Source organism: Ruegeria sp. CF8 (assembly GCF_056537285.1).
Window position 1 is genome coordinate 57672 of sequence record NZ_JBQFRG010000014.1, and the last position, 51298, is coordinate 108969.

Consider the following 51298-nt stretch of genomic DNA (forward strand, 5'->3'; position numbering starts at 1 on the left):
CCGAGGAGGATCGGCCAACGCTGGGTGTGATCACCTTCAACGCGCAGCAGCAGGGGCTGATCCTGGACCTCCTGGACAAAGTGCGGCGCGATGCACCTGAACTTGAATGGTTCTTTGCAGAAGAGCGTGAAGAGCCGTTGATCGTGAAAAACCTTGAGAATATTCAAGGGGATGAGCGTGATGTGATGCTGTTTTCGATCACGTTCGCCCCGGACCTTGCAGGTAAATTGTCGATGAACTTCGGCGCGTTGAATGCGGATGGCGGCGAAAAGCGTCTGAACGTTGCCGTCACGCGGGCCCGGCGCGAATTGCATGTGTTCGCCTCGCTAACTCACGACCAGATTGATCTGTCGCGCACCCGTGCAACCGGTGTGCGTGATCTGAAAACCTTTCTGGACTATGCCGAGCGTGGCCCTGTCGCCTTGGCTGCGCGCGAAGAAGGATCGCTTGGGCCGGCCGAGAACCCGTTCGAGGAAGCCATTGCCGCGGCGTTCCGCGCTAAAGGCTGGGAGGTGCGGACCCAGATCGGTGTCTCGGGCTTCCGCATCGATCTTGGGATCGTGAACCCGGATCGGGCAGGGGCCTATCTGGCCGGGATTGAATGTGATGGGGCCACCTATCACAGCTCGGCCACGGCCCGGGATCGCGACAAGGTACGGCAGGCAGTGTTGGAAGGGCTGGGTTGGACGATCCTGCGCATCTGGTCAACCGATTGGTTCCGCGATCCGGCGGCGGTAGTTGACCGGTTGCACGAAAAATTAGAGGTGCTGTTGGAAGAAGACCGCGTGGCGCGACAGGAAGCAGAGCATGAGGCTGCGGAAGAAGATCTGCCAGCGGTGCGGGCATTACCTGCGCCCAAGCTGCCTCAGGCCGACAGCGCACTGCCGGAAACCGCGCCGGAAGAGGCTGATGAGCTTCAGCTTTTCGCCTCGGGCGTTCAGGCGCATGAGTTGATCAAGGATGACGGGCCAAAGGCCGACCCGGACCGTTTCTTTGATCTTGGGTATATGGGGGTTCTGCGGCAGATCGTTCACGAGGTTTTGGTCGATCAAGCCCCGATGCCGCTGCGCAATCTGGGCCGCGAAGTCGCAAACCGCCACGGGTGGCAGCGCACCGGGCGCCGGATCATGGACAGGGTTGAACACGCGCTTGGCGCGGCTGAACTGCATGATGAGTTCGGTACTCCGTTTGTCTGGCTGGCAGGCACATATCAGGATCGCATCCGGTATCGCGGGCTGGAAAACCGCGCCATCCGCGATGTGTCCCGCACCGAGGTCGCGGCTGTACTGGATGAGATCGGCGCGGACCTGAAAACGTCAGAGGATCCGGCGGGGGATTTGGCCCGCCACCTTGGCCTGTCGCGGGTCAGTGGGTCGGCGCGTCAACAGATTGAGGAGATCATGAGGTGGTACGTGGACCAGACGGGCAATGAAGATTCTGCACACAGCTGATGTTCATCTGGATTCACCGCTTAAATCGTTGGCCTTGCGCGGCCCCGATTTGCGGGACAGGTGCAGACCGCCAGCTGCGCTGCTTTTGTCAGGATCGTTGACGCGGCCATTGCCGAAGAGGTGGCCGCCTTGTTGATTGCAGGCGACCTGATCAGGGCAAACCGAAAAGATCTGGCGTGTTCTCATCACGCCGTGCGCTCAAACCTTCGCCAAGATGTAGACATGGGTGTTTAACCCGCGTCAGACCTTTACGCCCCTCGAAGTGGACCCACCCACCTCTTGGCATGCCAACGCTTAAGATCGGAATGCCGCATATTGGGCAAACCCGACTAAAGGTCGCGCCCTTCCTATTTCTTTGAATGTCACGGAGCACCCAACCGCCACGGACAGAGACCGTTCGACCCGTCGATAAACGGCGGATGTGAGCCTTCCGATAGTACCACCGGCCCGTCATCCCAAGCCCCTTCTTTCCTTAACTCTGCTGCCGGTCGGCGTCGTACGCACATAGAACCCTTGCGGGATAGCCTCCTGCACTAACCCAACATGCGAGATCAGTCCCACAGCCCGGCTGCCCTCTGTCAGAGCGGCAAGAACCTGTATCACTTGGTCCAGGGTGCCGGCCCCATTCTCGGTGTCTAGGCTGCCGAAGCCTTCGTCGATGAAGATCGTGTCCATCCGGATTTTGCCAGATAGGCTCTCGACAACATCGGCGAGCCCAAGCGCCAAGGCCAGTGCCGCGATGAATGTCTCGCCACCGGACAGGGTAGCCGTTGGACGCGCTTTGCCAGTGTTAATGTCGAAAACCTCGATTTCGAGCCCGCGTTTGCCGCGCCCACCCAATGCCTCGAGCCCGCGCGCAAGCCGGTACCGCCCGCGCGTCATAGGGTCGAGCCTCATGTTCGCCGCCTCGAGCACCTGGTCGAACATGGCGCCAATCGCGAAGGTCTCGAGCGTCATCTTGAAATCGTTCTTGCCATTGGCCAGATCGGCCAGCCCCCGAAGCGGACCGGTTTCGGATTCAAGCCGCTCGGTTTCGGCCAAGGCTTCGGCCAGCGATTTCTTGAAGTTGGTCAGAGACGATACATCGGTTCTGGACGAGGAGAGCCCATCGTTGGCGGCGTTCAATTCCTGGGCAGCATTATCGAGTGCTAGCTGAAGCGGGGCGAGGTCCGGGCGCTCGCGATCCTCACAAGCGGCCGTAGCGTTCTGCCATGTCGTGCGCGCCGCGATCAGGCCCTCACGATGATCGGAAACCGTCTTAAGGTCGGCGTCGAGGGTCGGGAAATGCGCTTTGCAAGCCTCGTATCCTGCTTTGTCCAGCCCGACCTCAGCCAGCCGAGCGCCAAAATCACCTTGCGCCTTTTCCACGCGCTGCGCCTGTGCGTTGCTCGCACGCTTCGCTGCTTCAAGCTGCTCCTGCGCACGGGTGAGCGCTTCGCTGGCCGCTCGGTCCTTTTGCGTCGCCACTTCCATCGCCTCCGAGAGTTGCCTTTGCTCGCGTTGAAGAGCCTCCCGCCGTGCGACAACCGCCTCGGGCGTGCGCAGACCTTCCGGTAGGGCCTCGACCACTGTATCACGCTTGGCGCGCGCCCCGGCGAGAGCGGTCTCGGCCTGCCCTGAAGCAGTGCGCGCCGTAGCCTCGGCAGCTTCAGCCTCGGTCACTTTCCCTTTGAGATCGGCCAAATGCTCCGACATCGCGTCAAGATCGACAGCTTCTCCATGCGTGGCGATGGCACCTTCCAGCCGAGTGATTTCGGCTTCGAGTTCCGCCATCGTACGCTCGGGCCGTTCCTGTTCGTCCAGCGCCCGCTTCTTTTCGTCCAGCCACGTTCGGCAATTGCCGAGTTCGGTTTCCGCCCGAACCCGGGCCTCGGCTGCAGTTCTCGCCTCAGCCTGCGCGTTGCGAAACGCTTCGGTCAAACCAGATTGTTCGGGCGCGCCATGGGCTGGCGCAGGATGATCGTGGGAACCACAGACAGGGCAGGGCGCTCCTTCAGTCAACTTTTCGGCCAGAATGATCGCCTGCGTTCGCGAAAGCCGCACCTCAGCATCAGTCAGGTTCGCCGCGGCGGCCTGTTCCGCATCGGTTTCAGTCACCAGCTCGCTCGATGCCGCTTCGACCTTTCGTTCGGCGTCCGCGACAGCTCCCTGCGCCTTTGCATGCGCCGCTGCCTTGACCCGTTCCCGGTCGACCTCGGCCAACTCATAGGACAGCTTGCCTCGCACCGCTTCGGTTTTTCGCGCCTGTTCAAGCGCCAGATCGGTCGCATCACGCTGAGACTGGAGCCATTCGCGGGCCTCTACGGCCTCGGTCAGCGTCTTCTTCGCTGAGGCTTCGTCCGTCGCAGCCTCATCAAACGCATTCTGTAGCACCGCTGCCTGCCCGGCCTGGCTCTCGATCGCCTCCAACTTTGTCAGGTCGGCCTGAACCTGCTTTCGTCGCTCCTCGTCAGACTGCACCTCGACCAGTTTTTGCGCCGCTTCCTTCTTCGCCCCATTAGCGGTATTGAGCTCTGCTTCCGCGTTGGAAACGGCATCCACCGCAAGTCGTCCGTCGTGCTTCGCATTGTGCCAAGCCGTCTCAAGATCACGGGCTTGCAAGGCATTGCTGACTACCTCGACCCGCCTGGCCAGAGCATCGACCTCACCCGTTTTCGCCTCGAGGCCGTCAAGCGCCTGCCGCGCTGTGTCGACGGCAGCAAAAGCTTTTTCGATCTGTTCGCCTTCGGTCAGAGCCTTGCGCGCGGCTTCGTTCGCTGCCTCTGCGATCTGCTGAATTCCCTGCTTCTCCTCGACCTTGGCCTCCGCCGCAGAAATTCCTAGCTCCAGTGCCTCGGCGCTCTCGAATCCGCGTTCCTCAAGCCGGGCCACATAGAGTGCACGCTGGTCGCGCAACGCTCGCTCTGCCTCTGAGGCTTCTTCCTTCAGCCGGGCGGCGAGATCGCGATAGATCTTCACGTCGAAGAGATCTCGCAATATCTCGACCCGCGCATCGGTTTTTGCAGTAAGGAACGTCTCGAACTTGCCTTGAGGTAGGAGCACGATCTGTCGAAACTGGTCCGCTCCGTAACCAAGCAGCGCCTCGACCTCTTTCCCAACTACCGAGACCTTCTTTTCTTCAATTACGCGACCGGATTGGCTCGGGCCAAGCGTATCCACCGGGATCCCGGTTACGTCGAATAGGGCGGCTTCTGCCGCGTCATCTGTTGTCCCTTCGCCGCGCGCCTTCGGACGCTCTTGCGCCGGACGACGACGGATCAGGTAGGTTTTAGTGCCGAGCTCAAATACAAATTCGACTTCAGTGGGTAAATCAGGCGCAGAGTGATCCGAACGCAGCGACCGAGGCTCCTGATCGGTCTTGGTTGGTGTCCCGAAAAGCGCGAAAGACATCGCCGAAAACAACGTCGACTTCCCAGCCCCTGTCTGGCCGTAGATTCCGAACAGCCCTGTCTCCAGCGCGGAGCGGAAATCCACCACCTCGGTTGTCGCGAACGGCCCGAAGGCCTGAAGCGATAGGCGAATGGGTCTCATGCTTGCTCCTCCCCGGAGGCTTCTGCGTGCAGCTTGTCCGCGACGATCGTGACTTCGGCGGCATTTGGCTCTCGGCCGCGCACAACTTTCATGAAGTCGCCGACCATATCTATCGGCGTGACTGCGGCTCTCCCACCGCTAAGCGTTTTGGTCTCTGGGGCGCGACCCTGTCTGTCGTAGGCCAGATGGCAGGCATTGGGGTAGGTCGCGCGCAACCGCTTCATCGGATCTATCAGAGGGTTTTCATCCGTCAGATTGGCCTGGATGAAGTCTTCAGACGGTGTTCCTGCTAGAAGATCCGAGAATGCCCCGGTCAGCGAGCGCACTTGCCGGATCGGACGGAAAGCTACGGTACGGATCTTGACCCCTTCAGCTTTGAGATCGACGACAGTCATGGATTTTTCGCTTCCCGCCTCGTCGAAACCGAACGCGAGCGGTGCGCCGGAATACCGAATATGGCTCGCGCCAACTTCCTGCGGCTTGTGCAAATGCCCCAGTGCCACATAATCCGCCCCGTCGAAGATATCAGAGGGCACAGTTTCGATGCCGCCGACCCGTGTCAGGGCGCGCTCGGTCTCACCGACCGTGCCGCCCGCAACGAAGGCATGAGCCACTACGACCCAACGCGCTCCTTCGGGCACCTGACTCCTCGCTGCGGAGATCTGGGCCGCGATGACATCTGCTGGCGTGCTGATACCCTCATCCCCGAAGACTTCCCGCGCAGCATATTCATAGGAAAAGGGCAGCGCGGAAAAGGCGATCTCGCCATGCTCGTCACTCAGCAAAAGCGGAGTCTCGACAGCGTCGGCGATTCCGCGCACCAGCACCCTCGACGCGGTGGAGAAGACAGACATTGCCTCGATCCGGTCACCGGAATCGTGGTTTCCCGAGATCATCACCACGGCGGCTTCGGTCTCTTCTGCCACACGCTTAAGGAAGCGATTGAACTGCCGGATCGACGAGTTGGGCGGCGAGGCACGGTCAAAAACGTCCCCAGCGATCACAAGAACATCGACCCGTTCAACCAAGAGCGTCTCGAGAATCTGGCCTAGGACGACTTCATGATCCTCCTCGAGGCTCAAACCCATGAACTGACGCCCCAGGTGAAGATCTGCAGTATGAAGTATTCTCATATCACACCGTCAATTATTACACATGTAAAAACTATATGGACAATGACAAGGAGTCAAGATACCCTTCCTCCATGCCCTTCGAAGACCTCAAACATGCCCAACGTGCGCGCTTGGAATACCTCGACAGACTGTTTTTCTGGGACGGTGCAGCGACTCGTGCTTCCTTGATCAAGCGTTTTGGTATTTCGAATGCGCAGGCCGCTCTCGATTTTCGGACTTACCTCGCCGAAGCGCCAAAAGACGCACTGCACTACGATGCGTCGTCGCGCCAATACCTTGCCCATGACAGCTTTGAACGGCTCAGTGGCAAGGCATCCTCGATGGAGTTAGAGCAACTCTTGGTCGGCGCACCATCTGCCGCATTCGATAGATTGCCAGATTTGCAGCGCACTCAGGACCTGCGTGTTTTACGACCGCTCTACCGTGCCTTCAGGGCGAAAGAGGCAACGAGGATCTCTTATCAATCGATGCGGGATCCTGAACCGATGACTCGCTGGATTGCACCTGTTCGGTTCGCTTCTGATGGCGTTAGGCTTCACGTGCGAGCCTGGTGTTTTGAACGCGAGGGTTTCCGTGACTTCCATCCTGCTCGCATAGACCCTGATCAGTCTTTCGCAAAAACCAAGCCTGCCGAGGCGGTGCCCCGAGATGACGATTGGTTCACCTGGGCCATACTGAAACTCAAACCTCATTCAAGATTGACTGAGGCGCAGCAACGCGTGGTCCGCATTGAATTTGGGTTCACCTCAGATGTGCTTGAGGCCAGAACCCGTAAGGCACTTGAGTTTTATACGGAACGCCGATGGGGTCTTGCGCAAAAGGAACCTCGTCTTGAACGGGTCTCTATCGATTATGTTCCGATGAGCGAAGAGGAGGTCGATGCAAATTAATATGCACCGTATGCAGTCCTCCCTCAATATGAACCGGTTCTATTCCATGGAGCTGACCAAAGACCTCTTCGGCCAACACGGCGTCCACCGGCAATGGGATCGCTTTGGGACTTGGGGGTGGCATCGCCAGGATTGGTACACGACAAAAACCGAGGCTGAATCTGCGCTTGCCGATCTGGTCAAACAGAAGCTGGCGCGCGGTTGTCTGATCAAACTGCCTTCGTCAGAAGGCCAAGGGGGCTGAAATGTCATCGTTTGGAAAATGGTCGCAACAAGGTGTTCCCAAGAAAGGCTGGACCTGCATCGGATTTGAGGATCTTGGTGAACCCTCCACCCAATGTCAAATGTGCGAAAACCAGGACATCCGGTATGTTCACCATATGCAGCATCCTGACTATCCGCACATTCTAGAGTGCGGCTGTGTTTGTTCCGGCAAGATGGAGGAGGACTACGCGGCCGCTTCAAAACGGGAATCTGACAGCAAGAACCTGGCACAGCGTCGCGCGCGCTGGTTGACACGAAAATGGAAGGTTTCGCAAAGCGGAAATGACTACCTGAAGACCGACGGTTTCCACATCGTGGTCTTTCCGAAGAACAGCGGATGGAGCGGAAAGATCACCCGACTTAGCACTGGGGCCGCAACTCATGCCCGCCGCCTCTACGACACCCAAGACAAGGCGAAGCTTGGTGCCTTTGACGGCATGATCTGGCTAAAAAACCACTGAAGTTATACTGGCCGTAAGGTAACCCAGTATCATACCGCACACTTCGACGCCCTAATTCAATCTCCAAGACGGAAGGAGTCTTCCCAATTTTGGGTAGCAGACCTTTTGCGGAGCTGCTCCAAGAGGCTTGTGGCAAAAGCACCGGCGTCGCTTGTTTGAACTTGTCCTGTCTCATATCGCGTGGGTTCTTTAAGCCTCTGCAATAGTTCCTGAACTCCTTTCTTGAGCCCTTCTTTCTGCTTAATTGCAAGATAGGCCTCGAATGGCTTGCTGCTAGTTCCAAGCGGCAAGCCAATGTGCCGTTCAAAATCTGGTATACTTACTTCGTGGGCTACGCCGATACCGATCGATCTTGCTTCGTGAACAAGTTTGCGGATTTCCGTATTGTGCGTCCAAGAGGGAGACTTCTTGAGCTCCCCTTGCTTGTTTTTGGTCGTGCCGTGTGGCCAATCGCAATCATGCAGCACCCCAAAGTCTTTGCGAAAGTGGATCAGCATTTTCATGACGGCGCGTATCTGCGGCTTTCCTCGGGCTTTTATGATTGTAACCTGATCGATGAGCTCGTGCCCAGTTTCGACCACCGCTGCGATGAAGGCAGCATGTTCGGTGTCGCCCTCTACAACGATCGGATACGTGCCGAAGAAGACCTCGCAGAACGTCGGATCCATCTCCTGGATTGCCTTTAGTGTTTCTTTTTCATCGCCAGTGAAACCAGCCTCGTCGGTGCGAAAGGTCTTGGGACCAATTAAGTCGTCAGCACCTTCGCGTTCGAGGCGAAGAATCGTAGTATGGTCCATAGCCGGATTGACGAAAAGCGGAGAATGTGTGGTCATTATCACCTGCCACTCTGGCTGACCGGCAAGTTCGTACAGTTGCCGCTGCGCCGCACGAGCCGCGAGCGGATGAAGGGCATTTTCCGGCTCGTCGATCAGCAAGATGTATCCGGGCAATGCAGGATCCCCTGCATCGTCTGGCAAAACGCCACCTGCCTGGATCGCATCGATTTGAGCTTGGGTCTCTTGCGTTTTTGTTGGATCTTTCTTTGCTTTTGTCAGTTCTTTCTTCAGCGCCTTAACCGCATCTTCGCGAAGTTTTTTGTCGCTAACTAGGCGATTGCGAACCTGTAGCATGGTCCAGAATAGTGCTCGCTGTGCGCCTGCCCCCTGTTGAGACAATTGAACTTCCGCCCCATTGTCCGTGACGCGTAGGCCCGAACCGTCAGCGATGAGCTTGGCTACGTCAAATTTGGGTGGGGCAGCCTTGACGTCCAAGGTGACTGATAAGCCAGGAAACACACCAGTAAAGCCTTGTTCTACTTGCGAAACCGCCTCCGAAAATTGAGACTTCTGTTCTTGGACTATACCTGTGACTCCTTCATGGAGCTGTGTCACTGCGAGATAGAGGGCGGAGTCAGCGTCTGCAGCGGCATTTGACAGGGCTGTGCCGACTGGTTCGAGAACCAGTTTCATAAGTGCCTTCTCGGCCTCAGCAGGGTCTCCGCGCGAGCCAATACGAACCGGCTGCGGCAAGCGGGAATTGAACACGTTGTCGGCGCCACCTGCTTTGCCATCTAGGGCGTAACCCCCATTTTTCTCTTCGGCTTGGCTGGGCAGGCGAGTCTGCCGGAGCGGCGAGACCTTACCGTCCTCAACTTGTTCTGGCCACCATTGCCAGCGGCTGGTGAGGATGCGCAGATCACCTCGTTCTTCTTTCCATTCTTCGCTAATATTGCCGATGCCCTCAGGAATATGGATTTCGAGGATCACCTCGGAAGGTTGATCTTCTGGAGCTTGCGCACAACGGTCGCGAATCCAATCGAACTTTTCGCTACCCTGAGCAAGCTCATAGGCCCGGAGAAGAGTTGATTTCCCGGAGTTATTGCGCCCCACAATGCAGACAACATCATCTAGCGCAACACTAACGCCATCAGGCCCAATGCAACCGATGTTTCGAACGATCATGCGAACCAGCTTTGATCTTTTTTCGACCATCTTGATAATCCTATAACTATTGAAGAATTTCCATTTTTTGGATAAATGCTGATTTCCAACTCAATCCTATATCGCAACTTAGCGTACAGTTGCGCTGAGATTCAATTTTGCTTAGGCAAATTAAGAAGTGTAGCGCACACGTAGAATGTCTGACTGTGTACAGCCTGCATCGCCGCAAAGTCGGCTTCGCTTTCAAGTGCGTATCTTGTGTAACGGCGACCTGAAGACGATCATGCGATGAACGTCTCCAGCGTTTGTCGATTGTGATTTCTGATGACCCCAGTTTTTACAACCGTAGCGAATGACCGGAATGCGGGCTGCAACGGCGTCACTTGATCATGATCAAGGTCGACTCTGGGCCGCCTACATAAACGCTACTACTGTCCCAACCACACGGTGTTTGTGCTTGTGGTTCACACGGGGCTATCTACAAAGATAATGCAGGCCAAAAGCCTGAAACTACTGGTGCGTCTTTTTTGGATGAGGCAGCAAGTGTAAAAGAATTATCGACTGTCGAGGTTTTCAATAGGAATGCGTTTTGATTGAGATCGTTGACGATGAGAGCGCTAGATTTTGGCTATCACAGCAAGACCGACAAACTAGGGTTCGGTTTGTCGCGCGTATGGCTCTAAGGTCATTTCCAGCTGCGATTGGGGAAGCGCCATTTGATCAAGAAAACACTCTGCGGCTATTGCACCACTTGCTCATCGCTACCGTCGCTAGCCACGATTTGGACGTTGCGAAGAAAGCCGCACGTTTTGCGTTTGGCGGCGTGAACTACGCAGGCTCGGTCCAACAAATTTACAATGATCAGTTATTTTTTTCATCAACGCATCCAAATCAAAAACAAGTTTTATACGACGATGAACAGCCGCCGCCAGGTTCTCTCAGGAGGGAAGCTGCCGAGAATGTAATTAGCAATGCACTTGCTTGGGGGGTCGGTATCAGAGAACCGGACTTTTCCGTGGAACGTGGAGGAGGTTTCTGGGAGTTAGCTTGGTTGGCTGGAGATGAAAATGCGGCCCAACTAGCCAAATCTGACGCGGCGGCCTTAGGTGAGTGGATCCCGCTGTGGGATGTTGTTGGGCGTCCGAACAATATCTTGGCTGACTACTCGAACCTTGATGATTTTTTTGATTCTGACCGAAGCGTGTGGGGCTTCTGGCAAAAATGGTTCAGTGCAATCCACGACGGTAAACCGCTACCCTGGGATCTGAGCGGCTTGATCGTTTCCTCACTGTCCGATCTAGACTGGAAATCAGGACCCGGACACGTGGCTCGAGAGATTGAGAAAATTGAAGCTCTATTTTCTGTAAGGCAGTCATTATCTGAGCTAGAGAAAGACCGGTCCGCGGTATTCTCCAACAGCCGTCTAGGGATTGGTGGAAACAACCCGCCCAAGGAAGTAGAACTGCCCTCTGCGATACAAGACAATTACGCAATCATTTGGGCGGCGGTCGATGAAATTTCCGAACAAGCTGAGGCTGAGGAGCCGAACAAATCGCTAGTTTTGGCTGCGTTGAAGAAGCTTACAGAGGCATTGAGCTCCTGTCTGAGTTGGGTGGGACAGAAGGCTGACCTGGCTGTCGATACACTGATCAAATGGAGCATTCCAGCTACCGGCGGGTACTTCGTTCTTAATCCAAGTAAGTTTCAGGCGTTAATTGAAGCAGCAAAGAACTGGAGCGCAATTTTGCCGTGATTTGAGGGGCAATAGCGAGACTTGGCACCATGATTTTTGGCATCCCAAATTGGAGCCTTCAAATTTCTGAGCAACACCATAACCCCACTGGTTAGGACATAGATATTAGTTCACTTACACCATCGCTTTGATTTAACGTGTGCAGCGAATGCCTCCTGTGCCGCGCCGCAGCGACGATTCCCAACGATCAACGGTAGCTACCCGCTGCGGCTTTATCAAATTGCTCAAGGCACATCTGAAAGGCCTGGGCTTTTGACCCCTGATCGTCCTATGCAAAGGAGATTTTCCGAGGGCAAGTCCAAGATCACCAATAGGGATCAGCCTTGATGGGAATGATAAAAACGCTCAGGATGATAGTGACCGATCAAGGTTTCTGGAGGCAGATCGCGGGTCAGGCTAAGCGCCGAACCAGCACCCGGTCCGAGTGCATATGCTTCAAGATCTTCAACAAGTTCGCAAAACAGGTATTCCAGCACCGATCCCGCAAACTCTTCCAGGGTTGCCGGACAAACCATGGCCATAGGTATGTCAAACACTAGGATCGTGGGTGCTCCAGTGGACCGCAGAGCGCGTTTAGCCTCGTATTCACCGACCAATCTAATTGCCAGATTGAACAAGTACTCGCTGCCAAAATCGAGGTAGTGCCCGGAATTTCCCGACCGTGTAACGAAGTCTCTCTCATCGGCACAGAGATAGAGCCGGGAGCTTTGATCATCGCGATACTGAAAATGTCCGGCATTCAAATCCAGGATTGCCGCTTCCAATTGGTGCTCACTCAGGCGCGGATATTGGCCATTCAGAAATAAACTTCGTGCTCTGCCTTCTATTTCGCGATTAGAGAGGATTCGAAGCCCTTGGTCGTAAAACTGGCTGAGGTCATCGGTGCGCGTCGCATGTGCCGCCCGAAATGCGGAGAACTCCTTCGACAGGCGATCTGCTGTGGTAGTTTTGATCTCGCTGAATACACCGCTCACCTCGAATATGATGTCGTCAAGCCAGGACAGGTCGTCTGACGTTATGTATTCGGGATGGTTATGCTTGAAGTCCGCCTGTACGTCTTCGGTGATCAAATCGCCCAACATGTTCCAGACACGATCCCGCCATGTGTCAACATTGGCATATTGGAATACGCCATCGGGCGTCGTTCGTGCACTCGGATCGGCGGTTAGCTTACGGTGCTCGCAGCTCTGGGGTATCTTGCTCAAGATCGCATCGTCATCGTCAGCTGAGTTATGAAATTCCACGTTGCCGCATTTCCGATCTGGTTTCATCTGCGCGGAAACTGGCGCAGCCATTCAGCGCTGCCGTCCTCTGCTTTCCACAAATTGTATGCTTGTGCGGCGTGAGATTTGGCTTCATCGATTGAGCGCTCCATCAGCGAGGGAGGCACGCCAGTAGCGGAGGATGTTGTCTTTGGTCAGTGCCATGATTTAGAGCGCTCTTTATTTATCAATGAATATCACCGGTTACCCAAATATCAGTGTTTTGAATTCGCTTTCAAAGGGATGCATGGTTCAATTCGGTTCTTGTATGATCATGAGCTGAGCATCAAAAACACGTGCTGCCAAATCCGCTGCTTCCCGAAGAACCTTAGTAGATTCATCCATCGGCTTCGGTTCACGCATTTCAACAGGTTCAGGCAGTGCTGCTGGGGTACGTCGCTGTCCGCTTTCATCAGAACCTCGAGGCGCCACGTAGGAACGATACTGGACTTGAATTTCTGGTTGGTCAGTATCAGCTGCCAGAGCTTCGCGTTCTTTTTGACGTCTTTCTTCACCGAGACGGCGTTGCTCCTTTGCCACCTCGAGACCCCGACGCTGCGACTGTAGCAGGCCAGTTACGAGCGAGGGTAAGCGGGATCGCAAATCATAGTTTTCCGCTTGCAAGGCTTCGATGAGCTTTTTATTGAGATCAAGACTGTTCAGAAATCCGACTTTTTTGGGTTCGGAGCATCGCCAGGTGTTCGTTTCGTCAAACGCTATCTTGTGAGGTTCGTCACTCAAAACTCCGATTGTGCGGGGTGAAACAAAGATGGATCGTTGCGTGATTTCTTTGGCATGCCATGCGGCGTTGATTTCATCAGGTTCGTGAAATCTGGGCGCCGCGTAGAAAACGAGGTTTGATCCATCGTCGTGCTGCAACAGCATTTCGTGCTGATCGGAGATAGATCCTTCAGTTATTGGGAACCTATAATAAGGAACCTCTAGTTCCCCCCCAACTGCCTCGACGGCCTTGAATTCCTTTGCAGATCGGCGCGTCATACATTCTGACCGCTTGAACTGAATGAGAAGCGGAATCCCTGGGGCGTCGAGTTTCACATCGTAGCCGCCACCCTCTTTTCCCTCTTCAAGCAAGCTGGGAAAGATGGGTGCTGCCTGCAAGTTCACCCACCCGACCAATTCATTTATCAACGCAAACCCGTAAGAAAACTCAGAGATTTTTGATTGCATATCTACCTTTTATGTCTTTCCACGGGTTTGTCGGCCTTTAAAATTCAGGTCGACAAAGCCTTTCTTTTTTCTGCCTTGCCTGTCGCAATGACGGCGATGCCTGCGACAACTACGGCTCCAGTCAGGAGTTTCAGGAAAGTGGGATTCTCGGACATACCACCAACTAGGCCTGCACCAACAAGAGCGCCTGCCACGCCAGACTGCACTTGGTTCGATTTGATTTCAAAGCCGGTCACGGCGGTAACGAAATGCTCACAATTGCTGTTCATCACCGAATATTCCCATGAATCTATGTGGGATCTGGCTTGTGCGATAACTTGCTGGATTGGAAACATCGGTGTTAGGTCCGCAACGAAGGTCTCTCTGTTCCCGACGACTACATTCCAGGGTTCTTCCCGTACCGTTCCAGTGCGCTTTGTCGCAGAGATCAGCGTCGGCAAACCAGATTGGCAATACCTGTCACTGACGATCGACCAATGTTGATAGGTTCCTATCTGAGTTGCGATGACGTCCCCAGCGCAGACTTCCAATTTTTTCATTTTTTTGATTTTTACTTTCCTGCCCTTACACGTCGGGCAATTGTGTTACCGCTCAATTTTAATCTTTAGCTTCTGATACATGACCGGAGCTCATGCCAAAAACTGTAGACTAGGTCAGCGATATATGAGGTTCCATTGAGCATTCAATGGTTGTGAATATTGTTAAGAGATTCCACCTTCGAGTGTGTGGCAATATGGTCGAGTGTCGTGCAAAAATCTGCTAATATGCCCGATATTACCAGCCACCGTCGTGACTCACTGTCCTGATTGTCAAACAGTGCTCCTCAAGGTCGCGACAGTCATCTATCAGATCCTTCAAACAGTCGAGATTGCTGTTCAGCACGTTGACGGCAGCTTCACCGCCGTGCGAATAAATTTCGAAATAGGTGTCAATATCGACGATTGTAGGCCGCTTCAGTCTACGGGTTTCATCGCAGAGCTTAAACAATGCCAAGGAAACGGGTTCCAGCATGGCACTCCCCAACGTGAGGCCATAGCCATTGCCTCGGTGCGGGCTCGAGACAAACACCGCTTCAGGGTGCAGATGCAGACTGTATTCGTCTAGATACTTGTTCGGGCTGCTGTCGTCATACTCGTCTTCCACTTCTGCTCGAGGTCGAAAACTTCCCTGTATTGTCGCATATCCGATTGGATCGCTCATATTCGGATCGTCGGTCTTGTGTAGAATAACTGAAAACCTGAAGCTGCCATGTCCGTTAGTAGATGGTTCAGAAACATAGTGATCCCCGGGGTTGAACGGATCAGAGTCTTCGCTTCTGAGCGCTTTCATTGCTGTCAGAAGGTTTGCTGAATTTGGTCCGCCTGCCAGCGTGATCCAAAATGTTCGCTCTAATCTTGGATCGTCGAAGTCGAGAACAATAGCGAGTGCTTCTTGGTCTATTGAGAGTTTTTCACCAGGAGCCGCGAATTGAGCAATGGGGTCGAACGGCATTGGGGAAGTTTCGACTTCTAATTCTTCAATATCTGTCATCTTTGACCAAAGTCATGTGCTCTTGACGTTCAAATAGATCTTCTTGACGACCCCGTCTATCTAATAGCGAGGCTGATCTGCGAATAGCATGTGGATCTATTGAAGAGACCTGTGAGATCCGCGCGGGGCGCGCGGCTCACTTAATCCATGAGACAGGGCAGGGGATCGACACGGGCTTGCGCCCGCGCTCACCCCGGCCCTGACATTCCCATGATTGGCTGAGCAGCCCGCTAATGGCGGGCTGCTGTGCTTGTTTTCTCGAGCGTCGCGGGGCCGAAAAGCTCTCGTATCTGATCCGGTCCAGGGGGAAGGCGCAAAGAGAGACCCGCGCCAAGGGCGTGGCTCACATTTCGTTTTTTTGTCCGCCTCAAGCAGAAATCGCGAAAATCCCGGTTCCTCCCGCCCGCGAGCGCGCGGGTCCCTCCCAAATTTGCCCGATTTCAGCCTGACCCCCAGTCCTCCGATCAGATCCGGATCTTTTCCATCGGCCCCCCTCCTTCGCCGGGAAAAACGCGGAGGGGCGAGGGTGGCTGATGTCAGTCCAGCAGGCCGTTTCATTGGCCTGCTGTGTTCACAACAAGCAGCAAGCGGACAGGTCGGGCGCAGATCGGCCACCGCATCACCACAGAGGAATATTCCAGATGACTTACAATCGTTACATGCGGGGCATGTCATGCGGCGGACTGGTGACAGGGGAGGCGCTGACCAACGACCAGCTGCACCAAGCTGTCCCATCGATTTTTGCAACCGAAGGTCACGAAAGTCGCTCAGACCGCTTTGTACCGGTTCCGACCGTGAACGTTCTGGACGGGCTGAGGAAAGAGGGGTTTGACCCGTTCTATGCCCAGCAGGCGAACACCCGTGTTCCGGGCAAGGCCGCGTTTACCAAGCACATGCTGCGGCTTCGTCACCGCTCGATCACCAACAGCGACGGCGAGTCCTTCGAAATTGTACTGGTCAACGCCAATGACGGGACCAGCAGCTATCAGATGATCCCCGGCTATTTCCGGTTTGTCTGCGCAAATGGCCTGATGGTGGGCGATACCTTTAACGAGGTGAAGGTACGGCACTCGGGAAACGCGGTGTCCGAAGTCATCGAAGGTGCGTTTACCGTTTTGGACGATGCCGAAGAAATCACGGAGCAGGTGCAGGATTTCAAGGCCATCACCGTGAACGATGCGGAACGGAAGATTTTGGCCGAAGCCGCACACCAGTTGCGTTTCCCCGATGCGGCCAAAGAAGACGGAAAACCTGCGCCAATTGATGCGACACGGTTGCTCAGCACGCGCCGCAACGCCGACCGCACCGATGATCTGTGGACCGCGTTCAATGTGGTTCAGGAAAACGTCATCCGCGGCGGAATTTCGGGGCGCGTCCGGACAGCCGATGGTCGGACCCGCCGTCAGCGGACCCGCGCCGTTGCAGGGATCGACCAGAACAAAGCGCTGAACCGCGCGCTTTGGACGTTGACCGAGAAAATGGCCGAATTGAAAGGGGGTGGCGCATGAGCGCCCCCTTTTCCCTTGCTTGTTCATTTCTCACAACAAAAGCAGACCCAAAAAACTATGGAATGTCCCCTCCGCTTGCGCGGCCGAGGGTTATCCAGTCTGGGCAATTTCAACCTTGGGCGAAATTGGCCTGACCGAAGCAGGCTTCAAGCAGAGATCCCAAATATCTCCGCGTCAGCCTGTGGTTAACCCTCGGCCAGCAGTGCCTTGGCCACCAGCGTGACTTTGGAGGTTTGTCGCGACAGAACAAAACGCGATCAATGTACCTCTTTTTCCTTTAATTTCGTGCGGATCATCATGGCAATTTCTTTGTCGTTCTCCAACATCACTTGCCGGAACAACCTTCCGACGTTCACGCTCGCTCGCAATGCAGGCGGAACATCTTCCAGCAGGTCCAGAAATTCCTTTTCTACCTCACCGCCTTCAAGGGCTGATACCTGAAAGCGGATAGGAGTACGCACGACGCTTTTGGTTTCATTCGTGGCTTTTTTGCGCTTGCTCATTGTGCATCCCCATTCAGGTTGTTCCGGATCATGGCCGCAATGGCGGCATCGTTGTCTTGCAGGACCTCTTTGAAGAAGGCTCCAAGGTTAAAGTTTTTCTGGAAGGCGGCAGGTATGTTGCTTCGGACCTCTTCCAGTGCCGCCGCAATCTCACTGCCGTCTGAGGTGGAAATCTGAACCCTGATTGGTTGCCCTGCAGCACTTAGGTTTTTGGGCTGGGCAGGAACTTTCTGATTTGGTTTCGCAGGGGCCGGAGTTAGCCGTTTTGGTTTTGCGGTCGGTGTCGTTTTTACCACCGGGTCAGTCTTCGCCTCTAAGGAAGGCTCAGATTCCGGCTTTGCCTCAGCTGCAGGTTCGGTTTGTGCCTGCTTGCTCAGATCCGTCACTGTTGGTGCGATGTCCGACGTTGATCCAGACAGCAGGCTGTCGATATCCTTAGGCCGCGACATGCTGCACCTCGCTTTCCTTCAAAGCGTTCAAAACATAGTCGGCATTGCTCAGCGCCTTTTTGCACCGATCCGCCATGCGCCGTGCATTTGACCTGGCCGTCTGGGTTTCCGCCTGTTGGATGGCTTCCTCTGCAAAGCCCATCAACCGTCCGATCGTTGTGCCCGTCCGCAGCGCGTCATCCATAGCCGCTGTGTCGGCGATGCCGCCGACACACTGAAACTGCTTTTCCAGCGCCTGTTTGCCCTTATGGATTCCGGCTGACTGCGCGACAGATTGCCGGGTGAACACAATCCGAAACTTCTCTTTCGGGTCTGCGGAGCTGCCGATTTGCTGTAACGCCGCCTCACACGATCTGAATGTGACCATGATGGGTTTGTATTCCGCCGATGAGCCGTCAGAGGGGCACAACACCAAGTCGGCCACTGCCATCGCCATCGCGGCCGTCATGCTGGGTTCGCCTTTGGTGTCGATCAGCAGGTAGTCAAAGCCCCCCGCCTTTTCTGCCTCAAGAATGTGGGCATAAGCCAGTTTGGCATTCTCCGCATCTTCCTTGGCAAACTGGCCGGCCTCGATCAGCAGTTCATCAATAGGGATTGGCTCCAGCCCATTGTTAGGATTCAACCATTCCGATAGTGTGCCTTGTGAATCCAGATCGAGGATACGGACACGTTTGCCTTGATGGTGCAAAGCGGAAGCGAAGGCGACGAGCATGGAAGATTTACCAGCTCCGCCCTTGGAGTTTACGGCTGCATAGATTTTCAATTTGGTCTCCGGGTCTACGCCCGAAAGCCACGCCGCGCAGCGGCGTGTCACAACCGGGCTTGCGATTGCAAGTTATCGCGCGACCCGTCACCCGCGCTGACACAGACGCTATTGCTTTTCTAAGCAATACTCAACCGTCTATAACCAGGAAGGCCAAAAGGGTATTGCCAACAGACGTGTGCCATATGCCAGATTGTTGGCGATTATCTGGCATATGGAACTTGCCAATGGTCTGGTGACATGTGCCATCTGGCAAAGCCCGCCAGACAGACGGCGACACCAAAATGGCATTTGCCCTGGGGCAGACGCCAGACGGTGAGTGGTGCGCGACAAGCGGCTGTGTCTCCCGCTACAGACTGTCTACATCCTACGCTTACTTTGCTTTGCGGGATAATACAGATTGTGCTATCGACAATCTGTTAGACTTGCAGTCGGCCACCAAATCAACTTACACTTGAATTAACATACGCGCGGTCTGACGGGGCCACGCACGATTTCTGATCGTGGAGAAAGCCCCGATGCCACAAGGCGTACCCAAATCAGTCACAACAACCATGCGCTTTGATGAGGACGAATTGGCGTTCCTCAAACAACGCAGCAAGGCCATGCAGCTGCGCAGTGTGACAGGATTGGTGCGTGTCTGTATTCGCATAGCCTTTGGTATTCCGTCGAAAGAAGAGTTCCGAACACAGCAATTCAAAGAGCACCTGGCTCAGTTGGTCGGCATGGCAAATAACCTCAACCAGATGACCCGCGCCGCAAATGCCGGGAAGTTTCGGCTCAACAAGCGCGCCGAAGATCAATTGGCCGCGATGAAGGACGAGGTTCGGGAGTTGCGCCGGCTGATCGAAGATTACTCCGACGCCGCCCATGAGAGGTCTTTTACCCGTGCATTAGAGATCGAGCGGCTGGCTGAGAAACAGCGTGCGTCACGTGTGTCACCCAGGGCGAAGGCTAAGGTATGACTAGCCTGGCCTCCGCATATGATCCGGCCTGGGACGCGCTGTTTGGAGAGTTTCAGCTTATCCCGAACCTGAAACCGCGGCCTGGCCAAAACCCGGCGCGGTCGCGGCGTCGGTCGGCACAGCGGCCAAGCGCGGCAGGACTGATTGCCAATGCGCTCCTGACCAACCAGGCAGTGGTCAAGATAGTCCGAGGTGGCGGTGTCACGGCATCCGGCAGTCTGGGCGGCCAGCTATCCTACATCACGCGCAAGGGCACCGTAGAAATGGAACGCGGTGATACCGGCGAGTTGACGCATGGGATGGAGGGACTGCGCGACGTCCAGAATGAATGGGCGAAGGATTGGGATCGGATGGACGCGCGGGTCACCAACTACAGCTATCACGTCATCCTGTCTTACTCCAAAGACACAGACCGGGAGGCCGCGAAGCAGGCCGCGCGCAGTTTCGGCGCGCGTTTGACGAATGGCGACTACGGCGACCGCTATAAATATGTGATGGCCCATCACGAAGATACCGGCCACCCGCATACCCATCTGGTGATCAGCCGGGCAGGAGCGTCGGGCAAGACCCTTCAGCTGAGCCCGTACGGGATCACAACGCAGGATCTGCGAGAACTACAGGTTGAAACCGCGCGGGACGTCGGCATTGTTCTGACCGCGACCAGTCGGTTTAGCCGCAACTTGCGCCCCGAACGCGAAAGCAGCGCGCGGGTTCATGCACGGCGTGACGGCCGGGATCTGCGTGAGCGGCCAACCCCAGAGCAGCGCAGCGGTTTTCCCTTCTTTGGGATCGGCCGACAACAACCTGTCGCGCCGGACCAGCTGCAGGTCATGAGTGATCAACGCAATGCAGACTATGCCGCCCTGGGCGAAACACTCCGGTCGCATCACGCCGGATTTGAGCAGGGCATTTTCACAACCGAATACCCAGGGCGTGCCGAGACCCTTGGGGCCATAAGCAAAGCTGTACTCGGCGCAGCATCGATCCTGGTGACGGACGGGGTTCTTAGATCAGAGGAAATCGAAATGAATCAACAAGTCGCCAACCAGATGGACCCGACACATGCCCCGGCCATTGATGATGAGATGAAGGCCATTGGAACCGATGTCCGTGAGTTTATCACCGGCATGGACGACAAGGCCGAAGCCATGGAGGACGAAGACAAGCGCAGTCAAACAGAGGCCGCGATTTCGCGGGTCCTGCGGGACTATGAGCAGCTTATGGATGAAGAGACCAGGACGTTCTTTGGCAAGCGGCTGGAACGGGACGACGAAATTGAGGTCGGCCGCGATGACCTTGATCCGACACGCCAGCGTCGCGCAGCAGAACAAGACGCAGCAGATCCAACGCGCACCCAGCCCATCGGGCCGGCGCGGGCCGGCTCAGAGGGTCGGGGGCAGGCCGATGCAAACGATCCGCGCGCTGCTGCCACCAAGGCTGTGCTGAAGGAGGCCGACAGGCAAGTGGCCGAGCGGTTCGAAGCGATGGGCATCAATGGCGATCTGGTCTTGTCGCGCATCCGTAATGGCGCCGATGTAGACCGGCAGACGCGCGAGAACTGGTTTGAACGCGATGTAAAGACCTTGGCCAACGCGCATTCGCTGAGCGAGAACCAGGCGCGGATCGACATGAAGGCCGCGTACAAAGATGCTTCTGAGATCTACCGCGATGCCCGTGGCGAAATCCGCGACATCAACCGCGCCTTTGCAGAGGGCAGGGGAGACGACTTCCTGCAAGAGAAGATCAAGACCGGTGTTCAGGATGAAATCCAGACCATGAAGGGGCAGGGTTTTGATCGCGCCGCGATCGGTGGACGATTGCTTGAGATTGAAGATCGGGTGCAGGAGCGGGTGACAGGCCGCGCGCCGGATCGCGGAGCGGAAGAAACCCGCCCGGGCCCAGAACGTCAAAGCCGGGCCTCAGACGCCCGCGCGGCCGACAATGCACCGCAACGCCCTGATCTGAACGCAGGTGTACGCGGGCAGATCGTCGAGGTTGGGTCTGCGCTCTACAAAGAAGACGAGAAAGACAGCTTGTCACCTTATGTCGATCTGAAGGTGGTGGGCCGGGACAAACCTTTCCGCGTCTGGGGCGTCGATCTGCCTGACATGATGCAGCGTGAAAATCTCAACATCGGTGATACGGCCACACTTACCCATGACGGCTACAAGAGAGTGACGGTCAGCAAGGTTGATCCAGAGACTGGCGAACAGAAAAGCATCGAGGCAAACCGCCGCGCCTGGAAAGCAACTGATATCGAGCGCGCGCCACGTGAGGAACAACGCGAGCTTCTACCCTTGCAAGAGACTGCGCGCATCAAACGAGATGCGCGCCAAGACCGGCCAGAAGAAAAAGGCCAGCAGGCCCGCACCGTTCGGCAGGAGGTCTCCATTGAAGCCGGCGTCACGGGTGTCATCGTCGATGCCAAAGAGGCTCTGGTGCGCCCCGACGATCCAAACAGCAAGTCGTTCTATGTGGATATGAAGGTCGAGGGCATGGACGAGCCAGAACGGATCTGGGGCACCGCACTGCAAGACCAGATGGCACGGAACAACATCTCAGTTGGTGACACCGCAACGTTCGTCAAAGCGGGCAAAGAGGAAGTCACCCGGTCACGCCGGAACCCGGAGACCGACGAACCAGAACGCGTCAATGTCACTCGCACAGCCTGGGATGTGAAGAACCTTGATCGACAGATTGACCGAGATCCTGCGGTGCAGGAGCAGCGGCGTCGGGAGCGGGAAGAACGGGCCAAGGGCGACCGGGTTATCGGTCGATGAGCCGTCATCTCGAAAGCGCGTTGAATCGGGTGTTCGGAGGGCAATTGCTCTCCGATCCCCTCTTGTCTGAAATCGTCCTGAATCCCGACGGCAGACTCTGGATTGAGCGCAGCGGCGAGCCCGCCATGCGTCAGCTGGACGAGCCCATGGGAGAAGACGACGCTTTGGCGCTCGCGCAGGACCTGGCCGGTGAAAATCCCATTTCCAGCAAAACGCCGCTGGCCGGTTCGCAGTTCGAAATCGACGGGTCATTGTGGCGGGCGCAGGTCGCGGTCAAACCTGCTGTTGAGGCTGGCGTTGCATTTGCCCTGCGCCGGGCCGTGGCAAAGCAACTGTCTCTTGATGATCTGATGCAAGGCTTGCCGGATCTGGACGCCAACATGGGTGACCTGAAGTCTGGCGTTGATCCCGCCGATGAGGCTGTATTTGAAGCATACGAGAACAAAGGTTTTAGTGACTTCCTGCGCGCGGCCGTCAAGGCCAAATGGAACATCCTTTTGTCGGGCGGGACATCCTCCGGCAAAACAACCTGGTTGCGCGCTTGTCTTGGCGAAGTTGACCCTTCAGAGCGGATCATGACCATTGAGGATGTGTTGGAAATTCGGCCCAGCCAGCCGAATGCCGTGTCTCTGGTGGTCAACAAGAACGCATCGAGCAGCGATTTATTGAAGGCCTGTCTGCGATTCCGACCGGAGCGGGTCATCATGGGGGAGCTGCGCGGTGCCGAAGCCTATGATTTCCTGTCCGCGATCAACTCGGGCCACCCGGGCGGAATCTCGACCTTGCACGCAGCATCACCGGAATCTGCGCTTTCTCGTTTGGCGTTGATGGTCATGCAGGCAGATACCGGGCTGACCTATTCCGAAATCCTTGAATATTGCCGCTCGATGATCGACGTGATTGTGCAGTTTCGGAAAACCGGGGATCAGAGGCGGCCGGTTGCCGTTAGGGTACTCAGGGAGAAAGCGGGATAGGTTTTTGAACGTCAGATGGGGAAGTGACCGAAGTTGGTTTTACGATCGCGCAGATCGCCCGCAAGGCCAAGCCGACGTTCGAGTAGCCTTCGGAGAATGGCCGCAAAGAGCTCAATTTGTACTTTGGATTTTTTGCGGCGCATGCGACAAACGTAAAATTGGCTACCTTGGCATAACAAAGAGCTCTCGGCGTTCTGTGATCCAGTCCAGCAACTTCTTGTCATCCGGACTTGGATCGTATTGCATACTGACAGGGTGTGTGTGCTATGCCTTGTTGGAACTTCTGCCACAGCCGTAGGTAGGTCAATAGACTTAGGTTGGTGGCATCAGGCTACTTACTGAGAAATGACAGCATTCTTGATAATATAGTCTGCGTCCTCCGCCTGCGCGGTTCGTTCGAGCATGACATAGTCATTGAGTTGGCACCCTAAGGTATCCGGGGAAAGGCAGCCATCAACTGCTGCCTTGGCTTGATCCTCAGAAAGTTCGGACGTGTGCCAGCTACCATTGCTGAGGTAAACAATGGAGTGTCGCTCCTGACTGGGCAGACGGGCACGAAACGTTGCGGCCGTCTCGCTTTGCATGAAACCAGTCAAACGCAGCATCAGGGTCTCAGAATGTTCAAAGGCTACTCCATCGCGATTCTTATGGTTGTGCCAATGACACAATGGCATGAGATAGCTATCCGCGCCGATCTCAACCTGACCGTCCTCATTGGGTGTCATATGCCCTCCGACCCCAAATTCCGGATGAGTGTTTCCGGGAGGCGTATCGTTCGTCACATAACACGGTGCGTCTATGCCTCGGGACTGAAGCAACTCTTTCCAATGTTGACCATTGATCCTTGGATCGTCAGAGCTGCCATCTACATTGTAGAGGACACCTTCGTAGTCGAAAGGGAATGCGTCTGTTGACTTTATCCCCTTTTGTCCCCAGCGCTCAACGAATTCCGACATAATTTTTTTTGGTTCAGAAAAAGGCATAGAAATATCGTCCGTCGTTAAAAAAGCAGCAATAATCGCGATCATCGGCGAAGATGTAAGCCGTTGACAAGTGCCCAACCGCTTTCTTCAATGAGGCTCTATGTTTTTTAAAGCCTATTGGAGACAGCTCTTATGCCATCTGAACCGTTGAAGGCAGATTTTCTAGAATCTCCCCCTCAGAAATCTTTTCACCCTAAACTTAAGAATGCTTTGGCCATTGATCCGCCATCCAACGAGGAAGATCCGCGATTCCTTTTCAGCATGCCCTTTGTGTCGTTGATCGACGGCATAGCTGACGTTTTGTATCCCCCGAACTCTGTCACCAGCCGGAAGGGAGTGGAATACGAGATTAAGGCATCTAACGCTGCAATCCATCGATATATTTTGTTTCGTGCGGTGTGGCAGCCAAGCTGGGGTCGGGATATACATGCCGCCCTCCGAATGTTCGCAAACGCGAGCAACACTCGATTTGGGCAAACATTCCTGTTGCTCGACGCTGCTCAAAAAGTTGAAGCGCTTTCCATGTTGGAAGACCGCGAGTTTTCAGATGCAGAATGGGATTCCGAAATCGACCAGCGGCGTGCATTCAACCAGATACGGGAGGGGATTGCAGAAGGCTTCTTTTCCGAACCTGGCTATGGCGGGAACCGTGCGGGACTTGGCTGGTATTATAGTAATTTCATGAAAATCGAGGATTAAGCCCATGCCAGAAAATGTAAACTACGACGCGATCGTTGTTGGTACCGGCGCTGGCGGAGCTTGCGCTGCCTATCAGCTCGTCAGGGCTGGCATGCGCGTTCTCGCACTCGAAAAAGGACCTAGGCTCAAGCTTGATGACTTTTTGGAAGGCGGTGCGTACGGGATGCCAAAGAGGTTTTCAAGTTGGGGGCGCGGTGATGAACTCAAGTTCTCCAAAGAGAGACTGCTTCAAAAGGACGTGCCGAAAGAGCTCCGGTGGTTAGCATACCATGAATATGGACAGGATGCGCCTGAGCCTCGCCCGACCAGGCGCGGGTGGATGTCCCAACTTGTCGGCGGTGGGACTGTGCACTACGGCGGCGCTTCGTTTCGAATGGAACAAGTGGACTTCGAAATGCAGTCGCGGTTCGGAGCACACGCAAAAGTCCTGGAGGCCAGAACCTATTCTGATCTTGGCCCCGATCATGCCTGCGATCTAAAAGATTGGCCGGTTCCATTCGACGAATTCGAACCGTGGTTTGGAGAAGCCGAGCGACTGATCGGGATCGCGGGGGGGAAAGAGTCTGGGCTGAAAGCACTTCGTCTTAGTGTGGCTGAAAAACGCATAAAAGACGCTTTGGATGCGTGCAGTAGCCCTATCAAGTTGAAGCCGACGCCTATGGCTATCAACAGCGCCACCCATCTAGGTCGAGAACCCTGTCACCATAGCGGACTTTGCCAAGACTACGCGTGCCGGTTTGAAGCTAAATCGGATATGCGTGTGACACTGTTGCGGGAAGCGGAGAAATCCGGACTTTTGACTATTCAGCCTATGTCTTTCGTACGAAAGATCTCTGTTAATTCCGGTTCCGTGGAAGCGCTTGAGGTTGTAGTTGGGGATCCTGAATCCGCCGAAGCTCGCATTGAGACGCTGTCGGCTCCCGTGGTTGTTGTCGCATGCGAGGCGCTGGAATCCTGTCGCCTTCTTGCGGCCTCCGGTATAGGCAATCCGGATGTTCTCGGCCGCTACATCATGTTCCATGTAACGGGAGGAGCGAGAAGCCTGGCATCTACACCGACCAATCCATGGCAAAATGCACCTCACACTGGTTTCATTGACCACTTCTACAACGATAGCTCAAACGGTGAGGCACCATTTCTGAAAACAGGCATCTTTCTTGTTTCAGCCCTTGGGGGACCGTTGCAAGCTGTTTGGCGTCATTGGGGAGCCGATGCATTACAGTATTTGAACGATATCTACCCACATAAGATGGATCTTAGCTATATCGGGGAAGGCATGCCGACCGCCCATAACCGAATTGAGCTGAAATCCGGAACGTCAGATCGCTATCAGATGCCCGGTACAGTGGTGCATTACCGCCCCCATCCATTTGATATCAATGCTGGTGAATACGCAGGGATCAAGGCGACAGAAATCCTGAAAATGGCGGGTGGAATGACTTTTGATATGGCTCCTGCAGAATTGAAGGAATTTCTCTCCAAGGGTGTCTCAGCCAATCGGATGTTTCACGGATCGGGGGGCTGCCGTTTCGGAGATGATCCAAGTACGTCCGTCCTGGATCGAGATTGCCGTGTTCATGGAATCAAAAACCTCTTTGTGACAGACGGATCATTTATGCCGACCGGATCAGGCGTGAACCCAACTTTGACGATTCAGGCCAACGCGCTTCGGGTTGGGGAAAGGATTCCAGAGCTCATGTAGAGCGGCCTGTTGCATGGGGACAGCGAAAAGCATTGTTGGAAATTGTGAATGCGTTTGATTTTCCCAAATTCAGCATCGTAGGCTTCCAAAATTACAAACAAAAACAAGTGAAGGATGCTCAAATGTTTAAGGCACTTTTGGTACTTGTCGTAGTTTTAGCCCCTCACTCTTTGTTGGCACAGTCAAAGATGAGGGTGCACTTTATTGATGTTGGTCAGGGCGACGCGACGCTCGTCGAGTTTGATTGTGGGGCTATATTGATCGACGCAGGTGCTGAAATATGGAGACCGAGTGAGTGGGGAGCTCCACTTTACGATGGGCAAGAAGCCTTGTTCGAATATCTTGAAGACTTCTTTGCATCTCGCCCAGATTTGGACAATCGCTTAGAGGCACTTTACCTCACTCATCCACATGCTGATCATACCCGCGCGGTGCCACTCATAATCGATGAGTACGAGCCCAAAAACATTATACACAATGGGCAAAGAGGAGGCTCCGGAAGTGACGGACAATACTTTGCCAAGAGGTATGCTCGGGAAGACGATGGCGTCGGCGGTTGGTATGTATTGGAGCGCAATACTCGAAGCCCGTCTGGAGACCCAAGCGACATAATTGATCAGGTTGACTGCGCCGCCGTTGATCCCGTGATCACCATCTTGTGGGGCCAGGTGGAAGATCGGTCAGGGTGGGACTATGATGATTTTTCCGACGAGAACAATCATTCGCTAGTAATCAAAATAGAATTTGGATTAGCGTCCATTTTGTTTACGGGCGACCTAGAGTTTGGTCATCGCAGCGGATCCAAGGCCGCCATCGAGCGACTGGTTGAGAGATACGAGAACACCGATGTCCTCGACGTCGACGTCTATCAAGTCGGGCATCACGGCTCCGCCAACGGAACCAACAGTGCGCTTGTTGAAGCGATGTCTCCCAAAATTGCAGTGTTGTCACATGGTCCTGCCTGTAAAAGGCGGGGCTACAACGCCTGGCAATTTGGGCACCCAAGAAACTCGGTAATCGACGTTTTGGAAGCCGGAGTCTCTGAGACAAGAATAGCAAGCAAGACTGTTCGCACCTTTGATAAGCCAAAATGGTGGGACGAACGGACAATAAGCAAAGCAATCTACTCGACGGGTTGGGACGGAACGGTTGTTTTAGAAGCCGATGCGGCAGGAAATTGGGCAGTTGATCTATCTTCCGATCCCCACGAGTGTCTAAACTAGACTGGTAACTAAAGTCATTTTGAAAATGGCTTTGTCGGACGTGTCAAAACCATTTGCACGCCTGTCCACGTCAAGGTGGCGGGGGCAGGAGGCTCAGGCTCATATTGCTGGCTGTCTTGGTTTAACTGGCGCTGTTTTTTCATTAGTTCCATTGCCTGTCGCCCTAGCGCACGTTACAAGCTTCACGCTGAAGCTATTTTTTGGGATCGGTGCACTAGAAAATTGCACCTCAAGTACCGACATAGGTGTCATTAGGGTTCGACACCAACGTCGCCTCCCCCGGTCACCGATGGCAGTAATCCCCCTGTCTTCACTGTCACTCAAAGTAGAGTCCGTTCAACCATATCCCCTGTGAGGATATCAAGTGGACTATCCAAGTACCCATTGGGCCCTGTCGCTGGTGTCATCCCCCTTAGTTTGTATTACCCGGTTCAAGGGTGCATATACTTGATAATCAAAGATTTAGAGGTGTGGTTATGACACAGCAAGCTAAGCCGAAGGAGCAGGAAAAGCAGCTCCGTGAAAACGAGAAAAAGTGGTCAAAGACGCTGATGGACAGTGGTTTTACCGTTTTTCCCAGCGTAATCCTTGAGCGTCAGAAGGCGCTTGGCCTCAGCCCCCTTGAGGTAAATATTCTTCTGTTCCTTTGCACATTCTGGTGGACCAAGGATGGCCGCCCGCGGCCGGCGATCGGAACCATTGCGGAAGCCGTTGGACGGAGTCCCCGCCATGTCACTCGTGTTATCACGGGGTTGGTGGACGCAGGTCTGATCGAGCGACATCAGCGAAGTTATAAGGAAACTGGCAATCTCACGAATGAGTATTCGTTCGATGGACTTATCCGGGAAGTTTTGCCGTTCGCTAAAGAGAAGATCGAGGAACGAGAAGCGAAGGCTGCAGAGAAGAAGGCGAAGACAGCCAAGAAGGGGAAGCCGAAGTTGCGGGTTGTGAAGGAAGAAGACTGATCCGCCATGCCTCACTTTAAGAACAAGAAGATCAAGGGCCAGGTCTTCGATCTGACCCATCTCGATCCATTCATTTTCCCAGTCACTCACGAGCAGAAAGCTTATTCAGTTCGCGCCGCTTTCGAAGATCACGTCTTCACCGAGGCGTTTGATCCCGAAAGTCATACACCTGACCTGATTTACAGTCGTCGCCCGGGCGACTGGCGCGCGTTCGACGTAGGGCGATGGCAGCTTTCGCTGAGCCTTCCTCAATTGTTTCAGACAATCGGAGGACATAGCGTCTACCAGTCTAAGGGGCGCAATTTCTTCTTTCTACGCGGTCCCGTTGGATCATCGCCATATGCCGTGTTTTTTGAGGCAATGATCTCAAGCCACGACAACGCCGATGTCGCGCTTCTGGTCCGGTCAGCATATGAGAAGGATAATATGACCAGGCGCGCATGCCCAGTAAAGTTTCCACGGCTCATTGATGCGGTTGCGCGTGGTATTCAGCCGCCTGTAGGGCCGTCTGCACAGATTCGGAGGCGCTAATTGTGGCCTCTATAAACGAAAATAGGCCCCGCGGGACCTACTTCGGGAGCTTGAACTCCGGTCGGGATCCTCTTGCGCCCCACTGGGGACCGGAGAACCGGTAGGTCGCCGTATTGCACTAATGCTCACCCGATCATAGACGACAGGGGAGACATATACGACAGGGGGATGGATTTCAAGTTAAAAACCGGTTCGCAGTCTCCGAAACTTTGGTAACATATTGACTATTATGGGTTCTAATTCCAACAATCATCTACCCGTTCGCTAGCATCGAGGTAGAGTTTAGTTGGTCTCTAAACAGCGGCATCAGCCTGTAGATCAGTTCGTCCGGTGAGAGCCGATGCGCCAGGTCGGCAAGTTCTGGCTCGCTGTCTGCGCTGATCGGTGCCAGGTTTAAGAGGTCGCCGAGGTTGTCCGCAAAGCTAGGGGCCTTCACCGTTTCGATTGCTTGCGTTAGCTGGCGGTCCTCGGCCGTTTCCTCATCATCGGCAGTCTCGCGCGGATCTTCGAAGTATCCGTAGCCGGACACGCCCTGATCAAGATACCCGTCATACTCGGGAGGATCGTATGAGCGTGGTTCAGTGACAGCTACAGGCTGCGACAAGGGCGATTTGGCGACAGACTCAGGCTCCGGTTCTTCAGCCTCAGCCGATTTGAGAGAGTCGGCATCCTTCAGGAATTCATCATATCGGGTCACAACGCTATCTTTGACCACTGGCACATCCGGCCAGGGCTTGCCCTTTTGACTGTTATTCAGCGCTTTGAACCGATGGTCTTTGTAATAGGACACGCGATTTGTGCGGATCGGGAACATGCCCTTGCCGGTGATAATGACCTCTTCCTTGCCCAACCGGCCGATTTCTTCAGGTGTCAGCAAAGCCCGGCTTTTTTCCGCCCAGCTTTCAGACCGACCGGGCTCTTTCGACCAGTTTCGCCCCGAGACGGATTTCTGCGTCACCGTCTTGTTGCCGAGCGCTTTGGACAGCTTTTGCTTGGTCTCCTCGGAATTGGGGGTCAGCCATACATGCAGATGCGAACTCTCGGTCAGGATTTCCTCACCAGCTGGCCCATAATGTTCACGCAGCGACGCCGGCGATTGCACAATCAGGCACAGGCGGCCGCCGTAACCGGGCAGGGTGGTCACAGCATCGAGGACGCCTTGCAATTTCCCCAGCGAATGAAACTCATCGATCAGAAACAGGACAGGCAGGAAATCCTCACCCGAGGCCACAAGACGACGGCGCAGCGCGTTGATGGCGCATTGGATGAAGAGACGCACCAAAGGTCGCGACACCTGCTTATGCGCCTCCGGAATTGAGATGTAGCAGGTTTGAGGCTCCCACCGCATCGATTCAAAGTCAAAATCATTGGTCTTTGTCGCGCGCACTATCGCAGGGTTGCGCCATGCGTTGAGGCCACCGCCCATCAGGACGGACAGGTAGATCCCCAGCTGTTTGTTGTCCTGGCCCGCCATACGCAGCATTGCACCTTTCGAGACCGGATCAGGCGCGCGCGGCGCAAGGGCGGCAAACATGCCCTTATAATCCGGTATCTCATCATCGCCTGCCACTTCCGGCGTCAACACTTGCAGGACGCGCCCGAGCGACGGTTCAGGTTCATTGCAGACGATAGCCGTGGCGGCTTCAAAGATTTCCTGCGCATCTTCCATCAAGGACGCTTCCGCACCGGTTGAACTTTTGGGCGAAAGCAGCGCGGCGCTGATTTCCGAGATCCGCACAAGCCGGTCTTCCAGGTCATTCATTGCCGCAATCTCTACCAGCGGGTTAAAGCTGTGCGACCGGCCGACAAGGGAGCCGTCCGGATTGTTCGGAAACTGCACGTCGAAGGGCGACAGCACTCGCACCTTGTCGCCTTTTTCCAACCGCCGCCGCGATGTGGTTTCAAAAAGCTCGCCTTTGACATCATAGACGATCAGCGAGCCTGGATAGTCGAGCAGGGTAGGGACAACGATACCAACACCTTTACCGGATCGGGGCGGACCCGAGACCAGCACCGTGCCCTGATCATCTGTATGGGCGCGCAGATGCGGTGCTTTTTTCTCCGGTTTGCCCAGCTTGCCCAGCACCAGGCCCCAATCACTGATCAACCGTGCGGCGCGGATCTCTTTTGCTTTGGCCCATCGCGCATCCCCATGGGCATCCGTCGCGGTCACGCCAAACACCATCCCGCCAAAAAGATACGCAAGGCCCGCGCCGGTCATGAGGCCCAACGTGATGCCACCCCAAAGCACCAGGTCCCAATCCTTCTGGTGCAGAGTATTGCGCTGGCTGAGCAAGAGCCACGGCCGCCACGTTTCAATATCGCCATTCACCTTCCAGGCTATCAACAGCGCGGCCCAGAGCGGGATGCTGATGACGCCCGCTGCTATCGTATAAGGACGGTGGGTCTTTGCCTGTATGGTGCTCATGGCATTCTCCTTCAGGACAAGAGTGTTAAGGGATGGAAAGCTTGAAAACGCTGCGGGGCACAACCATGTTGCGCCCCGCCTGGAATGATGCTCAAGGCGTCACATATAGAGGTCTCGCGAGACGAACACGTTGATGTGCTCGCCCTGATTCACCCAGATCGTCGGCGGGATCGACAGGTACTCCTCAAAGGCATCCTGACCGGAATTCGCAAAGCCGTCGGTTCCGGTGGACAAATCGTTCTCGCTCAGGGTGCGATTGCCGAAGCTGGAAATCCCCGAGAAGATCGAGATAAAGAACGCCGCTTCAAACTTGAGGCCAAAGTGGTGCTGCACATTGCCTGTCAAACCGGCGCGGCCCAGACTGTCGACGCCGCGCGAGCCGATCGTGATGGAACGCTTATCTGTGGTGATGACCCGGTTCCAGGCAACGAGAACCCTGCGCTGACCGAGGGAGATATCCGAGGAATACTCACCAATAAGCGTTGAGCCCTTGGGGATCAGCACCGTTGTGGCATCTGCAGACCACACGTCCCGGCTTATGGTGGCTTTCAATTCCCCCGGAAGATCGGACGATATTGCTGTATCCAGAACACCCGGTATCATGGTGCCTTGGGTTATCAGGCGATGCACATCCTGCAACTGGGTCGCTCGCGCTGTCTGGACGGTACGAGACGCAGCGGCATCGAGGAAATCGTTGCCCGTGCTGTTGTTCGCATTGCCGCCAGCACCCGCCCCTGCCGCACTGCGCCCAAGGCTATTGATCAAGGGCTGGGTCAACCGGTCTTCTTCTTCTGTAACCGCATCGCCCTCCTGTGCCGGGTCTGCCGCTTGGCCCGGTTCAGTAATCGACCGGTTGGCCTGAATCCGCGCGAGCAGTTCCCGTTGACGGCGTTCATCGGCAAGGCGATCCTCTTCCAGCTTCTTTAGGAACGCCTCAAGGGCCTTTTCTTGCCGTTCGGTGCGTTTTTCGAGCGCTTCGAGGGCCGCGGCGTCCAGATCCGAGGCGGGCGCTTGCGGGGCGGCCTCCTCAACAGGTGCCTCGGCCTGCGCGGCTTTGATTAACTCGCGCAGTTCAGCCAGCTCAGCCTCCAGAATGGCAACGCGTGGGTCTGGCTCTTGTTCGACCTGGGGTAAAGGTTCCGTCGGCACGGCTCCGAATAGGGTGCCCCCCTGATTGCGCTGATCCGGCGTCTCGTTGACTTCGGGAATGATGCTGCCGCGTCGGCTGGCATCATCTCCGCCGCTGTTGATCCAGAGGAACAGGCCAAGAAAGGCAACGAATGCACCGATGCCGAGGATCATGGGCAGGTTCAGGCCGCTCTTTTCCTCCTCAAAACTCTCGATGCGGTTTTCGAGCAGTTTGTTTTTCTCAGACATCAGCGGATCTCCCCACCTTGGCCTGCATTGCGCTGCGACGTGGATGACGAAACCCTTCGGGGCTTATTCGGGTCGCGGTTCTGGTCGATGTCATAGAGGGGGATGTTGAACACGCAGACCACGTATGGTCCGTCACGCAGGACCAGGCGCGGATAAACACCCGTCACGACAATGGTGCCATCCGCTAGATCCGTTGAGTTGACCAGACGTTCGCGCCCTTTGGCGTCCATGGCAAAGACAGCAGGCCGCACGCTTTGCTGTTTCAGGCGCAGATAGGTCTTGCGCCCATCATCAAAGGCCACTTCGGGCCGTAACAACCTGTCGCCGCTGGCGCTGTATCGGAGATTGGCAGGCCGCCCGGTGGTGTTGAACGCAGTCTGGATGTTACCAGCCTGTCGCGGTTTGAATCCCTTTTTCTGATCCGGATAGCTGAACCGATAGAGAAACCCGACATTATCAGGTGGACCGGCTTCATGCGCCTGAAGGAGAAACACATAGCTGCGCAGGTTGGTTTGCAGAATGAGGTTACTCGCCTGCGTGGTAGCATGTTTGGCCTTCAGGACAAAGCCGTTGCCAGCGGTCAGAGGGATAAAGTCCCAGGTCTTGGGATCGCCCCGCACCTCATCGACCATCTGTTCGCCGGCTTCGAGGTGAATGCTGAGAGCATAGCCCCGCGACACATCGATCTTGTAAACCTCGTCAGGGTGGTACACGAGGGTCCGCACGCGCGCGTCCGTGCGGGTTCCCCGCCCTTGTTGTTCGGCTGTGACGGATGCCGCGCCAAGCGCGAACACCACAGCCGCAGTGCAAATAAAACGCAGCATTATCGCGCCTCCTCATCCAGTCGGTAGTTGGCGACACAAAAGCCGGTTGGGTTGTTCCAACGCTCTTCCAGTGTCATGTTTCCGGTGCGGTCGAACTCGTATCTCATCGTCACCACGAAATTCCGCGTTGTGACCGGTGCGCCCTGTTGTTGACGTGCGCTTTTGGTGATGCGCAGCGTGGCAGAATTTGCGTTGTTCAATGTGACAGACCGAATACGGACATCGACGCGGCCATTGTTGCCATAGATGTTCATGGGGCTGTTGGGATTGTCTTCGTTATAGAGCGCAGCCAGATCCTCTGCGGCCCCGCCACAGGTTCGCCGGTACACATCGGTCAGCCGTTCTCGCTGATCGTGCGCGTCATAGGTTTCCCGGTCGCGGGCATACTGGAACAATAGCGCCTGCGTGACATATTCATCATCGTCCAGCGTCAGATCACCCAGACGGGATTCCACGTTGACCAGGCCGGTATGCTTGTCGACCGTCATTGTGATGGGCACGACCTGTTTGAGCGGAGCGAGGCCCATGACGGCCGCAACGCCCATGACGCCGATCAGTGCGCCGATCCCGCCGATGACGTAGGCAATCCGCGCTCTGCGCCGCATCGACAGATACATCTCATCTTCCCAGCGGTCGTGGCCGTCGTGGATGGTGGTGGTATCGGGCAGGGGAGAGCCCTGATACTGCCCGTCAGGATTGAGCGGATCGGGCCTCAAATCTGCCGTTGCATGTTGCATCTGGTGACTCCTCGTCTGTTGCGGGGCCAGCCCGCCAATGATTTCAATGAGTTCTGATCAGCTTCTGCGCCGTCGAGCGTCTTCGGCCATGCGTTCAGCACCGCGCCTTACAGAATCCCGAATGCGCTGGTTATTTGCCTCTGTCGCGGATGGCCTGTCGGCCTCATTCGCAGCATGCGCGCGCTGATTGGAGACGTCGCCCAGGTTGTTGCCGCCAGAACTTGCGCCCGACAGCTGGCCGCCCAGAACTTTCATACCTGTCGCACCTGCGCCTTTGATCTGTGACTCGCCGAGGTTCAAGGCCGCGCCGCCAATTCGCTGTGCGATCATCGGGCAAATCAGAAGCAACCCAGCGGTGATCCCACTAATGCCTGCGAGCTTGAACATTTCCAAAGGTATATCTACCCCGGAAGCGAGACCGTCTGAGACTGATTCAGAGACACCTCTCGTTGCAGCCAGCGCGATGCCCATGACTCCAAAGAGCAGAATCTGAAACAGAACCAGCATCGTTATTCCGCGCACCCAGCCGTTGAAGATTTCTGCAGAACTTCGGAGGTAGGCCCAGACGGCAAGGACCGGGAAAATTGCCAATAGTATCGCTAGTAGAACTTTTGAGGCTACAAGAAGGGCAAGGGCGATAATGATCATCAGAAGGATGAAGAACGCAGCAAGCAACGCAAATAGGAGCACGCCCAAAGCATCGCCCGCGATGTAATCCGTCACCCCATATGACCCGATGGCCGTCACGATGTTTCTGAAAGACGTGTCAGCCACATCCGCAAATGCAGTGGCGACTCCACCAGCGTTTCCACCGCCCCCAAACCGGTTGATGATTGTGTTACCTACATCGATGGGGAATTGCGTGATGAACGGATAAATATACTGGGTCCAGAGCGCTCCGCCCGATACCGCCAGATAGAAAAGCGTGAACCGAAACACGAACATTATGAAGCCATCGAGGGAAAAGCTGCCCCGATATGCTGCGGTCACCGCCCAGACTGCCAGAGCAGCCCCGGCGAGCATGGTCAGGAATTGAGCACTGGGGGTCGCAAGCGCCTGAAATACTTCTTGCGAGCCGCCATTGATGATGTTGTCAAAGCTTTCATCAGTGCCAACAAGGAAGTCCCTGATGCTCATGATCCATCATTCCTTTTTCTGAATTTGCGGATGCAGGCATTCACGGCCCGGTCGGCTTCGTAGAAGCCATCCGATGCGATCCCGTACTCTGCTGATATTTCTTCGACGGACATTCCCATCAGATCCTCGTCGATTTCGACGGTTTCAGTGAGACGTAGATCCCTTTCCGGCATTGGTTCACCAGCCGAAAACGCAGTTTCGCATTTCTCGGCATAGGCAAACCTTACGGCAGCCTCTTTGCGTGTACGTGAAGCCCGCTTTGCATCTAAAAGGCGCAACTCTTCGATTTGTTCCTGCGTTAGAGCAAAGGCCGGTTGACCCGCCGCCAGCGATGTGGCGACGAAAACAGCGATGAGTAGGGCGTGAGTGGAATTGCGCATCAGTTTGATCCTTCAGGTCTGTACGCCTGACGCGCGACGATATCCTGACCGCGCAGGCGCTGGTTTACGATTGCGGCGTCCAGCTGACCTTGTGCAGAGAGAGCTTGCACCAAAGTGGCGAGCATCATGCCGTTCTCAATCGCTATGCGTGTGTTCAGATCAATGCTAGCTTTCAGATCATCGGTCGCGGAAATCTGCTCACGATAGCCGTCATACCGCTCCATCGCTTCGCCGGCCCCGGCAAAGCCTTCCTCGGCAATTGCCAATCCGGCCATGCTCGATCCGGAAACCAGATCATGTGACCGCGTGGCCGGATCTTCTGCAGAACGCCCGAGCGCTTGCAGCCCGCTTAACGGTTGGAAATCCACCCGCAACTCTTCCATGTGATTGCTCAGGCGGCGGTTCACTGAATTGCCGGTCATGGAGAGCGTAGAGAGGGACGAGGACAACTTGCGCGGGGTGATATCGCCGTCGAACAAGTTGCCGATCGTGTCGCGGGCGCCCGTGATGGCATTGTGCGTCGCCCGCGCCTGGCGCAACTGTTCCTGAAGTTCATTCAGCTGCAACAGGGTGTTATCCAGAATCTCGGTGTTCAGGCCGACCATTTCGCCGCTGGAATTGAGCAGAGCGATCAGTTCGGCATGTTCTGCTGCACTGAAGGTTGGAACACCCTGCGCTTTGGCTGTGTCGGTGGTTCCGACAAATCCGGCCAGTGCAAGTGCAACAACCGCGGCGGTGCTTTTGAGAATGGTCTTCATTGTCTTGTCCTTTCAGAGGAGGGGTCAGATTTTGCCGATGCTGAGCGGTGGAGAGGTGGCAAGGCCGGTCTGAGGGACCGGTTCTGCGTCTGCGATATTGCAATTGGCCTTCAGCTCGCGGGGCGCATCGAGAGCATCACCGGTAATGGTGCAGGCTCCGAGAAGCGGCAGGCCAAAGGCAACGAAAACAAGTTTGCGGATCATTGGGAGGTCTCCTGTGGGGCTTTGGGGGTCATGAAGGCGTCCAGCCAGCCATCCTCGCCATGCTCGGCGCGCAGCTGGTCCATCTCGGCAACGCTGTCGCCTGTGGCGGACAAAACCCGGTAGAATTGTTCGGGCAGCTCAAGCCGCGTTGACACCACGGCTGACCCGTCGCCGTCATTGATCAGCACCAGACGGGATTTGGGTGGCATGGACGAAACAGCGCTGAACTCGGCCTCAGTGAGCCGGAACGCATCCACATAAGTTTTGCGGTCGGCTTTGGGGTTGGCAAAGAAGATGCGGTTTTCCGTGGACTGGATCAGCGTGTCCGAGATAGAGGATTTGGCCGCATCCGACGTTTCCTGCGACATGAACACCAGAATGCCATCCAGCTTTCGGATGGTTTTGATCCAGTCTTGGATACGCGGCCCGAAGCGCGGATCGTCAAACAAGGCCCATGCCTCATCCACCATGATAATCTGCGGTTTGCCCTGCGCCAGTTTGCGCTCGATCCGGTAAAACAGGTAATCCAGCAGGGGCAGGCGGATATCCGACGCTTTGAGCAGTGCCGTCATGTCAAATGCAGTAACGGCTTGATCGAGGCTGAAACTGTCTTCCGCATTGTCAAAGAGCCAAGCGCGACTACCGGTCCCATACCACTTACTGAGCGCATCGAGCAGCTGCACCGGCGCGTCAGCATCATCGACAGACCGCAGCGTGTCGGCAAAATCCGAGAATGTGCGCAGGGCCGGATCACCAATGGCCAAGCGCCTGAGACCCGTTGCGATCCGCCGTTCCTGTTCCGGTGTGAGTTTGTCCGCACCTGTCAGGCGTTGAATGAAACCCTCAAGCCATTCGATACCAACCTCATCGGTGGCAACAGCAAACGGATTGAAGCCGAGGTTCATGCCGGATTTCAGCTGGAGGTAGGTGCCGCCAATGGCTCGAATGAAAGTTTCCGATCCCCGGTCTTTGTCAAAAGCAATAAGATGCGGGTGCTCGGGCAGGCGGTAACAGCAAGACATCAGGAAGTTGGCCAGCAGGGTTTTGCCTTCACCGGTCGCCCCAAAGATTGCTGTGGTTCCTGGTCCCTTGGATTTGTCGGACCCTTCACGGTGGAAGGAGAACCAATAGGGCGTGCTGCCCAGCGTCCGGAACGCCGCCACAGGCCCGCCCCAACGCAGCCTTTCCTGCGATCCCGTCGGCCAGGAATGCAGGTTGGCGAAGTCGGCAAAGTTCTTGTCGGACACAAAGCGCTTCTTGCTCCGCGTCTGATAGGCGAAGTTGCCGGGCAGCTGCGCCCACCAGGCCGCCTCTAACCCAATGTCTTCACGCCGGGTGCGCAGATCCGCACCCGTCAGACAGGAGTTTACCCGCGTGGCCGCGTCTTCCAACTCTTCGCGGGTGTCACCGAGAACAGAAACCGTGAAGTGATGCCGTCCAATGGACATGGCACGGGAGGCAACCGCGTCACGCGCCTCTGTCAAATCCTTCTGCAGCGACTCCGCCTCATCGCCTGCATCTGCCATGCCCCGTTTGGCGTCACGAATCTTTGTGCCGCCCGATACGCGGTCCATCGGCGCGTAGCATTGGGTGGCAATGAACTCGCACCGTTCCCCCAACAGTTCATCGAACATGTAGTATTTCGAGCGTTCCGGATAGGCGTTGACCGCAAAGACCGCCGCAAAACGATCTTTGTCCCCGCCCGGTGACAAGCTGTGAACATGGTCCTTGCGGAAAGTAATGCGCCCGTTTGGTACAGCATCGGCCAGATGGGTCCAGACGGAGGGGGCCTTTTGCCAAATCCCGCTTTGCAGCATCGACAGGAATGACAGCGTGCGGCTGCGATCCGCCGCTGAGCCGGTGAGCCTTCGCGCACCGAACACGGACAGATCCCGCATCGCCTGTTCTGCGGCCACATGCAGGGCTTTGCGGTTCTTTTCGCGGGTTGCACTTGTTGCCGGATCTGTTGTCGCTGATCGCAGAGACCGCAACCCGGCATCCAGCAACCGCTTGCCACTGGTGTAGGGGCGACGCACGATCGTCAGGGAGTGGCGCAGCTCATAGGTCTCGTCCTGGTCCAGCTGGGCGCGATAGTGGCGATCCAGGTCTTCGGAAAAGCTGGGGCCGTTCACAGGGGGCAGCGTGTCGGACAGCTTCACTTTTGTGCGAATGATATGGCTGTAAAAAGCCGTCCGATTGTCTTCAATGCTGGAGGCAAGCCGGGCGAGCGTATCATTCGCGGCCTTGATTGCGGCCCGGTCAGCGGTTTCGTGGATGAACCCAGTGAGTTCCAACACTGCCACCAGATCCCCGTTGCGCGTCGTAAATGTCCCGTCCGGCAGGAAACGCACAAACGGTATATGCGTGGTGGCTGGAACTTCGCGCGCGGCGCGGCGCGCAGACGGCATGGCCTTTTGGATCTCCGGGTGCATATTCATGTCAGTCTCCGGCGTAAGAATTGCCGCCCCAGTAGGGCTTGTTTGGGGTGAACAGTTTACAGTCGGCCATGGTCGCAACGTGATCCGGAAGATACGGATCGACGCCGACGATCCAGCGGGCGGCGGCATAAGACGGGGCGATGGCGAGCAACCCCCAGAAGCCCAAAAAGCCCTGCGTCATGATGAACGTCATCAACGGAATGCTGAGCGCCACAATGTGGAACGTCATAGGCATCCCAGCCCTCTCAGAAGGCCGGGTAATCGCCTGGAAAATGCGGTTATCATCGCTCATCAGGTCGCAAAGCCCTGAATGGCTTCGGCAATGCCAAACGCACCGTAGAAAATGCCCAGCACGACGAGGATGACGAAGAAATGGCCCCATGTGACCGGCACGCGTGGGCTGGCGGCCGAGATACCGGCAAGCGCGATCGCCGCCCCGCCGAGCAGAATACCATTGGCGCCCGTTACAAAGGTCCGGATCTGGGTCAGGATGGACACCGGGGCGTCAAACAGCGACTGCGCCATGGCCGGGCTGCTGAGTGCCACGAGGGCCAGCGCGGCCAGCAAGGCGACGTTTTGAGGGTTGCGATTCATGTAAGTTAGTCTCCTTGGACTGAGAGGATCAGGCGTCGGGCGGAAGCCCGGCCCCTTCGAGAACGGTTGCGACGTAGTGGGTGGTTTCCGAGTAAGGCGGGATGCCCTCATAGCGTTCGACGGCTTTGGGCCCGGCGTTGTACGCAGCCAGGGCCAACCGCCATGTGCCGAACTTCAGAAACATGGCTTTGAGATACCGCGCGCCGCCGTCGAGGTTCTGCACCGGGTCAAGCGGATCGACACCAAGGGCGGCGGCTGTCGGCGGCATCAGCTGGGCTAAGCCGAGTGCGCCTTTGGGACTGACCGCATTGGCGTTCCAGCGGCTTTCCTGATGAACCAGCGCATGAAACAGCGGCACCGGAACACCGTGGCGTTTGGCGGCGCGTTCTGCCTCTGCTGCCCATTCGCCCTTGGCGCGCGGGCTTGCGCTCCTTGAGACGATCTGTTCAGAATTGCCGCCACCCTCATAGTGCAAGCAAACCATTGCACCTGCCCGGAATGACGGTTCCAGGCAGGTGCGGGCGGGGGCGGTCACACACAGCAAGCGCCCTCCACTCAAAATCGGGCCATCACGACCCGCACAAATTGCGGCCTCGTCATTCTGAGCGAATGCCGGGGCTCCAACTGTTGTCAGAAAAACAAGAGAGACGAGTGCGGCTTTAGCCATGGTCGCGTGTTCCCTTAGGAGGAATGGGGCTATCCCAAATCGCGTCGTGTTCATCGCCCGATGCGCGGCGCTCATTTACCGGTGATGGCCTCACACTCTGACCGGCATTGCCCCCCTCCGGTGATCGTGAATGATGGCTGGAGGGGGACGCGCCACTATCCGGGAACGGGCGCATCGGCCCGTCATCGAACCAGCACCAGCTCGCATACCGCCCGTCCTCTGAGGCGCTGGTGAGCAGCGCCAATGCCTGGGCATCGTCGGGATTGTCTGCAACAAAGAGGGCAATCGGATCTGTCGTATCCAGCAGCACCGCGGAGGCGATCGGTGCCTCTATGGGCAGGTTGAACCGCAATTGCTTTTGAAACGCGCGGGACTGTTTGGTCAGCGCATTCAGCACTTCCAGTTCGCGCAGGCTTTCGAACGGAATCCAGTTATCTGTGGCCAGCATCATGCCAATCTCATGCAGAACGGGATAACCCGCCTTGGCGATGGAAAAGCTGGCGATCACTACGGCATGACCAGACCCCGTCGCTTCGAGAAAGCGCAGCTGATCCCCGAACACTTTGTCGAATTTCTTGGACAGGTCCTTGTCGGCAAAAAACGCGCAATCGGGGGCGTGTTTGAAGATGAACCGCGCCCCGTGCGCCGTGGATTCCTTCCATTTGTATTCCGCGACCACCAGACCGAATGGAGTTGCACCGCGTCCCGTTGGCCGCAGGTTGGCGAAGAGCTGGTTTCGTCTGGCTGCAATCCCACCTTTGTTCTCAGGATTGAAGTATTCCGGCACATAGAGAATGCCGGACAAATCCTGCCCTTTGACGATCTTGCCCGACACCGCCTGGCGCAGGGCGTGGTGGATCACACCCCAGAACCGTTTGCCCTCCATTTTGGGATACCACTTGCCCAGGTCCGCCTCGTGCCAGAGGAACTGCAGAACGCTTGTGATGGTTAGCTTGCGCGGTGCGGCTTTGGCCTCGGTTGGCTTTGCACCGGTTTGTTCCGGCGCGGTACGGCTTTTACTGTTCTTGCGCAGCGGAAAGCCGATTTTAAGCGTGGTTGTACCGTCATCGGGATTTTCGTCGATGGCTGCCGCATGGATCTGCGCCAGTCCTGACAGTTCCTCTGGTGGCAAGAATGACGGGCAATCCACCGCGTGATCGGGCCCGGTGCCGGGCATACGTTTGACGATGAACCTGCCACCAACGGCAGCGACATACATGGGTGGCGCCGGAACCCGACATCGGCATTCAACGCGATCACCGGATTTGTGTGCCTGTGACAGGCAGGTTTGACCTGTTGCACTATCGGGGTTAAGCGGCTTCTGCCAGAGATAGAGGGTCAAGGGCTTGGCCTTTCATCTCTTTGGTGCGGCGGCTTCTCGGCTTTGGTCTGAACATTGAGTGAGCAGCCGCCGCTCCCTTTATTCTGCACTGCGCGCGAACACGACTGGCGGGCGTGGTCATGCTCTCGGATCAGTAGTTGCCGGGTCGCTGCCACTCGCCATACTTCGGTTGGACCAACGCGCAGCAAAGCTGTGTTCAGAATTCCTGGAAGGTCAGCATTACTGACATAATTAACATAAAACGGATTACACGGGACGCGACTGCGGCGCTTGCAGGCGTCTGACAGCCTGCAGGCTATTAGATTCACGAATGGTTCAAAAACCAGCCAGAGCTGAGGTTTCTCGGTCGAAGTCATTTTGATTGACTCCGCCGCTGTGCTGTCCTTTTTAGGAACAGCGTCGGGGTTTGCTGTTTTCTTCATCGTTACGGTTTTCTCTTGATGCGCGAGAATTGCCCCGGATGGCTTTGGGGCGTCTCTGGCCCTGTCAGTTGTTGGCGCAACCGACAGGGCCGTTAACTGCTCGATTTAGTTCGTTTCCTCCTGCTGCATTCTAGTTTCCAGTCTTTCAGTTCATGCGCACCAGGACTGGCGTTGGCCGCCCCAGTATTCTCGCGCGAGACCCTCAGAAATGAGGATCTTGCCGACATTGCGACCATTCACCTGACCTACCGCCAGGAAGCGGCCATGCCTGTCGACGTCGTCTTCGATTTCAAGGTCGATGTACCCGGCCGTTTGGATGAGTTCCGTGAGCCGGTTCGTGGCTTTCAAAGCCAACGCATTTTCGGCGTCACATTGGGGTCGGTAAGTTTCGGGGGTATCGAAACCAACAAGCCGGTAGCTGTCATCGCCATGGTCAATCGTATCGCCGTCAATGACGAGCACATCAGCGGCGGGCACCCTCAACGTCGATTTCCGATGCCCGACCAGATCTGCGAGCAGCGCTGCACAGAGTAGTATAGCCGTGAGAGAAAGAAGCTTTTTCACCTGGCTTGCCTTCCTACTGGAATAGCAAAGCCAATTCCGTGAAAGACTCGGTCCAAAACATCGATTAGTGAAAACTGCTTACTACGCCTTTCGGACCGTCCCGAAAGAGGCGCGACCTTAGTCCTCGTCTTCTTCCTTGTCGAAATCCAGGTTGATCTGCCCCCGCACACCATCTGTCGTGATGGTAAGATCGTTGTGCAGAGTAATGTCGCTGCCCTGTCTGAAGCGGCTGTGAAAATTGAAGAGGCCCGGGAACAATGACAGTCTTCGGGGAACAACACCCTGAGAAGTCGCCCTCTCAGAGATGAGGACGTTATCCTTACCGTCATAGCGGTAGATGCAAATATATTGCGGACGTCCATTTTGCCCCAGCTCGACTAGGTCATACCGAAACTCATAGTCCTTACCTGATGCATCAAGGTCTCGTGCTTCACCTTGGGTGATCAATGGAAAGTTCTTTCTGTGCGGCATGGTCGTCCCCCTATAGGACGACTTCTTGCATTCTTTCGAATTCTCCGAAAGTTCTGATCTTGTAATTTCAATACTGCAAAATTTTAAATTTGCAAAACAGAAAATATGATGATCTAACTTTTTTGCAGAAATCAGCGCAAACGATCCACGAAATCACGTTGCTAGAAAGGACCACACCATGTTTCGACTGAAGCTATTGGGATGCACATCAGCTATCGCTCTTGGATTCACCGCTTCGGCTTACGCCTACCCAATCGACTGTGCGATTTTCTTATGCCTTGCTGGAGGGTGGCCGAGTTCACCTGATTGCAATGCCGCTCGGGCCGAGTTCATCCGCCGTATCACCCCCCTGCCGGTTGAACCGCCGCTTCAACTCTGGCGATGCCCAATGGGCGTGACTTCTGGTTCTGCCGACATGTCACCCATGCAGCGTCTCGATGCCATCAAATCATCAAGTGCCAACCCGCTTCCTGAGTTTCCCGGGACATACGGCAAGACCCCTCAAGTTATAGATGTCACTTATTCTCAAGAGTCTTGGTCGTCGCTCGATGTTTCCGATGATTTGAAATGGGTGCCGCTTGGGACAAGCGAAAAACCGTTGGCAACTGTCGACGCCGGTTCCCCTGCCCTTTCTGAGCCCACGTTGGCAAACGTGGATCTATCAGCTCCTGATTTCGATGTAGTCCGGTCCATACGGGTGTGGCACGTCCGTCACTACAGCTACAAAGTGCGGGAACGCGAAGGGCCTTGCGAAACCCGTTTAGATATGGATGTCGGCACATATGACGACAACGCCAGTTTCAGCTGGTCCGACCGTGCACCTGGTCCGCGTCCTTCGTGGCTCCCTTTTCATCGACAATGTCCAAGCTACTTCCGCGGTGTTGGTGTCGAGTGGTCGGACATTTTTGGCCGCTACGACTATGTGCTCGTGCCATACTAGCGAATACAAACAGTGGCTGTCTGAGTAAGGCTTAGACATCTAAGACTTATGTCGTTGACGCTGTTGGCATGTCTTTGTTTGTTGATCCGAAAAGCTCGCAAATTTGAGCCAGTACGTTTTCGCGAACACTTGGCACCTCATACAAGACGTCGTGTCTTGCGTTGTGCATCAACTCCAATTTCCCATTGGGCCAACGTACCATTCTGTCCTTGATTGCGGGAATTGCGACGATTTCGTCCTCAGCGCCGCAAAACGTGAGACACGGGATGCTGGGAGACTTCTGCTTAGAAAGTGCTCGAGTTTCTTTGAGGGCCTGAAACAACCAGGACATACTGGGCCCGCCGATCTGCTGGTCAGGCAGGGATTCCGAAACGTTCCGATAATACTGGTACATATCAGGGTCATGTGTCAGTCGGTTGTCGTCGAAATCCGTTGTCAGCACATAGCTCTCTCCGCGAGTACCGGGAGCATAGGTGGCGCCTTTTCCAAGAGCTTGAAACGCGCCTGATAGAGGCCATGCTCCGAGCCGTTGCAATGTCGGTAAGTTAATGTCCCACAGAGGGGCTGTGAACGCGCATGCTGAAACTGGAAGACCTTCGATTATTGCACGCAGGCCGACACACGCGCCCAGAGAGTGCCCAATGAGGTACCATGGCTGAGGTAAATCAAGGGACTTGGCCGCTTCTACCGCGGCTGCAACGTCCTTCTGGTAGTCAGAGAACCTGACGACATGACCCATCATCGGATCTTCGGCGATCCTGTCGGAAAGTCCCTGGCCGCGCCAATCAACAGCGAACGCAGTGTAGCCAGCGCGATGTAGATATTCGACGGTTCGTCCGTATTTTTCGATGTTTTCCGTTCTCCCCTGAAATAGGAAGACAGTGCCCATAGAGGATTTCTCTGTAGGCCAATGTGCCACCCTGAGACGAACACCGTCATCGGCAAGTACCCAATAGGCGCGCACATCGGATGGGCCTTCCGCGACATCGGGATGAATGGGGGCTTTGTCCAGAACAATCGTCTTAAGCATCTAGTTCTCTCGTTTTTGTTGCGTTCAGCCGACCCAAGGTGGGACGTGCAAGGAAACATGCAGCCAAGACCAGCGTGGCAATCAAAAGGACCGTGAAGCCGGGAAACACACCGATGAGCATATAGGTCACCGTCAACTGGAGAAGGACCCCGTACATCATCATCAAGGACACTCTTTCCGCTTTCTCGCCATTCAGCAGGCCCAGGTTTACAACCGCTTTACGTATTCTGGCCGTGCAGATCACAAACACCGCGAAAATCACAAGCAGACAGAAGAAGCTGTAGTAGAAACCTGGCACATTCTGATGGAAGCCGTATCCGTTAAAGTGTGGGCCACTACTCCGAATAGGGGCTTGCAGATCGGCTGCCAGCCAACCAACGATGTCCCTGCCGTCCGAGAGCAGGAAGCCGGCCTGCAGCTTCATCAAGATGGTGATCATCAACCCCAAGGAACAACAGCGGAAAACTCCAACAATCAGCGCGTCGCCGATCTTTGCCAGACGCCGCCGGGGTTCTTCAGCCCAATCGTGGGCGACACCCGTAGAAAAATCGATGAAATCGTCGGTGAGTGTATAGAGGACGATCAAGCCGGCAAAGAACAGATAGGACCCAAAAGCATTCAGTAGAAAGACGAACCCGGAGAATACAATGGCGTTCGGAACTGAAACCAGATCAGGTTGGAAGATTGCAATTCTTCCCCAATCCACCGGCCAGTTCCCTGCATCCCCTGTCAGCAAAGGGATCAGATGTGTTTCCACCCAGTTGAACGCTGAGGCTATCAAAACGGTCACTACAAATACCGCCCAATAGACATAGGACATCGTGGTAACCCTGCTTGCCCAGTTTGTGCGTGGCGATGTGGAGCTCAACCTCGCTACCAAGCCAGGTCGCCATTCTTCTTTCCACCGCTTTAACAGATTGACCAACACGGCGAAGTAGATTGGCAGAAGTATAAGGAAAACAACTGTCCAATTCGGGGCCCACAAAAAACCGACTTGCTTTGTCGGACCGGTCGGAAGTGCGAAAAAAATGCTGTGAATGTTCAATGAAAACGACATCAGCCCCAAAGCGGTGGCGGCGGCGAACACGACGGCAGGCAAACCCAATGAAGAACGAGCACTGAACATCGCCTCCGTTCGCCCGGCCAGTCCAGGTATCCGCTTTGCTTCCAAAGAAAAATTGCGGTTCCCTGTATTCGCAATTGTATCTTGATCGCCGCCCTTGGAAGCACCATCAGAGGGGTTTGCTCCGCGCTTTTGAATGCTCCGCTTCTCTCGTCGCTTTGTTGCCAACCGCCTGTTGGCGGTATTGAGTTCTGCCCTCCACGCGGTGATGGCGTCAGGATCGTCACAGCCGAATACGCGCGCCAGCCAATAAATGTTGTCGGCGCTAATGCCTTTGTCATTGTCCTGAAACCAATGCTGAACGGTCCGAAGGTCTACGCCCGTTTTATTGGTTTCGAATTGCGAGATGGTGCTCGCAAGAAGTTCCGGGGTCCAGGAACCGACTGGTAGTCCGGTCTGGTCAGTCGGTAGACCAGCGCCGACTGACATCAAGTACTTAAAGAGCTCTTTGATGTCGCTGCCGTTGTGCGGCGGAGGAACAAGATATTTCCCGCGCTTGATCAATGGCTTCCACGCTTTCGTTTCGTTCCATTTCGTCTTGTGTCGTTTCGTTTCGTGCGATTGTCAACGAGTCGAGATACTCAGCTATAAGTTGAGCAAAATCTCGCTTCGTTTTCTGGGGCGGTTGGCAATAATCGAACAGTCGAAAGCCCCTACCCTTCGCTTGACGTTGGGTTTTGAGGAATGGACCTGCTGGATACCAAGGAACGAAAATGCAGACACAGCAAACAAGCGAGCGCGCGAAAAGAGCCGAACCGATCATTGAGGTGCAGGATGCCCACACTGGCAAAACAGTGGTGCTTGTCTATGCGTGGAACAACGGACAGGTAAGCGTCGCATCTAACAGTGGGTTGAAGGTGGTTGAGCTTTCTCCCACGGCGCGCCTTCGTCTTTGAAAGCTGAGTTTTGAAGCCTGTACTACTGACGCGTGTGCAGTGGGTCAGGGTGACCAACTGATCCGTGCAGATCATCTGCGCCACTTCCATCGCATTGCGCATTGAAGACGCGGCCTTAAAAGTCACACTCACGACGCAATTGTTTTTGTTTGTTCCAAATGATACGGCCTACGTTTTGACGCTTAATCACCTGTGAAATCTGCCGGTCGTTTTTTTTCAAGCAAAACATTAACAGCTTCGGCGTGATCCTTGGTCTGATGGCATGCCACTTGAAAAACTGCGGCAAGTTCGAGAACGCTGTCGAGGCGATTGTTCAACCCTTCCCGCAACAACCTTTTGGCGAGGCGCAATTGCCTGGGAGGGTTATATGCGATCCCTTCCGCTAATTTGCGGGCTTCGGGCAGCAATTCCTCTGGCGTATTCCAAGATGATCGAGCATCACGCACTACTCAATACAGATGCGCGCAGGTTGATGCGCATGCCCGGTATCGGGCCGATCACGGCCTCAGCGATTGTCGCCACAATAGATGATGCTCATCAGTTCCGGACAGGACATGACTTGGCCGCTTGGCTGGGCCTCACCCCGCTAAACAGGTCCACCGGAGGCAAAGTGAAACTGGGTAAGATAACGAAGAAAGGCGAGCGATACATCCGAAAGATGCTAGTCGTGAGCATGACTTCGCGCGTAGTCGTGGCAGAGCACTCTTCCGAGAAAATCGATTTTTGTAACCTTACTACAGTCTGATCACCAGATTGTTAGCGTATTTCGGAGCAATGTTTCAAATACCCTTGCGTAAATGTTGCTGGGCATCCCAACCGCGTGAGGAAAAGTTCCAAACTTGTTGTCCCTCGCCCATCTGCGGTTCACCAACAACGGAAAAGGTACCCCTATGAAACTCGATCTCAAACAAATGGTTATTACTGTCCTTACCGCCGGAGCGTTTGCCACGATTGCCTTTGACATTTTTGGTCAAGCGCTAAGCCCACTTTTTGGCTTTTCCAAACTGGCCCCCGTCGGTCTTGCAGGAGCTTCGATCAACGCGATTTTCGGAGTGAACCCTCCCGGGGCAGCTTACTTGTTGCACACACTAACAGGCCTTGTTTTTTACGCCTTAGGTTGGGCGCTTATTGCGCGGCCGTTGCAACGGGCCGTAATGCCACAGATGCCATGGGTAGCCACAGCGGCTCTTTATGGTGTAGTTCTGTGGGTCTTTGCTCTGTTCGTCGTGGCGCACTTGGTAACTGGCAATGCACCCTTTCTGGGTTGGACTGGGATCACCTATGTCGCGCTGTTCGGACATATCGTGTACGCGATTGTCGCCGCCTGGATTATGGAAGCACGCGGTCTGCGGATTAACTTGCCTATTGCACAACGCGCTGCGTCCGACGTGACCATTTGGACCTAGTAGCGAAATAGCTAACCCTAGCTGTTTTCAAGCAAAGCGAAAAACGTCGACGTAGTAGCGAGAGGTGCGCTTCAGGACTGACTATCTAACATCTGAATGGATTAGTTTTTCCGGCGTTCTTATCTATTCAGATCTGAATTTGAAGGATTCGCAACCTCTCGCATTGCACCGCTAACTCTGTGCGAGCGATCACAGCAGTTCGAAGTATTTGAACAGATTCCGATACAAGTTTTAGCTCGGTCAAATTGGTTTGCGTTCACGTCAGTTTCAGATTGCCAACTCGGAGACTTGACGAAACGAACAGCTTCCGGGCGACTGCCTAGCCCCCATTTTCGTTTGTTGTGACCACAGATGACGCCGCCTCTGGATTGACAACTTATATGCGATGTCTCGTCCGAGGTTGTGTCGCAGCGGATCACCTATCGCGCGCTCAACCTATGGCATCACCAAAGCCATGTGGCGCCCGAGGCGCTGGTTCCCGGTCAGATGTACACGGCCCAGATCGAGCTGACCGAATGCGCGCACAAGCATTGACAAGGCCATGTGCTCAGACTGGCCTTGCCGACATCATACTGGCCGACTATCTGGCCGGCGCCGGAGCCTGATGTGCTAAGTTTGAATCTGGAGCGCGTCCGCTCGATTTGCCAGTGCGCCAGTTTGATGTCGAAACCATCCCTGACAATCCCGGCCAAGCGCAGGAGTTTCCCGTTCTGAAGGCCGAGCAAATTCGCCCGGCCTCCAGCAGCTCGGAGCGCCGGATCATGTAGGACGGCGCTTTGGCTTTGAACACAGTTGACGATTACGGCCAGACCCGCGGCCCTTATCATGGCTTGATCGTCGGAAGTCTTGTTCGCATGCATCATAGTGTTCATCCGGAAAATCCGGCATCTGCCCGTTTCACCGCACATTGGACGTTCACTTTAGAAAGTGATGACTGGCATGTTGCGGTAGAGACCAAATCCACTCCGACGGACGGTTCTGAAAGTCTTTTTTTTGCACAACAAACTGCGCGCATTTGAGAGTGCAGGAAGAAATCAGGTGATTGAGAAGGAGTGGTCGGATGAAGTCCCGCGTATGCTTCTGTGAGTACACAGAAGGACTCGCCCGTAGAACAATATTGGTGATTGGAAAATACGCCTTCAAGACCACACAAGAAGTCTGTTAGGCCTCGCGAAGAAACTGCTCATAGTAGTAGACCACAGCGTGCCGGCAGACTAATTCGAATCAGTATCAGTTTGGACAATGACGCTGTCCCTTACCCTGGCAATATGGTTGATGAGATGATCCTTGAACTTAGAACCTATGATTTTGCGCCGGGCGATGCCCTGCGCTACCTCGATTTTTTTGCGACAGAAGGACTGCCTCTCATTACGAGACATTTGCCGCTTGCCGGCTATTGGCTGTCAGAAGTTGGGGCATTGAATAGACTTCGCCACTTGTGGGTTTATTCCGATCTCGACGAGCGCAGCTCAAAACGGGCCTTATTCATGGGTGATAGGGAATGGACAGAAGGGTTCTTGCCCCGCGGCATGACCTTAATTCGACGTCAAGCGACACAGTTGATTGAACCCGAAGACATGTCGGCGCCCTTCCAAGACGTTATCACGTCCGTGAAACCGCATGGCGCGCACTACGGCGCATCCTTGAGGAACGGCTGGGCGACGTTGCACACGCAAGCCTTGCAAGATGCATTCTTTACTGGATGTGTCATTGCAGGTGAGGAGGTCGGTCAGACGATTTCCATTGCACCCTCAGCACACAAACCTGCACTCGAACTTATGCGCCCATGTGCTTTTTCCCCACTTTGAGAGGGCAAAATATGCAAAACGACGCAGCTCACACGCTCTGTGGTATCGAGTTAGGCGTTGCAGTATCCAGGTCAACGCCTGGTGTCACTGTACCCTAATAAATCAGAATTTGCGGATTCACGGCGTTCTGTAGCGTTTTTGTACCCTTAACTGCAATATATCCACAGATTCTGAAGCTTATGACTTGACCCCACTTTAGCGCTTCCAAATTGCTTCGGCGCGCATCAGAAGCGCCTGACGATTTGCGTCTGCTCCGAGCTCTGAACGGGCCTGACGAGCGGCCTGCAAAGCGCTCTCCGACACT

Annotated in this window: 49 protein-coding genes (1 of these 49 running past the window's edge); 20 read left to right on the forward strand and 29 right to left on the reverse strand. The window is 55.3% G+C overall.

Features of this window, described 5'->3' with window-relative positions; translation table 11 throughout:
- Window positions 1-1451, forward strand: the 3' portion of a protein-coding gene (locus ACR0EV_RS22745; RefSeq protein ID WP_480802181.1) for a DUF3320 domain-containing protein. It extends 4300 nt beyond the left edge of the window; 1451 of the gene's 5751 nt are visible here — the last part of the coding sequence; the start codon falls outside the window, past its left edge; it ends in the stop codon at window positions 1449-1451.
- 450 nt (window positions 1452-1901) lie between these two features.
- On the opposite strand, the gene ACR0EV_RS22750 is transcribed toward ACR0EV_RS22745, so the two are convergent.
- Together ACR0EV_RS22750 and ACR0EV_RS22755 are read right to left on the reverse strand one after the other, a co-directional pair.
- Window positions 1902-4982, reverse strand: coding sequence for an AAA family ATPase (locus ACR0EV_RS22750; protein ID WP_480802182.1), 3081 nt, complete (start codon window positions 4980-4982; stop codon window positions 1902-1904).
- A complete protein-coding gene (locus ACR0EV_RS22755) occupies window positions 4979-6115 on the reverse strand; it encodes an exonuclease SbcCD subunit D (RefSeq protein ID WP_480802183.1) in 1137 nt (378 codons plus the stop codon). Before ACR0EV_RS22755 ends, ACR0EV_RS22750 begins: the two co-directional genes overlap by 4 nt.
- Window positions 6116-6186: 71 nt before the next feature.
- Between ACR0EV_RS22755 and ACR0EV_RS22760 the strand changes: the two genes are divergently transcribed.
- From ACR0EV_RS22760 to ACR0EV_RS22770, 3 genes are all read left to right on the forward strand, one after another.
- The gene (locus ACR0EV_RS22760; RefSeq protein WP_480802184.1) at window positions 6187-7005 is read left to right on the forward strand and encodes a BrxR family transcriptional regulator; all 819 of its coding nucleotides are present in this window, start codon (window positions 6187-6189) and stop codon (window positions 7003-7005) included.
- Window positions 6995-7249, forward strand: a complete 255-nt coding sequence (locus tag ACR0EV_RS22765; protein ID WP_480802185.1) for a WGR domain-containing protein — start codon at window positions 6995-6997, stop codon at window positions 7247-7249. The genes ACR0EV_RS22760 and ACR0EV_RS22765 overlap by 11 nt, the downstream gene beginning before the upstream one ends.
- A 136-nt stretch (window positions 7250-7385) precedes the next feature.
- Window positions 7386-7730, forward strand: a complete 345-nt coding sequence (locus ACR0EV_RS22770) for a hypothetical protein (protein WP_480802186.1) — start codon at window positions 7386-7388, stop codon at window positions 7728-7730.
- Window positions 7731-7786: 56 nt separating this feature from the next.
- Here the strand turns inward: ACR0EV_RS22770 and ACR0EV_RS22775 are convergent, their stop codons facing one another.
- The gene (locus tag ACR0EV_RS22775; protein ID WP_480802187.1) at window positions 7787-9721 is read right to left on the reverse strand and encodes an ATP-dependent nuclease; all 1935 of its coding nucleotides are present in this window, start codon (window positions 9719-9721) and stop codon (window positions 7787-7789) included.
- A 538-nt stretch (window positions 9722-10259) separates the two neighbouring features.
- Here ACR0EV_RS22775 and ACR0EV_RS22780 point away from each other — a divergent pair.
- Entirely contained in the window at window positions 10260-11423 is a 1164-nt protein-coding gene (locus ACR0EV_RS22780) for a hypothetical protein (RefSeq protein WP_480802188.1), read from the forward strand.
- Between the two features lie 317 nt (window positions 11424-11740).
- Here the strand turns inward: ACR0EV_RS22780 and ACR0EV_RS22785 are convergent, their stop codons facing one another.
- The 4 genes from ACR0EV_RS22785 to ACR0EV_RS22800 all read right to left on the reverse strand — a co-directional run bounded on the left by ACR0EV_RS22785 (window position 11741) and on the right by ACR0EV_RS22800 (window position 15403).
- On the reverse strand, window positions 11741-12718 hold the full coding sequence (locus tag ACR0EV_RS22785; protein ID WP_480802189.1) for a hypothetical protein: 978 nt from the start codon (window positions 12716-12718) through the stop codon (window positions 11741-11743).
- Between the two features lie 219 nt (window positions 12719-12937).
- A complete protein-coding gene (locus ACR0EV_RS22790; RefSeq protein ID WP_480802190.1) occupies window positions 12938-13873 on the reverse strand; it encodes a hypothetical protein in 936 nt (311 codons plus the stop codon).
- A gap of 44 nt (window positions 13874-13917) precedes the next feature.
- Complete coding sequence (locus ACR0EV_RS22795; protein WP_480802191.1) at window positions 13918-14412, reverse strand: lecithin retinol acyltransferase family protein; 495 nt, start codon at window positions 14410-14412, stop codon at window positions 13918-13920.
- 235 nt (window positions 14413-14647) lie between these two features.
- Window positions 14648-15403, reverse strand: a complete 756-nt coding sequence (locus tag ACR0EV_RS22800) for a hypothetical protein (protein ID WP_480802192.1) — start codon at window positions 15401-15403, stop codon at window positions 14648-14650.
- A 641-nt stretch (window positions 15404-16044) separates the two neighbouring features.
- On the opposite strand from ACR0EV_RS22800, the gene ACR0EV_RS22805 reads away from it, so the two are divergent.
- Window positions 16045-16911, forward strand: coding sequence for a DUF932 domain-containing protein (locus ACR0EV_RS22805; protein ID WP_480802193.1), 867 nt, complete (start codon window positions 16045-16047; stop codon window positions 16909-16911).
- 257 nt (window positions 16912-17168) lie between these two features.
- Here ACR0EV_RS22805 and ACR0EV_RS22810 read toward each other — a convergent pair whose 3' ends face one another.
- The 3 genes from ACR0EV_RS22810 to ACR0EV_RS22820 are packed head-to-tail and all read right to left on the reverse strand — an operon-like array spanning window position 17169 to window position 18626.
- Window positions 17169-17414: a hypothetical protein gene (locus ACR0EV_RS22810; protein WP_480802194.1), complete on the reverse strand. Its 246-nt coding sequence runs from the start codon at window positions 17412-17414 to the stop codon at window positions 17169-17171.
- Window positions 17411-17863, reverse strand: a complete 453-nt coding sequence (locus tag ACR0EV_RS22815; RefSeq protein ID WP_480802195.1) for a hypothetical protein — start codon at window positions 17861-17863, stop codon at window positions 17411-17413. The genes ACR0EV_RS22810 and ACR0EV_RS22815 overlap by 4 nt, the downstream gene beginning before the upstream one ends.
- The gene (locus tag ACR0EV_RS22820) at window positions 17850-18626 is read right to left on the reverse strand and encodes a ParA family protein (RefSeq protein WP_480802196.1); all 777 of its coding nucleotides are present in this window, start codon (window positions 18624-18626) and stop codon (window positions 17850-17852) included. The genes ACR0EV_RS22815 and ACR0EV_RS22820 overlap by 14 nt, the downstream gene beginning before the upstream one ends.
- 518 nt (window positions 18627-19144) lie before the next feature.
- Between ACR0EV_RS22820 and ACR0EV_RS22825 the strand changes: the two genes are divergently transcribed.
- Genes ACR0EV_RS22825 through ACR0EV_RS22835 form a run of 3 tightly spaced genes read left to right on the forward strand, consistent with a single transcriptional unit; the run spans window position 19145 to window position 23345 of the window.
- Complete coding sequence (locus tag ACR0EV_RS22825) at window positions 19145-19591, forward strand: MobC family plasmid mobilization relaxosome protein (RefSeq protein ID WP_480802197.1); 447 nt, start codon at window positions 19145-19147, stop codon at window positions 19589-19591.
- A complete protein-coding gene (locus ACR0EV_RS22830; protein WP_480802198.1) occupies window positions 19588-22371 on the forward strand; it encodes a relaxase/mobilization nuclease domain-containing protein in 2784 nt (927 codons plus the stop codon). The genes ACR0EV_RS22825 and ACR0EV_RS22830 overlap by 4 nt, the downstream gene beginning before the upstream one ends.
- A complete protein-coding gene (locus ACR0EV_RS22835) occupies window positions 22368-23345 on the forward strand; it encodes an ATPase, T2SS/T4P/T4SS family (RefSeq protein WP_480802199.1) in 978 nt (325 codons plus the stop codon). Before ACR0EV_RS22830 ends, ACR0EV_RS22835 begins: the two co-directional genes overlap by 4 nt.
- 335 nt (window positions 23346-23680) lie before the next feature.
- Here ACR0EV_RS22835 and ACR0EV_RS22840 read toward each other — a convergent pair whose 3' ends face one another.
- Window positions 23681-24373: a hypothetical protein gene (locus tag ACR0EV_RS22840; RefSeq protein ID WP_480802200.1), complete on the reverse strand. Its 693-nt coding sequence runs from the start codon at window positions 24371-24373 to the stop codon at window positions 23681-23683.
- Between the two features lie 87 nt (window positions 24374-24460).
- On the opposite strand from ACR0EV_RS22840, the gene ACR0EV_RS22845 reads away from it, so the two are divergent.
- The 5 genes from ACR0EV_RS22845 to ACR0EV_RS22865 all read left to right on the forward strand — a co-directional run bounded on the left by ACR0EV_RS22845 (window position 24461) and on the right by ACR0EV_RS22865 (window position 29448).
- A complete protein-coding gene (locus ACR0EV_RS22845) occupies window positions 24461-25027 on the forward strand; it encodes a gluconate 2-dehydrogenase subunit 3 family protein (protein ID WP_480802201.1) in 567 nt (188 codons plus the stop codon).
- 4 nt (window positions 25028-25031) lie between these two features.
- The gene (locus ACR0EV_RS22850) at window positions 25032-26729 is read left to right on the forward strand and encodes a GMC oxidoreductase (protein ID WP_480802202.1); all 1698 of its coding nucleotides are present in this window, start codon (window positions 25032-25034) and stop codon (window positions 26727-26729) included.
- Between the two features lie 44 nt (window positions 26730-26773).
- Complete coding sequence (locus ACR0EV_RS22855) at window positions 26774-27952, forward strand: ComEC/Rec2 family competence protein (RefSeq protein WP_480802226.1); 1179 nt, start codon at window positions 26774-26776, stop codon at window positions 27950-27952.
- A gap of 476 nt (window positions 27953-28428) precedes the next feature.
- Window positions 28429-28917 carry a helix-turn-helix domain-containing protein gene (locus ACR0EV_RS22860; protein WP_480802203.1) on the forward strand — a complete coding sequence of 163 codons (489 nt, stop codon included), beginning with the start codon at window positions 28429-28431 and terminating at the stop codon, window positions 28915-28917.
- Window positions 28918-28923: 6 nt separating this feature from the next.
- On the forward strand, window positions 28924-29448 hold the full coding sequence (locus tag ACR0EV_RS22865; protein ID WP_480802204.1) for a hypothetical protein: 525 nt from the start codon (window positions 28924-28926) through the stop codon (window positions 29446-29448).
- 253 nt (window positions 29449-29701) lie between these two features.
- Here the strand turns inward: ACR0EV_RS22865 and ACR0EV_RS22870 are convergent, their stop codons facing one another.
- The 15 genes from ACR0EV_RS22870 to ACR0EV_RS22940 form a co-directional block, all read right to left on the reverse strand.
- Window positions 29702-31876, reverse strand: coding sequence for a type IV secretory system conjugative DNA transfer family protein (locus ACR0EV_RS22870; protein ID WP_480802205.1), 2175 nt, complete (start codon window positions 31874-31876; stop codon window positions 29702-29704).
- Window positions 31877-31975: 99 nt separating this feature from the next.
- Entirely contained in the window at window positions 31976-33253 is a 1278-nt protein-coding gene (locus ACR0EV_RS22875) for a TraB/TrbI/VirB10 family type IV secretion system protein (RefSeq protein ID WP_480802206.1), read from the reverse strand.
- The gene (locus ACR0EV_RS22880; protein ID WP_480802207.1) at window positions 33253-34077 is read right to left on the reverse strand and encodes a TrbG/VirB9 family P-type conjugative transfer protein; all 825 of its coding nucleotides are present in this window, start codon (window positions 34075-34077) and stop codon (window positions 33253-33255) included. The genes ACR0EV_RS22875 and ACR0EV_RS22880 overlap by 1 nt, the downstream gene beginning before the upstream one ends.
- Entirely contained in the window at window positions 34077-34814 is a 738-nt protein-coding gene (locus tag ACR0EV_RS22885; RefSeq protein ID WP_480802208.1) for a VirB8 family type IV secretion system protein, read from the reverse strand. The genes ACR0EV_RS22880 and ACR0EV_RS22885 overlap by 1 nt, the downstream gene beginning before the upstream one ends.
- Window positions 34815-34871: 57 nt before the next feature.
- Window positions 34872-35951, reverse strand: a complete 1080-nt coding sequence (locus tag ACR0EV_RS22890) for a type IV secretion system protein (RefSeq protein ID WP_480802209.1) — start codon at window positions 35949-35951, stop codon at window positions 34872-34874.
- Window positions 35948-36331, reverse strand: a complete 384-nt coding sequence (locus tag ACR0EV_RS22895) for a hypothetical protein (protein WP_480700022.1) — start codon at window positions 36329-36331, stop codon at window positions 35948-35950. The genes ACR0EV_RS22890 and ACR0EV_RS22895 overlap by 4 nt, the downstream gene beginning before the upstream one ends.
- Complete coding sequence (locus ACR0EV_RS22900; RefSeq protein WP_480802210.1) at window positions 36331-37089, reverse strand: type IV secretion system protein; 759 nt, start codon at window positions 37087-37089, stop codon at window positions 36331-36333. Before ACR0EV_RS22900 ends, ACR0EV_RS22895 begins: the two co-directional genes overlap by 1 nt.
- A gap of 24 nt (window positions 37090-37113) precedes the next feature.
- On the reverse strand, window positions 37114-37293 hold the full coding sequence (locus ACR0EV_RS22905; protein WP_480802211.1) for a hypothetical protein: 180 nt from the start codon (window positions 37291-37293) through the stop codon (window positions 37114-37116).
- A complete protein-coding gene (locus ACR0EV_RS22910; protein ID WP_480802212.1) occupies window positions 37290-39731 on the reverse strand; it encodes a VirB4 family type IV secretion/conjugal transfer ATPase in 2442 nt (813 codons plus the stop codon). The genes ACR0EV_RS22905 and ACR0EV_RS22910 overlap by 4 nt, the downstream gene beginning before the upstream one ends.
- 1 nt (window position 39732) lies before the next feature.
- The gene (locus tag ACR0EV_RS22915; protein WP_480802213.1) at window positions 39733-40023 is read right to left on the reverse strand and encodes a VirB3 family type IV secretion system protein; all 291 of its coding nucleotides are present in this window, start codon (window positions 40021-40023) and stop codon (window positions 39733-39735) included.
- A complete protein-coding gene (locus ACR0EV_RS22920) occupies window positions 40023-40325 on the reverse strand; it encodes a TrbC/VirB2 family protein (RefSeq protein WP_480802214.1) in 303 nt (100 codons plus the stop codon). Before ACR0EV_RS22920 ends, ACR0EV_RS22915 begins: the two co-directional genes overlap by 1 nt.
- 28 nt (window positions 40326-40353) lie before the next feature.
- Window positions 40354-40992 (reverse strand): lytic transglycosylase domain-containing protein, encoded by a 639-nt coding sequence (locus ACR0EV_RS22925; RefSeq protein WP_480802215.1) that lies wholly within the window; start codon window positions 40990-40992, stop codon window positions 40354-40356.
- The gene (locus tag ACR0EV_RS22930; RefSeq protein ID WP_480802216.1) at window positions 40985-42334 is read right to left on the reverse strand and encodes a DUF1173 family protein; all 1350 of its coding nucleotides are present in this window, start codon (window positions 42332-42334) and stop codon (window positions 40985-40987) included. Before ACR0EV_RS22930 ends, ACR0EV_RS22925 begins: the two co-directional genes overlap by 8 nt.
- A gap of 572 nt (window positions 42335-42906) precedes the next feature.
- A complete protein-coding gene (locus ACR0EV_RS22935) occupies window positions 42907-43320 on the reverse strand; it encodes a thermonuclease family protein (RefSeq protein ID WP_480802217.1) in 414 nt (137 codons plus the stop codon).
- Between the two features lie 117 nt (window positions 43321-43437).
- Complete coding sequence (locus tag ACR0EV_RS22940) at window positions 43438-43791, reverse strand: hypothetical protein (protein WP_170717111.1); 354 nt, start codon at window positions 43789-43791, stop codon at window positions 43438-43440.
- Window positions 43792-43969: 178 nt separating this feature from the next.
- Here ACR0EV_RS22940 and ACR0EV_RS22945 point away from each other — a divergent pair, with 178 nt between their 5' ends.
- On the forward strand, window positions 43970-44731 hold the full coding sequence (locus tag ACR0EV_RS22945; protein WP_480802218.1) for a hypothetical protein: 762 nt from the start codon (window positions 43970-43972) through the stop codon (window positions 44729-44731).
- Between the two features lie 46 nt (window positions 44732-44777).
- On the opposite strand, the gene ACR0EV_RS22950 is transcribed toward ACR0EV_RS22945, so the two are convergent.
- The 3 genes from ACR0EV_RS22950 to ACR0EV_RS22960 form a co-directional block, all read right to left on the reverse strand.
- Window positions 44778-45761, reverse strand: a complete 984-nt coding sequence (locus ACR0EV_RS22950; RefSeq protein ID WP_480802219.1) for an alpha/beta hydrolase — start codon at window positions 45759-45761, stop codon at window positions 44778-44780.
- Window positions 45754-47388, reverse strand: a complete 1635-nt coding sequence (locus ACR0EV_RS22955) for an RcgA family putative transporter (protein WP_480802220.1) — start codon at window positions 47386-47388, stop codon at window positions 45754-45756. The genes ACR0EV_RS22950 and ACR0EV_RS22955 overlap by 8 nt, the downstream gene beginning before the upstream one ends.
- A gap of 574 nt (window positions 47389-47962) precedes the next feature.
- A complete protein-coding gene (locus tag ACR0EV_RS22960; protein WP_480802228.1) occupies window positions 47963-48226 on the reverse strand; it encodes a hypothetical protein in 264 nt (87 codons plus the stop codon).
- 26 nt (window positions 48227-48252) lie between these two features.
- Here ACR0EV_RS22960 and ACR0EV_RS22965 point away from each other — a divergent pair, with 26 nt between their 5' ends.
- The 5 genes from ACR0EV_RS22965 to ACR0EV_RS22985 all read left to right on the forward strand — a co-directional run bounded on the left by ACR0EV_RS22965 (window position 48253) and on the right by ACR0EV_RS22985 (window position 50994).
- Entirely contained in the window at window positions 48253-48525 is a 273-nt protein-coding gene (locus ACR0EV_RS22965) for a transposase (RefSeq protein WP_480802227.1), read from the forward strand.
- Between the two features lie 145 nt (window positions 48526-48670).
- The gene (locus ACR0EV_RS22970; protein WP_480802221.1) at window positions 48671-49186 is read left to right on the forward strand and encodes a hypothetical protein; all 516 of its coding nucleotides are present in this window, start codon (window positions 48671-48673) and stop codon (window positions 49184-49186) included.
- A 402-nt stretch (window positions 49187-49588) separates the two neighbouring features.
- Window positions 49589-49720 carry a hypothetical protein gene (locus ACR0EV_RS22975; protein WP_480802222.1) on the forward strand — a complete coding sequence of 44 codons (132 nt, stop codon included), beginning with the start codon at window positions 49589-49591 and terminating at the stop codon, window positions 49718-49720.
- A gap of 242 nt (window positions 49721-49962) precedes the next feature.
- Window positions 49963-50205, forward strand: coding sequence for a hypothetical protein (locus ACR0EV_RS22980; protein WP_480802223.1), 243 nt, complete (start codon window positions 49963-49965; stop codon window positions 50203-50205).
- 261 nt (window positions 50206-50466) lie between these two features.
- Window positions 50467-50994, forward strand: a complete 528-nt coding sequence (locus ACR0EV_RS22985; protein ID WP_480802224.1) for an NIPSNAP family protein — start codon at window positions 50467-50469, stop codon at window positions 50992-50994.
- The last annotated feature ends 304 nt before the right edge of the window (window positions 50995-51298 follow it).

Coding starts and splice junctions, on each gene's coding strand:
- ACR0EV_RS22750 (WP_480802182.1), bottom strand. CDS start 4,982: ATGAGACCCATTCGCCTATCGCTTCAGGCCTTCGGGCCGTTCGCGACA.
- ACR0EV_RS22755 (WP_480802183.1), bottom strand. CDS start 6,115: ATGAGAATACTTCATACTGCAGATCTTCACCTGGGGCGTCAGTTCATG.
- ACR0EV_RS22760 (WP_480802184.1), top strand. CDS start 6,187: ATGCCCTTCGAAGACCTCAAACATGCCCAACGTGCGCGCTTGGAATAC.
- ACR0EV_RS22765 (WP_480802185.1), top strand. CDS start 6,995: ATGCAAATTAATATGCACCGTATGCAGTCCTCCCTCAATATGAACCGG.
- ACR0EV_RS22770 (WP_480802186.1), top strand. CDS start 7,386: ATGCAGCATCCTGACTATCCGCACATTCTAGAGTGCGGCTGTGTTTGT.
- ACR0EV_RS22775 (WP_480802187.1), bottom strand. CDS start 9,721: ATGGTCGAAAAAAGATCAAAGCTGGTTCGCATGATCGTTCGAAACATC.
- ACR0EV_RS22785 (WP_480802189.1), bottom strand. CDS start 12,718: ATGGCTGCGCCAGTTTCCGCGCAGATGAAACCAGATCGGAAATGCGGC.
- ACR0EV_RS22790 (WP_480802190.1), bottom strand. CDS start 13,873: ATGCAATCAAAAATCTCTGAGTTTTCTTACGGGTTTGCGTTGATAAAT.
- ACR0EV_RS22795 (WP_480802191.1), bottom strand. CDS start 14,412: ATGAAAAAATTGGAAGTCTGCGCTGGGGACGTCATCGCAACTCAGATA.
- ACR0EV_RS22800 (WP_480802192.1), bottom strand. CDS start 15,403: ATGACAGATATTGAAGAATTAGAAGTCGAAACTTCCCCAATGCCGTTC.
- ACR0EV_RS22805 (WP_480802193.1), top strand. CDS start 16,045: ATGACTTACAATCGTTACATGCGGGGCATGTCATGCGGCGGACTGGTG.
- ACR0EV_RS22810 (WP_480802194.1), bottom strand. CDS start 17,414: ATGAGCAAGCGCAAAAAAGCCACGAATGAAACCAAAAGCGTCGTGCGT.
- ACR0EV_RS22815 (WP_480802195.1), bottom strand. CDS start 17,863: ATGTCGCGGCCTAAGGATATCGACAGCCTGCTGTCTGGATCAACGTCG.
- ACR0EV_RS22825 (WP_480802197.1), top strand. CDS start 19,145: ATGCCACAAGGCGTACCCAAATCAGTCACAACAACCATGCGCTTTGAT.
- ACR0EV_RS22830 (WP_480802198.1), top strand. CDS start 19,588: ATGACTAGCCTGGCCTCCGCATATGATCCGGCCTGGGACGCGCTGTTT.
- ACR0EV_RS22835 (WP_480802199.1), top strand. CDS start 22,368: ATGAGCCGTCATCTCGAAAGCGCGTTGAATCGGGTGTTCGGAGGGCAA.
- ACR0EV_RS22840 (WP_480802200.1), bottom strand. CDS start 24,373: ATGATCGCGATTATTGCTGCTTTTTTAACGACGGACGATATTTCTATG.
- ACR0EV_RS22845 (WP_480802201.1), top strand. CDS start 24,461: ATGCCATCTGAACCGTTGAAGGCAGATTTTCTAGAATCTCCCCCTCAG.
- ACR0EV_RS22850 (WP_480802202.1), top strand. CDS start 25,032: ATGCCAGAAAATGTAAACTACGACGCGATCGTTGTTGGTACCGGCGCT.
- ACR0EV_RS22860 (WP_480802203.1), top strand. CDS start 28,429: ATGACACAGCAAGCTAAGCCGAAGGAGCAGGAAAAGCAGCTCCGTGAA.
- ACR0EV_RS22865 (WP_480802204.1), top strand. CDS start 28,924: ATGCCTCACTTTAAGAACAAGAAGATCAAGGGCCAGGTCTTCGATCTG.
- ACR0EV_RS22870 (WP_480802205.1), bottom strand. CDS start 31,876: ATGAGCACCATACAGGCAAAGACCCACCGTCCTTATACGATAGCAGCG.
- ACR0EV_RS22875 (WP_480802206.1), bottom strand. CDS start 33,253: ATGTCTGAGAAAAACAAACTGCTCGAAAACCGCATCGAGAGTTTTGAG.
- ACR0EV_RS22880 (WP_480802207.1), bottom strand. CDS start 34,077: ATGCTGCGTTTTATTTGCACTGCGGCTGTGGTGTTCGCGCTTGGCGCG.
- ACR0EV_RS22885 (WP_480802208.1), bottom strand. CDS start 34,814: ATGCAACATGCAACGGCAGATTTGAGGCCCGATCCGCTCAATCCTGAC.
- ACR0EV_RS22890 (WP_480802209.1), bottom strand. CDS start 35,951: ATGAGCATCAGGGACTTCCTTGTTGGCACTGATGAAAGCTTTGACAAC.
- ACR0EV_RS22895 (WP_480700022.1), bottom strand. CDS start 36,331: ATGCGCAATTCCACTCACGCCCTACTCATCGCTGTTTTCGTCGCCACA.
- ACR0EV_RS22900 (WP_480802210.1), bottom strand. CDS start 37,089: ATGAAGACCATTCTCAAAAGCACCGCCGCGGTTGTTGCACTTGCACTG.
- ACR0EV_RS22905 (WP_480802211.1), bottom strand. CDS start 37,293: ATGATCCGCAAACTTGTTTTCGTTGCCTTTGGCCTGCCGCTTCTCGGA.
- ACR0EV_RS22910 (WP_480802212.1), bottom strand. CDS start 39,731: ATGAATATGCACCCGGAGATCCAAAAGGCCATGCCGTCTGCGCGCCGC.
- ACR0EV_RS22915 (WP_480802213.1), bottom strand. CDS start 40,023: ATGAGCGATGATAACCGCATTTTCCAGGCGATTACCCGGCCTTCTGAG.
- ACR0EV_RS22920 (WP_480802214.1), bottom strand. CDS start 40,325: ATGAATCGCAACCCTCAAAACGTCGCCTTGCTGGCCGCGCTGGCCCTC.
- ACR0EV_RS22925 (WP_480802215.1), bottom strand. CDS start 40,992: ATGGCTAAAGCCGCACTCGTCTCTCTTGTTTTTCTGACAACAGTTGGA.
- ACR0EV_RS22940 (WP_170717111.1), bottom strand. CDS start 43,791: ATGCCGCACAGAAAGAACTTTCCATTGATCACCCAAGGTGAAGCACGA.
- ACR0EV_RS22945 (WP_480802218.1), top strand. CDS start 43,970: ATGTTTCGACTGAAGCTATTGGGATGCACATCAGCTATCGCTCTTGGA.
- ACR0EV_RS22950 (WP_480802219.1), bottom strand. CDS start 45,761: ATGCTTAAGACGATTGTTCTGGACAAAGCCCCCATTCATCCCGATGTC.
- ACR0EV_RS22965 (WP_480802227.1), top strand. CDS start 48,253: ATGCGCATGCCCGGTATCGGGCCGATCACGGCCTCAGCGATTGTCGCC.
- ACR0EV_RS22970 (WP_480802221.1), top strand. CDS start 48,671: ATGAAACTCGATCTCAAACAAATGGTTATTACTGTCCTTACCGCCGGA.
- ACR0EV_RS22985 (WP_480802224.1), top strand. CDS start 50,467: ATGATCCTTGAACTTAGAACCTATGATTTTGCGCCGGGCGATGCCCTG.